The organism is Mycolicibacterium austroafricanum, assembly GCF_000612725.1.
Classification (GTDB): Bacteria; Actinomycetota; Actinomycetes; order Mycobacteriales; family Mycobacteriaceae; genus Mycobacterium; species Mycobacterium austroafricanum.
In genome coordinates, this window is sequence record NZ_HG964455.1 from 156432 (window position 1) to 213133 (window position 56702).

The following is a 56702-nucleotide window of genomic DNA, read 5'->3' on the forward strand; positions in this document are numbered from 1 at the left end:
CTTGACTGCGGCCTTCTTCGCCGGAGCCGCCTTCTTGGCCGGAGCCTTCTTGGCGGGCGCGGCCTTCTTGACTGCGGCCTTCTTCGCCGGAGCCTTCTTGGCGGCCTTGCGGGCGGTGCTCGTCGCGGTCACACCGCGCTTGACAGCCGGACCCTCAGCCGGAAGCTTCTGTGCGCCAGAGACAACAGCCTTGAACTGAGCGCCGGGGCGGAACGCCGGAACTGAGGTGGGCTTCACCTTCACGGTCTCGCCGGTGCGCGGATTGCGCGCCACCCGCGCGGCGCGGCGTCGCTGCTCGAAAACACCGAAGCCGGTGATGGTGACGCTCTCACCCTTGTGCACCGCACGCACGATGGTGTCAACAACGTTCTCCACCGCCGCGGTCGCTTGCCGACGATCCGAGCCCAATTTCTCCGTGAGTACGTCGATGAGCTCTGCTTTGTTCATGCAAAACCTCCGAAACCAGTGGCCCTCCTTGGGCCGACTAGTGGACACGGTAAACCCATTGCCTGCTGATTTCCAAGAGCCACGCGCAATTTCAGGCCGACTCAGCGAACTTTTTTCAATCCGCTTGGCCCCCTTACCCTCCTACCGGAGGCCGCGAAAAGGGGGGTTCGGAGGCGGGATTTCGGCCTTTCGGCCCGCCGGTCACGCCGGAAGTGTGTGGGGTTTCCACTCGGGACGGTGCCGCTCGTAATCCTCGATTTCATCGAGTTTGCGCAGCGTAAGGCCTATATCGTCGAGCCCCTCGAGCAGCCGCCATGCCGTGTAGTCGTCAATGTTGAACGGCACCATCATCGTTCCGGCGGTGATGGTCCGATCTTGAAGATTTACAGTGATTTCCGTCCCGGGGTGCTGCTCGATCAACTTCCACAACAATTCCACATCATCTTGCGAAACTTCTGCCGCCAGCAGCCCGGCCTTACCGGCATTGCCGCGGAAAATATCGGCGAACCGAGACGAGATGACGACCCGGAATCCGAAGTCCATCAGCGCCCAGACCGCATGCTCGCGCGAGGAGCCGGTGCCGAAATCGGGCCCGGCGACCAAAACCGACCCCTTGTCGAAGGGCGCCAAATTGAGCACGAATGACGGATCGTTGCGCCAGGCGGCAAAAAGACCGTCCTCGAATCCCGTTCGCGTCACCCGCTTCAGGTAGACGGCGGGAATGATCTGGTCGGTGTCGACATTCGATCGGCGCAGCGGAACACCGATCCCGGTGTGGGTACGAAAGGCTTCCATCTCAGTCTCCTGTCGGGTCTCAGTGGGTGGGCTCTGCGGCCAGGTCGGCAGGCGAGGACAACGTGCCTCGTACGGCGGTGGCCGCCGCCACCGCCGGTGACACCAGATGAGTGCGGCCGCCCTTGCCTTGCCTGCCCTCGAAATTCCGGTTGGACGTCGACGCGCACCGCTCCCCCGGGGCCAGCTGGTCCGGATTCATGCCCAGGCACATCGAGCAGCCGGCCTGGCGCCATTCCGCGCCTGCAGCAGTGAAGATCTCACCCAGGCCTTCGGATTCGGCCTGGGCACGCACCCGCATGGATCCCGGCACGACGAGCATCCGGACGTTGTCGGCGACCCTGCGGCCCCGCAGGATGTCGGCGACCACCCGAAGATCTTCGATGCGCCCGTTGGTGCACGAGCCGACGAACACCGTGTCGACCGGGATCTGCCGCATCGGAGTACCCGCACGAAGGTCCATATAAGCCAAGGCCTTTTCGGCGGCCTGCCGCTCGGCCTCGTCGAACATCATCTCGGGGTCGGGAACCGGATCGCTGAGCGGGACACCCTGGCCCGGATTGGTCCCCCACGTCACGAAGGGGCTCAGCGTCGATGCGTCGATGTAGATCTCGGTGTCGAACTGGGCGCCCTCGTCGGTGCGCAACTGTCGCCACACAGCCACCGCGGCATCCCATTCGGCGCCCTTGGGTGCGTGCGGCCGACCCCGCAGGAACTCGAACGTCGTCTCGTCGGGAGCGATCATGCCCGCCCGGGCGCCCGCCTCGATGCTCATGTTGCAGACCGTCATCCGGCCTTCCATCGACAGCGATTCGATGGCGCTGCCGCGGTACTCGATCACGTGCCCCTGGCCGCCGCCGGTGCCGATCTTGGCGATCACGGCCAGGATGATGTCCTTGGCACTGACCCCCGGCGGGAGCTGGCCGTCGACGTTGACCGCCATCGTCTTGAACGGCCGCAGTGGAAGTGTCTGGGTGGCAAGCACATGCTCGACCTCCGACGTGCCGATGCCCATCGCCAGCGCGCCGAACGCCCCGTGCGTCGAGGTGTGGCTGTCGCCACAGACGACCGTCATGCCGGGCTGGGTCAGGCCGAGCTGCGGACCGATGATGTGCACGATGCCCTGCTCCACATCGCCCATCGGATGCAACCGGATACCGAATTCCGCACAGTTGCGGCGCAGCGTCTCCACCTGAGTGCGCGACACCGGGTCGGCGATCGGCTTGTCGATGTCCACGGTGGGCACGTTGTGATCCTCGGTGGCGATCGTCAGGTCGGGCCGGCGCACCGGGCGCCCGGCGAGGCGCAGCCCGTCGAAAGCCTGAGGGCTGGTGACCTCATGGACCAGATGAAGGTCGATGTAGATGAGGTCGGGCTCGCGCGCGGCGCCCTCGCCGGTACCGGCTACGACGACGTGGTCGCTCCACACCTTCTCGGCGAGCGTGCGGGGCTGGTTCACGATGGCCATCTTGACTGTCTCACAATCTGGGAAGCTAATATCTCCTTGTGAGACAGAATAGCGGCATCGGGGTCTTGGACAAAGCCGTCACCGTGCTGCATGCGGTGGCCGAGTCCCCATGTGGGCTCGCCGATCTCTGCGAACGCACGAATCTGCCGCGGGCGACGGCCCACCGGCTTGCGGTGGGACTCGAAGTGCACCGTCTGCTCGCCCGCGAGGGTGACGGACAGTGGCGGCTGGGACCCGCGCTCACCGAACTGGCCGGGCACGTCAACGATCCGCTGCTGGCGGCGGGAGCCGTGGTCCTGCCCCGGCTGCGCGAGCTGACCGGCGAGAGCGTCCAGCTCTACCGCAGGGAGGGCACCACCCGGATCTGCATCGCCGCCCTGGAACCCCCGGCCGGCCTTCGCGATACCGTGCCCGTCGGGATACGGCTGCCGATGACGGCGGGATCGGGCGCCAAGGTGCTGCTCGCCTACGCCGACGCGGCCACCCAGCAAGCCGTGCTGCCCGGGGCCAAGTTCACCGATCGCACTCTGGCCGAGGTACGCAGGAGGGGCTGGGCACAGAGCGCCGCCGAACGCGAGCCCGGTGTGGCCAGTGTCTCGGCTCCGGTCCGGGACGGACGTGGTGCGGTCATCGCGGCGGTGTCGGTGTCCGGACCGATCGACAGGATGGGGAGGCGGCCCGGCGCTCGCTGGGCTGCGGATCTGGTCGCCGCCGCGGATGCTCTGACGCGCCGCCTCTGACAGCGATCCGTCGGTGCCGCACCGGGCATAAAAAAACTCCGGCCGGGAGAGGCCGGAGTCTTACTTGTACCCCCGATGGGATTCGAACCCACGCTACCGCCGTGAGAGGGCGGCGTCCTAGGCCGCTAGACGACGGGGGCTAGGAACTGCTTTCCGGAGGGTCAGCATAGCTCAGGCGAGGAAGCTGACCTAATCCGCGGCATTGGCTGGGGTACCAGGACTCGAACCTAGAATGGCTGAACCAGAATCAGCTGTGTTGCCAATTACACCATACCCCATTGGCTGCTTGTAACCGCTGGTCACAAGCCGTTTTTCGACCCAACGCGCCTCGGTGCCACCGCTGCGCGCCATTCACGGGCCGACGAGCAGACTACCAAAGATTTCGGAGTGGTTTTTCCACGGCACCACCGTCGTGCGGTTTCTCACCGTCCCGGGTAGCGGCGCTCCTCATCCCTGCGGTGCAGCGGCCGCCGCGGCGTGGTCCCGACCGGCCCGCAAACGCGCCAGGCTCCGGTCACGGCCGAGGAGTTCCAGCGACTCGAACAACGGCGGACTCACCGACGAGCCGGTGGCCGCCACCCGGACCGGCCCGAAGGCCTTGCGGGGTTTGAGCTCCAGCCCATCGATCAACGCGCCCTTGAGTGCCTCCTCGATGGCCGCGGTGTCCCACGCCTCGACACCGCGCAGCGCCTCGAGCGCGGCCCCCAGAACCGGCACCGCCTCGGCCTTGAGTTCCTTGGCGGCAGACTTCTCGTCGAGGGTGAAGGACGCGTCGTCGAGGAACTTGAGCAGCTCCCACGCGTCGCCGAGCACCACGATGCGGGTCTGCACCAGCCGGGCAGCCTCGGCGAACTGCGAGTCGTCCAGGCCGGTGCGGTGTCCGTGAGTGGCGAAGTACGCCCCCAGTCGACGGGTGAACTCGGCCTCGTCGAGCAGGCGGATGTGCTCGGCGTTGAGCGCGTCGGCCTTCTTCTGGTCGAACCGGGCCGGACTGGAGTTGACGTCGGCGACGTCGAACGCGGCGACCATTTCTTCCAGGCTGAAGATGTCGTGGTCGTCGGCGATCGACCAGCCCAGCAGGGCAAGATAATTGAGCAGGCCCTCGGGGATGAAGCCGCGGTCGCGGTGCAGGAACAGATTGGACTGCGGGTCACGCTTGGACAACTTCTTGTTGCCCTCGCCGAGCACCGACGGCAGGTGCGCGAACTGCGGTGTCGTATCCGCCACACCGATGCGGATCAGCGCCCCGTAGAGTGCGAGCTGCCGCGGAGTCGACGGCAGCAGGTCCTCGCCGCGCAGCACATGGGTGATCTTCATCAACGCATCGTCGACGGGATTGACCAACGGGTACAACGGTTCTCCGTTTCCGCGGGTCAGCGCGAAGTCGGGAACCGACCCGGCGGGGAATGTCGTCTCCCCCCGCACCAGGTCGACCCAGGTCAGATCCGTGTCCGGCATCCGCAGACGCACGACCGGCCGGCGCCCCTCGGCCCGGAACGCCGCACGCTGCTCCTCGGTCAGATCGCGGTCGTAATTGTCGTAGCCGAGTTTCGGGTTCCGCCCCGCCGCGATGTGCCGCGCCTCCACCTCTTCGGCGGTCGAGAACGCCTCATAGGCTTCGCCCGCGGCGAGCAGGCGCTCGATCACATCGGTGTAGATGTCCAGGCGCTGCGACTGGCGGTACGGGCCGTAGGGACCGCCGATTTCGGGCCCCTCGTCCCAGTCCATCCCCAGCCACCGCAGGGCATCGAGCAACGCCAGGTAGCTGTCCTCGCTGTCCCGGGCAGAATCGGTGTCCTCGATCCGGAACACGAATGTGCCCCCGGTGTGGCGGGCGTACGCCCAGTTGAACAGCGCGGTCCGGATCAGCCCGACGTGCGGGGTCCCGGTCGGCGACGGACAGAATCTGACACGAACCACATCCGAGGTCGTCACGATCTTCCTTTTCTCACAACAGGATTGGTGAGGGTTCCGATGCCCTCGACGGTGATGCTGACGCTGTCACCGTGCTCCAGCGGACCGACCCCCTCCGGGGTCCCGGTCAGGATCAGGTCACCCGGCAGCAGCGTCATCACCGCCGAGATCCATTCGATGATCGCGCCGATGTCGTGGATCATCAACGAGGTCCGGCTGCGCTGCTTGACGTCCCCGTTGACCTCCGTGCGGATCTCGAGATCGGAGGGGTCCAGATCGGTGACGATCCACGGGCCGACCGGGCAGAACGTGTCATGGCCCTTGGCGCGCATCCACTGGCCGTCCTTCTGCTGCTGGTCCCGCGCCGACACGTCGTTGGCGATCGTGTAACCCAGGATGTTCTCGGCGGCGCGCGACGCGGGAACGTCTTTGCACGGCCGGCCGATGACGGCCGCCAGCTCACCTTCGAAGTGAACCGGGTTGGCGTCCGCGGGAAGCTGAATCGGCGTGTTCGGACCGATGATCGCCGTATTGGGTTTGAGGAAGATGATCGGGTCCTCGAAGGTGCCGCCGCCCATCTCCTCGATGTGCGCGGCGTAGTTCTTGCCCATGCACACAACCTTGCTCGCCAGGATGGGCGCGAGCAGGCGCACATCGGCCAGCGGCCACTGCCGGCCGGTGAAGGTCGGGTTTCCGAAGGGATGCTCGGCGATCTCGCGGGCGACGGCTCCGCCGGGATCATCGGGCGGACCTTCGATGGCGACGAAGGCGACCCCATCGGGGCTGGCGATTCGGCCGAGACGCATGCGGCCAGCCTAATGCCCGCCGCATGCGCCTCCGCGACCGCGCCGCAGTGATCGCCCATGTCTCACATTATGAGAATCTGGTTCAATATTGTGAGACGGCTGTGTAACCATGGCGCCATGCCCGCCACCGCGATCAGCTCGATGAGACGCTGGTCGATGCTGGCGATCGGGCTGCTGGCGACCCTGTGCGCCAACGTGTTCATCAACGGTGTGGCGTTCCTCATTCCGACGCTGCATGACGAGCGCGGCCTCGACCTGGCCGCAGCCGGCCTGATGTCGTCACTGCCCAGCCTGGGAATGGTGGTGACGCTGATCGCCTGGGGCTACGTCGTCGACCGGGTCGGTGAACGCGTCGTGCTCACGTTGGGATCGGCCCTGACCGCCGCGGCGGCGTTCGCGGCGGCAGCGGCCGACACCCTGCTGACGACAGGCGTCTTCCTGTTCCTGGGCGGGATGGCAGCGGCGAGCAGCAACACCGCCAGCGGACGGCTGGTGGTCGGCTGGTTCGACGCGGAGCGACGCGGTCTGGTGATGGGCATCCGGCAGACCGCCCAGCCGTTGGGTGTCGGTGTCGGTGCGCTGGTGATCCCGCGGCTGGCGCAGGCCGAGGGCGTCTCGGCCGCACTGCTGTTCCCCGCCATCGTGTGTGCGGCCGCGGCGGTGCTGTGCGCGATCGCGGTGGTCGACCCGCCACGGCCTGCACGCGCCGAAGCCGACGACACCGACCTGGCCAACCCGTACCGAGGATCGCCGATGCTGTGGCGCATCCACCTCACGTCCGTCCTGCTGGTCGTGCCGCAGGTCATGGTGTGGACGTTCACCCTGGTGTGGCTGATCTCCGAACACCGGTGGTCGCCCGAATCGGCGGGCCTGCTGGTCATGACGGCCCAGATCCTCGGTGCCGCAGGCCGCATCGGCGCGGGCCGCTGGTCGGACACGTTCGTCAGGCGCTCCGGCGACGTGATCGCCTCACGGTTGCGGCCGATCCGCATGATCGCCGCCGCCGCGGCCGCGGCGATGGCCCTGCTGGCCGTCACGGACTGGCTCGACTCACCGGTGAGCATCGCCGTGATGATCGCGGCCTCGGTGATCACGGTGTCCGACAACGGGTTGGCGTTCACGCTCATCGCCGAGTACGCCGGCCCGTTCTGGAGCGGACGAGCACTGGGAACCCAAAACACCAGCCAACTGTTCGCCCAGGGCGTCGCACCGCCGCTGTTCGGCGGTCTGATCGCAATCGCCGGCTATCCTGTGGCCTTCGCGGTCTGCGCGCTGTTTCCGCTGTTGGCGATCCCGTCGGTGCCATTGACGGTCAAGCCGGATCGCTGAAGCGTGTCGCTACCCGGTTCACTCGGGTTGAGATCGGCAGCGCGGCAATTCCATCACCGCCGCGGTCGCGGCAATTCCATCACCGCCGCGGCCGCGGCAATTCCATTACCGCCGCGACGAAGAAGCACAGCGCCCCGACGAAGGTGCCGAGGTTTGCCAGCCACTCGTCGGCGGTGACTCCGTCCTTGCGGACGAACGCAGCCACAGCCGAAACCCCGAACGCGACACAGCCGATCAGATTGACGACACCGGCGCGCCAGTCGCGGGACCGGAGCTCCAGGACTCCGGTCACCGCGGTGACCGCCATCATCGCGAGTGCACCGCTGATCAGGAAGAACAGCGACCCGGTGGCGTCGGGGACCCAGACATAGCGGCGTTCGGCGGCCACGGCATGCGCCCACACGGCGGCGCCGGTGCTGAGGTTGAAAAGCACGGTTCCCGCGAACTGCACTGCGGCCGCGGACCATTCGAATCTGGCGGCCCGATCCGACAGGGTCAGCTGCATCCACGCCGCGGTGGTGAAGAACCACGAACCGACAAAGCACAGCAGGTTCGCCGTCCCGGCTCCGGCCCACGCCGCGAACCCGGGCGCGGTCGCCACCGCGAACAACGAGGATCCGATCGCGAACAGCCGGCACTGCCGAGTCAGCGACGCGAACCCGGCGATGGCTACAGCTTCCCGAGGATCCGCTCGCCGACCGCAGCGGTCGACAGTTTCTCGTCTCCGCGGGTGGCCAGATGCTCGGCGACCGCCTTGTCGACCCGTGCCGCCGCGTCCACTTCCGCCATGTGCGCCAGCAGAAGCGACACCGACATCACGGCGGCCGTCGGATCGGCGATGCCCTGCCCGGCGATGTCGGGTGCGCTGCCGTGCACCGGCTCGAACATCGACGGATGGGTCAGCGTGGCATCGATGTTGCCGCTGGCGGCCAGCCCGATGCCGCCGCACACCGCGGCCGCGAGGTCGGTGATGATGTCGCCGAACAGGTTGTCGGTGACGATGACATCGAATCGGCCCGGGTCGGTCACCATGTGGATGGTGGCGGCGTCGACGTGCTGGTAGGCGACCTCGACGTCCGGATACTCGGCCGCCACCGTCTGCACCGTGCGCCACCACAGCGATCCCGCGTTGGTGAGCACGTTGTTCTTGTGCACCAGGGTCAGATGCTTACGCCGTTGTTGGGCCCGCCCGAACGCGTCCTGCACCGCTCGGCGCACCCCGAACGCGGTGTTCACGCTGACCTCGGTGGCGATCTCGTGCGGGGTCCCGACGCGGATGGCGCCACCGTTGCCGGTGTAGGGCCCCTCGGTCCCCTCTCGCACGACGACGAAGTCGATCTCCGGGTTGCCTGCCAGCGGACTCTGCACGCCCGGGTAGAGACGCGCGGGCCGCAGGTTGATGTGGTGATCGAGCTCGAATCGGATACGCAGCAGCAGCCCGCGCTCCAACAGGCCACTGGGAACCGACGGATCCCCGATCGCGCCGAGCAGGATCGCGTCGTGACCCTTGAGTTCTTCCAACACCGAGTCAGGCAGAACCTCACCCGTCTTGTGGTACTGCCGCGCGCCCAGGTCGTATTCGGTTTTCTCGACACCGGGCAGCACCGCGTCGAGCACCTTGAGCGCTTCGGTGATGACTTCGGGTCCGATGCCGTCGCCGGCGATCACTGCGAGTCTCATGTCAGGTCCACCACTTCCAGCGTCACAGCGTTCACGTCTCTTCCGATGGCGGCAAGAACTTCGCCGGGAACCTCACGGTCGAGTCGCAGCATCACCGTCGCACCGATGCCGTCGGCGTCCTGGCTGAGCTGCGCGGCCAGGATGTTGACGGCAGCGCCGCCGAGCAGGGTGCCGATCTTGCCGAGCGCACCGGGCTGGTCGTCATAGTTGATGATCAGGTTGACACCCTCGGCACGCAGTTCGAGGTTGCGTCCGTTGATCTGGACGATCTTCTCGACCAGCTGCGGGCCCGTCAACGTACCCGCGACGTTGACGGTGGACCCGTCGGCGGCCACGGCACGCACGTCGACGACGCTGCGGTGATTGGCGCTCTCCGTCGCGGTGGTGATCGACGCTTCGACACCACGCTCGGAGGCCAGCGCCGGCGCGTTGACGAACGTGACGGGATGCTCGATCACCGCCGAGAACAGCCCGCGCAGGGCCGAAAGCTTGAGCACCTCAACTTCTTCGCTCGCCAGCTCACCCTGCACCTGCACCTGCAGCGACACCGGCGGTTCGCTCGACAGCACTCCGACGAGCAGGCCCAGCTTGCGGACCAGGTCCAGCCACGGCGCCACCTCCTCGCCGACGGCACCGCCGCCGACATTGACCGCGTCCGGTACGAACTCCCCGGCCAGGGCGAGCTTCACACTGGCCGCGACGTCGGTGCCCGCGCGGTCCTGCGCCTCGACGGTCGAGGCGCCGAGATGCGGGGTCACCACGACCTGAGGCAGCTCGAACAGCGGGCTGTCGGTGCACGGCTCGGTGGAGAAGACGTCCAGTCCGGCCCCGCGCACGTGGCCGCTGTTGATCGCGTCGGCCAGCGCGGCCTCGTCGATGAGGCCGCCGCGGGCCGCGTTGACGATGATGACGCCGGGCTTGGTCTTGGCCAGCGCTTCCTTGCCGATCAGGCCGGCGGTCTCCTTGGTCTTGGGCAGATGCACCGAGATGAAGTCGGCACGACCCAGAAGCTCGTCGAGGGTCAGAAGCTCGATGCCCAGCTGCGCGGCGCGCGCGTGCGACACATAGGGGTCGTAGGCGGTGATGTGCGCGCCGAAAGCGGCCAGCCGCTGCGCCACCAGCTGGCCGATGCGGCCGAGGCCGACCACACCGACGGTCTTTCCGAAGATCTCGGTGCCGGAGAACGAGGAACGCTTCCAGCTGTGCTCGCGCAGCGTCGCATCAGCGGCAGGGATCTGGCGCGCGGCGGCCAACAGCAGCGCCAGCGCGTGCTCGGCCGCGCTGTGGATGTTCGACGTCGGCGCGTTGACGACCAGCACCCCGCGGGCCGTGGCGGCGTCGACGTCGACGTTGTCGAGCCCGACGCCGGCGCGCGCGACGATCTTCAGTTTCGGGGCCGCGGCCAGGACCTCGGCGTCGACCGTGGTGGCCGAGCGCACCAGCAGCGCATCGGCGTCGGCGACGGCGGCCAGCAGCTTCTCTCGGTCGGGCCCGTCAACCCAGCGGACCTCGACCTGGTCGCCCAGGGCCTCCACCGTCGATTGGGCCAGCTTGTCGGCGATCAGTACCACAGGAAGACTCACGAGGCTCCAGCCTAATGGGCTCTAATGTCCAGGTGGAATTGACCGTCGTCGGAAGTGGCCCCAACGGGTTGGCGGCCGCCGTGATCTGCGCCCGAGCCGGGCTGTCCGTTCGGGTCGTCGAGGCGCAGCCGACTCCGGGCGGAGGTGCCCGGACCCTGCCCGACCCGGAGTTCTCGGGGGTGTCGCACGACATCTGCTCGGCCGTGCACCCGCTGGCGCTGGCCTCACCGTTCTTCGCCGAGTTCGATCTGCAAGCCCGGGGCGTCACGTTGGCGGTCCCCGAGGTGTCCTACGGCAATCCGCTGCCCGGGCGCCCGGCGGCCGTCGGGTACCGCGACATCGAACGCACCTGCGCCGAGCTCGACGACGGCGCGTCGTGGCGACGGCTGCTGGGACCGTTGGCCGACGACTGCGACGGCGTGGTCGGATTGCTGCTGGGAGACAAGCGTTCGATTCCCCCGAGCATTCCGGCGGCGGTGCGCGTCGCCCCCCGACTGCTGGCGCAGGGCAGCCCGGCCTGGGGCACCCTTGCGGGCGAGGACGCCAGAGCGTTGTTCACCGGCGTTGCGGCACATACGATTTCGCGGATGCCGTCGCTGGTGTCCGCGGGGGCCGGGCTGATGCTGGCCACCCTCGGCCACACGGTGGGCTGGCCGGTCCCCTCCGGTGGATCGCAGGCGATCCCCGACGCGTTGCTCGCCGATCTGCAGGCCCACGGTGGAGAGCTCGTCCTCGGCGAGGAGGTGACGAGCCCGCCGTCGGGTGTCGTGCTCTACGACACGGCGCCGACGGCACTGCTGCGCATCTACGGCGACCGGCTTCCGCCGGGATACGCGAAGACATTGCGGCGCTACCGCTACGGTCCGGGGGTGGCGAAGGTCGATTTCGTGTTGTCCGGCGAGATCCCCTGGCGCGATCCACGTTTGGCGAATGCTCCGACGCTGCATCTGGGCGGCGACCGGGCCACGATGGCGCGCGCGGAGAAGGACGTCGCGGCGGGCCGCCACGCCGAATGGCCGATGGTGCTCGCCTCCCTCCCCCACCTCGCCGACCCGGGCCGGGTGGACCCGCAGGGGCGCCGACCACTGTGGACCTACGCCCATGTCCCCGCCGGCTCGACGGTCGACATGGCCGAGGCCGTCACCGAGGTGATCGAGCGGTTCGCTCCCGGCTTCCGCGACGTGGTGGTGGGGGTGCGCAGCGTGCCCGCGGCGCGACTGTCCTCGCACAACGCCAACCTCGTCGGCGGCGACATCGGTGTCGGCGGCAACAATATGGTCAGCGCGCTCACCGGGCCGGCCCTGCGCTGGAATCCGTGGTCGACGCCGATCCCCAAGGCGTATCTGTGTTCGTCGGCCACCCCGCCCGGCGGCGGTGTGCATGGCATGGCCGGTTTCTACGCCGCCCGCACCGTGCTGCGTCGGGAATTCGGGATCAGGGAACTTCCCCCGCTCGCGCCCTGAATTCCAGCCGAGATCCCGCGTAGGGTGACGCCATGACGAAAGTGGCAGTCATCTACTACTCGGCGACGGGCCACGGCACCGCCATGGCAAACCGCGTAGCGGCCGCCGCCGAGGCGGCCGGTGCCGAGGTCCGGGTGCGGCACGTCGCCGAGACCCGCGACCCCGAGACATTCGCGAACAACCCGGCGTGGACGGCGAATTACGAAGCGACGAAAGACCTTCCGGCCGCGACCGGCGAGGATATCGTCTGGGCGGATGCGGTGATCTTCGGTTCCCCCACCCGGTTCGGCAACACGGCCTCGCAATTCCGGACGTTCGTCGACTCTCTCGGCGGGCTGTGGGCGCAGGGCAAGCTCGCCGACAAGGTCTACGCCGGCTTCACATCGTCTCAGACCGCGCACGGCGGCCAGGAGACGACGCTCATCACCCTCTACGTCACGCTGATGCACTTCGGCGGGATCATCGTGCCGCCCGGATACACCGACGGGGTCAAGTTCGCCGACGGGAACCCGTACGGCGTCGGCCACATCACCGGTCCCGAGAACCGCAACGAGCTCGACGAAGCAACTTTGGCCGCGCTCGATCACCTCGCCCGGCGAGTGGTCGGCGTCGCCGATCGGCTCGGTTAGGCGGGCTCGGCGCCTTTGGGTAAGGTCCGCATCGCCGTCCGGATCGCCAGATAGATCAGCGTCGAGGTGACCAGGAATATCGGCCACCCCATGGCAATCCGCGCCACCGCGAGCAATCCTTCCTGGTCGGTGTCGTAGAGGTAGAACTGCACCGCGAACCGCGTCGCGGACACCGCCGCCATCATCAGCGTGACGAGAACGAACGCGGTTCGGACGCGGGGGGTCCGCCGCCAGGTGTCGTCGCGGCCGGTCATCCACGCCCAGACGACGCCGATCAACGGTCGTCCCACCACGACCGAGCCGGTGAACAGGACCGCCATCGCCAGGTACATCCAGATGCCGGGCAGATAGAAGTCTTTGGCCCGACCGGTGGCCAGAGCCAGCCCGGCACCGACCGCGATCCCCGCGAAGCCGAACAGGGCAGGCCGCGTCGACTCGCGCCGCACCAACTGCAGCACCAGGACGATCGCGCCGGCGCCGAGCGCTGCGATCAGGGCCGGCGTCAGCCCGGCGACCGCGTTGAGCGCAGCGAAGGTCGTCACCGGCAGGGCGGTGTACACCAGCCCGCGGATGCCGCCCGCCCGGGCCAACAGGACGGTGGCCGGCGTCGAAGTGCCCGTCATGATCATCGAGAGTACCGACCGCACGATTTCGGTGTAGTTGGTCACGCTGAGGGCGACCAACTACACCGAAATCGCGGAAAGCTAGGCGGTTTCGGTGATGGGGCGGTCGACCCAGCTCATCAGGTCGCGCAGCTTCTTGCCGGTGACCTCGATCGGGTGCTCGGCGTTCTTCTTGCGCAGAGCTTCGAGTTCCTTGTTTCCGCCCTCGACGTTGGCGACCAGGCGCTTGACGAACGTGCCGTCCTGGATGTCCTTGAGGATGTCCTGCATCCGCTTCTTGGTGTCGGCGTCGATGACGCGCGGACCGGACAGGTAGCCGCCGAACTCCGCGGTGTCACTCACCGAGTAGTTCATCCGGGCGATGCCACCCTCGTACATCAGGTCGACGATCAGCTTGAGCTCGTGCAGCACCTCGAAGTAGGCCATCTCCGGGGCGTAACCCGCCTCGACCATGACCTCGAATCCGGTCTTGACCAGTTCCTCGGTGCCGCCGCACAACACAGCCTGCTCACCGAACAGGTCGGTCTCGGTCTCTTCCTTGAACGTGGTCTTGATGACACCGGCGCGGGCGCCGCCGATGGCTGCGGCGTACGACAGCGCCAGCGCCTGGCCCTCACCCTTGGGGTCCTGGTCGATGGCGATCAGGCAGGGCACGCCCTTGCCGTCGACGAACTGGCGGCGGACCAGGTGGCCGGGGCCCTTGGGGGCGACCATGCCGATGGTGACGTTGGCCGGCGGCTTGATCAGACCGAAGTGGATGTTGAGGCCGTGACCGAAGAACAGCGCGTTGCCGTCCTCCAGGTTGGGCTCGATGTCGTTGGTGAAGATCTCGGCCTGCGCAGTGTCAGGCGCCAGCAGCATGATCACGTCGGCCCACTTGGCGACCTCTGCCGGGGTGTCGACCTCGAGACCCTGCTCGGTGACCTTCTCGCGGGACTTCGAGCCCTCCTTGAGACCGACCTTCACCTGGACACCGGAGTCGCGCAGGCTCAGCGAGTGCGCGTGCCCCTGGCTGCCGTAGCCGATGACGGCGACCTTGCGGCCCTGAATAATCGACAGGTCCGCGTCGGCGTCATAGAACATCTCAACTGCCATCTTCGTGAATCTTCTTTCTTCTGTTTGCTTTTCAGGTTCTTACTTGGTGCTGATACCGCGCGGGCCGCGGGACAGCGACACCACACCGGACTGGACGATCTCCCGGATCCCGTAAGGCTCGAGCACCCTCAGCAGCGCCTCGATCTTGCCAGGTGTCCCGGTGGCCTCGACAGTGAGCGACTCGTTGGAGACGTCGACGACCTTGGCCCGGAACAGGTTGACCGCCTCGATGACCTGCCCACGGGTGGCGGCATCGGTGCGGACCTTGATCAGCGCGAGCTCCCGGGAGACGGAGTTCTCCTCGTCCTGCTCGACGATCTTGATCACGTTGATCAGCTTGTTGAGCTGCTTGGTGATCTGCTCCAGGGGCGACTCCTCGACGTCGACCACGATGGTCATCCGCGAGAGGTCCTTGTGTTCGGTGGCGCCGACCGCCAGTGACTGGATGTTGTAGCCGCGGCGCGAGAACAGCGACGCCACGCGGGCCAGCACACCGGGCTTGTCTTCGACGAGCACCGACAGCGTGTGGGTGATGCTCATCTACAGGCTCCGTTCTTCGCGCAAGCACTCATCAGGCGTGCCCCTCTTCGTTGTCGAACAGCGGTCGGATACCGCGTGCGGCCTGGATCTCATCATTGCTGGTGCCTGCGGCCACCATCGGCCACACCTGGGCATCGGCGCCGACGACGAACTCGATCACCACCGGTCGGTCGTTGATCGCGCGCGCCTGGCTGATGACGTCTGCCACATCCTCGCTACGCTCACAACGCAATCCGACGCAGCCCAGCGCCTCGGACAGCTTGACGAAGTCCGGGATGCGGCGGGAGTGGGTGGCCAGATCGGTTTGGCTGTACCGCTCTTCGTAGAACAGTGTCTGCCATTGACGCACCATGCCGAGATTGCCGTTGTTGATCAGCGCGACCTTGATCGGCACCCCTTCGATGGCGCACGTGGCCAGCTCCTGGTTGGTCATCTGGAAGCAGCCGTCGCCGTCGATCGCCCACACCTCGGCCTCCGGGCGGCCCATCTTGGCGCCCATCGCCGCAGGCACCGCGAAGCCCATGGTGCCCAGACCACCGGAGTTGATCCACGTCTTGGGGTTCTCATACGAGATGAACTGCGCCGCCCACATCTGGTGCTGACCCACGCCGGCCACATAGACCGCGTCCGAGCCCGCGATCTTGCCCAGCGTCTCGATCACGAACTCCGGCGACAGGCTGCCGTCACTCTGCGGGCCGTAGCTCAGCGGGTAGGTCGACTCAATCCCGCGCAGGTACTCCCACCAGTTGTCCAACTTGGTCGAGGCGGTCGCGCCGTCGCGGCGCAGGACCTCGATCAGATCGGTGATCACGGCCTTGACGTCGCCGACGATCGGCACGTCGGCGTGCCGGTTCTTGCCGATCTCGGCCGGGTCGATGTCAGCGTGGATCACCTTGGCCTCGGGCGCGAACGAGTCCAGCTTGCCGGTCACGCGGTCGTCGAAGCGGGTGCCCAGCGCGATCAGCAGATCGCTGCGCTGCAGCGCGGCCACCGCGGCGACCGTGCCGTGCATGCCCGGCATGCCGAGGTTCTGCGGATGGCTGTCCGGGAACGCACCGCGGGCCATCAACGTGGTCACCACCGGGATGCCGGTCAGCTCGGCCAGGTCCAGCAGCTGCTCGCTGGCCTCGCCGCGGATCACGCCGCCGCCGACGTAGAGCACCGGCTTGCTGGCCTCGCCGATCAGTTTGGCGGCCTCGCGGATCTGACGGTTGTGCGGTTTGGTGTTCGGCTTGTAGCCCGGCAGCTCGAACTGCGGGGGCCAGGCGAACGTGCACTCGCCCTGCAGAATGTCCTTCGGGATGTCGACCAGCACCGGACCTGGCCGCCCGCTGGAGGCGATATGGAACGCCTCGGCGATGACGCGCGCGATGTCGTCACCGTCGCGGACCAGGAAGTTGTGCTTGGTGACCGGCATCGTGATGCCCGAGATGTCGGCTTCCTGGAACGCGTCGGTGCCGATCAGGGCGCGTCCGACCTGCCCGGTGATCGCCACCATCGGGATCGAGTCCATGTAGGCGTCGGCCAGCGGTGTCACCAGGTTGGTCGCCCCGGGACCCGACGTGGCCATGCACACCCCGACCCTGCCGGTGGCGTGCGCGTAGCCGCTGGCCGCGTGGCCCCCGCCCTGCTCGTGACGGACCAGAACGTGGCGCAGCTTCTTCGAGTCGAAAAGCGGGTCGTAGACCGGCAGCACGGCACCGCCCGGGATGCCGAAGATGACGTCGACACCGAGTTCCTCAAGCGATCGGATGACCGCCTGCGCTCCGGTGAGCTGTTGTGGGGCAATGTTGTTCGGTTGGCGAGTGGCTTGCGACGGGGCCGGCGCGGAGTTGTGCTTCGCGGCGGCCGCTGTCCCGTCCGTCGGGGTCGCCGACTGCTCGGGCGGTCGCTTGGTAGGTGCGCTCACGGTGTCCTCTGGTCTTTCTCGGTCGGCCGATCTTCTCAAATCGGTGCTGGGGCAACAAAAAACCCCCGTCAGCCCGGCGGCTGTACGAGGGTTGCGCGTCGATGCGGTTTTGCTATGCCCGAACCAGGGCTAGCGCGGCATCAACGCGCAACCCAATTACTACGAGCAAGGTCTGCATAGCAGACGACGGTAGCCCGCGAACAGGCCGAAGGTCAAATTCGGGTCTCACCGACGAGCGCTCGCGCGTGGCGGAACCGCCCCGCCGAAGGCTGGGGGGAGGGCCGACTCGCACGGTGCAATGATGGCCCCATGCGCACCCCCTCGGAGTCGGCACCGGTCGTCGTCAGGATCTCACCGATGGCACACGTGGCGATCGGCTTCCTGTCGGTGGCCCTGCTCGCGGTGGTGTTCGCAGGTCCGGCCTGGTTCATCCTGCTGTTCCTGATCCCGTTGCTGCTGTCGATCTTCGTGATGCGCTACCGCACCGTCGCCGACCGGGACACCGTCACCGCCCGCACGATGCTGCGCAGCAAGACCGTGCGCTGGGACGACATCGACGGTCTGCGCTTCGGCCGCACCGCCTGGGCGGTGGCACAGCGGCGCGACGGAACCGAGCTTTCCCTTCCGGCGGTGACGTTCTCGACCCTGCCGAGGTTGGCCGCGGCCAGCGGTGGCCGGGTGCCCAACCCCTACGAGTAGCAGTGCGTCAGGCCAGCGGGTTGGTGCCGTTGAGCAGGACCCAGATCGCCACACCCGCGCCGATCCCCAGCAGCAGCGCGGCGAACGAGCCGACGAAGGGGCGGCGGGCCCAGCCACGGCCGGCGTCCAGACCGTAGCGGCCCGGGCCGACGAGGATGATCGCTGCGACGGCGCACACCAGCACCACCTGGTACTCGTGCCCGTCGGTCAGGAACGACGACAGCCGGGCTTCCTCGTGTGCGAGGGTGGCCTCGGCCAGCACCGACGTGATCAGATACCCCAGCGCCCCGGCCGCCGCGATCGGGGTGAACAGGCCGATGACCAGGAGCGCCCCCGCGGCGATCTGACCGCCGGCAGCGACGTAGGTCAGGATGTCGGCGTGCCGGAAGCCCACCTCGGTCAGGGTGTCGCGGAAGCCGTCCAGACCGGGCCCGCCCCACCATCCGAAGACCTTCTGCAGGCCGTGGCCGATGAGCAGCACACCGACCGCGACGCGCAGCACCAGCAGCCCGAGGTCCTGGGTGCCCCTGCGGTCGTCGCGTCGGTCGGGATCGATGACACCGACCTCGGTGGGCGCCGCCGTCGACCCGTAGGACCCGGGCGCCAGCCCGGTGCCCGGCTGCACGTACGGCAGCGGCTCCGGCTCGTTCAACAGCGCGAACGGCTGCTGGCCGGCCGGCTTGGCGGAGTCGTAACGGGGAATCGCGGTGGTCTCGAAGTCGCCGCCGTAGTGCGCGGACGGCAGATCGTCTTCCGGGTCCACCAGGCTCGCCGACGCGGGCCGCCCAGCCGAATCGTCGGGCCGCTGCCAGGGGCCGGGATCATGGGGACTCGTCACGACTGCCAGGGTAAGGGCTGACCCGGCCCGAACCGAGGATTGGCGCGGCGCGTTGAGCACCTGTTTCCGCTCCCCGGCCCAGGTCGCGGTGGGGAGCGCGTGGCGGACACTCGACGACGATCCGTAACCTGGCGTGCATGAGCGAGCGTCGGTCGTGGGGACCTTTCGTCGTGCTGCTGAGCGCGGCGCTGCTTGCCGGGGCGGGCTGCGCTCGGTTCGACTCCGCGCAGTCCCAGCCATTCACCACCGAACCGCAACTGGCGCCCGGGCCGACGTCGACGCCGCCGCCACCTCCCCCGCTGCCGGCCAAGCCGTTTCCCAAGGACTGTCCGGCCCCCGGGGTGATGCAGGGCTGCCTGGAGAGCACCAGCGGTCTGATCATGCTGCCCGACAGCAAGTCGGCGCTGGTCGCCGAGCGCACCACCGGCGCGGTCAAGGAAGTGTCGGTGCGCGCCGAACCCGTCACCAAGATGGTGATCCCCGTCGACGGCAGCGGTGACGGCGGCCTGATGGACATCGTCATGTCCCCCACCTTCACCCAGGACCGGCTGATGTACGCGTACGTCAGCACCCCGACCGACAACCGGGTGGTCCGAATCGTCGAGGGGGATCCGCCCAAGCCGATCCTGACCGGCATCCCCAAAGGGGTCACCGGCAACACCGGGTCGTTGATCTTCACCAGCCCGACCACCCTGGTGGTGCAGACGGGCGATGCGGGCAACCCCGCGCTGGCGGCCGATCCCGGCTCCCTGGCGGGCAAGCTTCTGCGCATCGAGCAGCCCACCACCGTCAATCAGGCGCCGACGACGACGGCGTTGTCCGGCCTTGGCCCCGGCGGGGGGTTGTGCATCGATCCCGCCGACGAGTCGCTCTACGTCACCGACCGGACACCGACGGCCGACCGGTTGCAGCGCATCACGAAGGACTCCCGGGTGTCGACGGTGTGGACCTGGCCGGATCGCCCCGGCGTGGCGGGCTGTGCGGCGCTCGACGGCACCGTGTTGGTCAACCTCGTCAACACCAAACAGACCGTGGCGGTGCGGATGGCACCGGAAACCGGTGCGGTGACCGGGGATCCGGAGGTGGTCCGTCAGGACCAGCACGGGCATGCCTGGGCGCTGCAGGTGTCGCCGGACGGCAACGTGTGGGGAGCCACGGTCAACAAGACGTCCGGCGACGCGATGAGGCTCGACGACGTGGTGTTCCCGCTGTTCCCGCAGGGTGGCGGATTCCCCCGCACCAACGCCGACAACACCTAGTTCGCCGAACCCGCCCCTCGGGGGCGGTGCGGGACGGGCAGGGTCGGGGGCTCCGCTACTCCGGCCCGTGCCCCGGCAAACGGAGCATCAGACGCGTCCCGCCCTGCGGGCTGACCTCCAATGATGCTGTGCCGCCGTGGATCTCGGCCTGCTGAGCCACCAGCGCCAACCCGAGCCCCGAGCCCGACCGTGACGCGGTGGTGCCCCGGTGGAAGCGTTCGAAGACCGCGGCACGTTCCTCTTCGGGGACACCTGAGCCGTTGTCGTCGACGGCGATCTCCACACCCGACTGCGAACTGACCACGCTGAGCCGGATCTGGGTCGCCCCACCGTGTTTGACCGCGTTGGCGATGGCGTTGTCGATGACCAGCCGAAGTCCCGCAGGCATTCCCAGCATCAGCACTGTGGTCGAGGACGCCAACGACACGTCGACGCCGGGGTAATTGCGCATCGCGTCGTGGGCGGCGCGGTCGAGCAGTTCGGCGATGTCCACCGGAACGAAGTCCTCGACTGTCGTCAGTTGGCCCTGGGCCAACCGCTCCAGGGCGGTCAGGGTCGCCTCGATCCGCGACTGCGTGCGGATCACGTCACCGATGACTTCCTGGCGCTGCTCGGGCGCGAGGTCCAGCGTCGAGAGGACCTCCAGGTTCGTCCGCATCGCCGTCAACGGGGTGCGCAGTTCGTGCGATGCCACGGAGGCGAAATCACGGGCGGTCTCCAGCGCGGCCCGGGTGCGCTGCTGTTCGTCACCGATCCGGGCGAGCATGCCCTCGACGGCCTCGGAGATCTCGACCGCCTCCCACACGCCGCGCACCTGCACCTCGTCGGGATTGGACTGCGCGTTGATCGCGCGGGCCTGCCGGGCGAGCAGCCGGAACGGGTTGACCATGATCAGGCCGATGACCCAGCCGATGAGCAGTGTGCTCAGGATCACGCCGGCGCAGATCCAGAACACCCGCCAGTGCAGGCCGTCGATGCGCGCCTGGGTATCGGCGAGCGGGGCGCCGAGTGCGATCGACGCGGTTCCGGTGGTGATGGTGCGAACCCGGTACTCGACCCCTTCGATCGTGGCGTCGGCGTACCCGTTCGGCAGCTCGGGCAGCACGACCTCGGCCGGCGTGGACACCGTGATGCCGCCGATGCGGGCGGTGCGCACCAGGCCGCCCTCGGTGGGTTCCGGGCCGACGCCGTCCTGTGCGCTGCGGAGCAGCGTGTTGACGTCGCCGAGGCTCGACAGCGAATCGAGCCGCCGGTCGAGCTGGTCGTACTGGTCGTTGGTGACACCGACCCACACCCACACGCCCAGCGTGAGCACCAGGATGATGACGCCCAACTGGGAGAGGATGACGATCGACCGCAGCGAGAGCATCCGGAGCGGATGCTGCAGAACGCGGAAGACCAGATCCTGTATGCGCGTCATCTAGCTGCAGGCGGCCATGACAAGTTCGCGCACCCGCGCCGCATCGGCCTGCCCCTTCGTCGCCTTCATCACCGCGCCGACGATCGCGCCCGCCGCCTGCACCTTGCCGCCGCGAATCTTCTCGACCACGTCCGGGTTGGCCGCCAGCGCCTCGTCGACCGCGGCCTGGATCAGCGAGTCGTCACGCACCACAGCCAGCCCGCGGTCGGCCATCACCTGCTCGGGGTCGCCCTCGCCGGCCAGCACACCCTCGACAACCTGGCGCGCCAGCTTGTTGGACAGCTTGCCGTCCTCGACGAGCTTGACGACGGCGGCGACCTGCGCCGGCGTGATCGGAAGCGCCTCGAGTTCGACCCCTGATTCGTTGGCTTTCTGCACCAGGAAGTTGCCCCACCAGGCGCGAGCCTGATCACTGGACGCGCCGTGCTCGACGGTGGCCGCGATCAGGTCGAGCGCGCCGATGTTGACCAGGTCGCGCATCACCTCGTCGGATATCCCCCAGTCTTGCTGGATTCGCTTGCGCGCCAACCACGGAAGCTCGGGGATCGTGGTGCGCAACTGTTCGACGAGTTCGGCACTGGGAGCCACCGGCTCAAGGTCGGGCTCGGGGAAGTAGCGGTAGTCCTGCGCCGTCTCCTTGCTACGCCCCGGCGAGGTGTGACCGTCCTCGTGGAAGTGGCGGGTCTCCTGGTGCACGGTGGCGCCGGACTCCAGAATCGCTGCCTGCCTGCGCATCTCGTACCGAACCGCCACCTCGACGCTCTTGAGGGAGTTGACGTTCTTGGTCTCGGTGCGGGTGCCGAACTCGGCCTGCCCGATCGGCTTGAGGGAGACGTTGGAGTCGCAGCGCATCGAGCCCTGATCCATCCGCACATCGGAAACATCCAAGGCGCGCAACAGGTCTCGCAACGCGGTGACATAGGCCCTGGCGATTTCCGGGGCGCGCTCGCCGGTGCCCTCGATCGGTTTGGTGACGATCTCGATCAGCGGAACGCCGGAGCGGTTGTAGTCGGCGAGCGAGGTGGTCGCCCCCGCGATACGCCCGGTGTCGCTGCCCAGGTGGGTCAGCTTGCCGGTGTCCTCCTCCATGTGGGCGCGCTCGATGTCCACCCGCCAGGTGGTGCCGTCGTCGAGGGGCACGTCGAGGTGACCGTTGATCGCGATCGGTTCGTCGTACTGCGAGATCTGGTAATTCTTCGGCTGGTCGGGATAGAAGTAGTTCTTCCGGGCGAACCGGCCCCAGGGCGCGATGTCGCAGTTGAGCGCCAGGCCGATGCGGATCGCGGCCTCCACGGCGGACTGGTTGAGCACGGGAAGCGAGCCGGGCAGTCCCAGGCACACCGGGCACACCTGGGTGTTGGGCTCGGCGCCGAACCTGTTCGCACAACCGCAGAACATCTTCGTCGCGGTCGACAGCTCAACGTGCACCTCAAGGCCGAGCACGGGTTCGTACTTGGCGATGACCTCGTCGTAATCGAGCAGCGGTGCGGTGTCCGAGGTCACGGAAGTCATGCCCCGATCCTAGTGGGTCGCGTTTTCACCGCGAACAGACACAAACTCGCCCCGCACAGGTGGGATTTGTGCGAGTTCGCGTCTTCTCGCCGGGGAAACCTCAGCCGAAGAACTCGGCGGCGTCGTCGTAACGGCTCTGCGGGACCAGCTTGAGCTGGCGCACTGCATCGGCCAGCGGCACCCGCCCGATCTCCTGACCGCGCAGCGACACCATCATCCCGTACTCGCCGGCGTGAGCGGCATCAGCGGCGTTGACGCCGAACCGGGTGGCCAGCACGCGGTCGTACGCCGTGGGCGTGCCGCCGCGCTGCACGTGCCCGAGCACCGTCACCCGGACCTCCTTGTTGATCCGCTTCTCCACCTCGATCGCCAGTTGCTGCGCGACGCCGGTGAACTTCTCGTGTCCGAACTCGTCGATCCCGCCCTGACGCAGCTGCATCGACCCCTCGGCCGGCTTCGCACCCTCGGCGACCACACAGATGAAATGCGAATCACCGCGCACGAAGCGCTGTTTGACCAACCGGCACACCTCTTCGACGTCGAACGGCTGCTCGGGGATCAGCGTCATGTGCGCACCCGAGGCCAGCCCGGCGTTCAGCGCGATCCAGCCGGCGTGGCGCCCCATCACCTCGACCAGCATCACGCGTTGATGGGATTCCGCGGTGCTGTGCAACCGGTCGATGGCCTCGGTGGCGACGGTCAACGCGGTGTCATGGCCGAACGTCACGTCGGTGCAGTCGATGTCGTTGTCGATCGTCTTGGGCACACCGACGACGGGGACGTTCTCCTCGGACAGCCAGTGCGCGGCGGTCAGCGTGCCCTCACCCCCGATCGGGATGAGCACGTCGATGCCGTTGTCCTCCAGCGTCTGCTTGATCTGGTCGAGGCCGGCGCGCAGCTTGTCGGGGTTCACCCGCGCGGTACCGAGCATGGTGCCGCCCTTGGCCAGCAGCCGGTCGTTGCGGTCGTCGTTGCTCAACTGGATACGGCGATCCTCCAGCAGGCCCCGCCAACCGTCCTGGAAGCCGACCACCGACGAGCCGTACCGCACATACGAGGTCCGCACCACCGCCCTGATCACAGCGTTCAGGCCAGGACAGTCGCCGCCGCCGGTCAGCACTCCGATACGCATGACCCCATCTAACCCGCTTACAGCGCAGTCGGCAGCGGTCCTCGCGCGGCTTCATAGGCCGCGCCCACCCGGTAGAGCCGGTCGTCGGCCAGTGCCGGCGCCATGATCTGCAGGCCGACGGGCAGGTTGTCGTCGGCCGACAACCCCGACGGCACCGACATCCCGCAGTGCCCGGCCAGGTTCAGCGGCAGCGTGCACAGGTCGAACAGGTACATCGCCAGCGGGTCGTCGACCTTCTCCCCGAGGCGGAACGCGGTGGAGGGAGTCGCGGGCGACACCAGCACGTCGACGCTGCGATAGGCCTCGTCCAGATCGCGCGCGATCAGCGTGCGCACCTTCTGCGCCTGGTTGTAGTAGGCGTCGTAGTAGCCCGCTGAGAGCGCGTACGTCCCGATCATGATGCGGCGTTTGACCTCGGCCCCGAAACCCGCCGCCCGGGTCATCGCCATGACTTCCTCGGCGCTGGTGGTGCCGTCGTCGCCGACGCGCAGGCCGTACCGCATGCCGTCGAACTTCGCCAGGTTCGACGACACCTCCGACGGCAGGATCAGGTAGTAGGCCGCCAGCGAGTGGTCGAAGTGCGGACAGTCCACCTCGCTGACCTCGGCGCCGAGTGCGGTCAGCTGTTCGACGGCCGCGGTGAACGACGCGAGCACACCCGGCTGGTAGCCCTCACCGCTGCGCAGCTGCTTCACCACGCCGATGCGTACGCCCTTGAGGTCGCCCCGGGCGCCGGCCCGGGCGGCGCCGACGACGTCGGGCACGGCGGCGTTCACCGACGTCGAGTCCCGCGGGTCGTGGCCCGCGATGACCTGGTGCAGCAGCGCGGTGTCGAGCACGGTGCGCGCGCAGGGCCCGCCCTGGTCCAGCGACGAGGCGCAGGCGATCAGGCCGTACCGCGACACCGTGCCGTAGGTGGGTTTGACGCCGACGGTCGCGGTGAGCGCCGCGGGCTGGCGGATCGATCCCCCGGTGTCCGAACCGATGGCCAGCGGTGCCTGGAATGCCGCCAGCGCCGCGGCGCTGCCGCCGCCGGAGCCGCCGGGCACGCAGTCGACGTTCCACGGGTTGCGGGTGGGCCCGTACGCGGAGTTCTCCGTCGACGACCCCATCGCGAACTCGTCCATGTTGGTCTTGCCGAGGATCGGGATACCCGCGGCGCGCAGCTTGGCGGTGACCGTCGCGTCGTACGGGGAGGTCCACCCTTCGAGGATCTTCGAGCCACAGGTGGTGGGCATGTCGGTGGTGGTGAAGACGTCCTTGAGCGCCAGCGGGACACCGGCAAGCGGCGACGGGAGTCGTTCGCCTGCGGCTGTGGCCTCGTGGATGGCCTTGTCGACGGTGGCGGCCGCGGCCAGCGCCTGGTCGCCCGCGACGTGCAGGAAGGCGTGGTACTCGGCGTCGGTGGCGGCGATCTGGTCCAGGCAGGCCTGGGTGACCTCGGTGGCGGACACCTCTTTGGCGGCGATCTTGGCCGCGAGGGTGGCGGCGTCCAGCTTGATCAGATCGGTCATTCCGCTTCTCCCAGAATCCGGGGCACCGCGAAGCGGCCCTCGTCGGTGTTCGGTGCGGCGGCCAGGGCCTGCTCCTGGGTCAGGCTGGGCGCTTCGACGTCGGGCCGGAACACGTTGACGTCCTTCAGCGGGTTGCCGGTGGCCTCGACCCCGGTGACGTCGACGGTCTGGATCTGGCCGACGTGGCCGAGGATGGCGTCCAACTGCCCGGCGAAGCTGTCCAGCTCACTGTCGGTCAGGGCGAGTCGGGCGAGGCGCGCGAGGTGCGCAACCTCGTCTCGGGAGATCTGGGACACGACCACGAAGCCTAGTTGAACGGCACGCCGGCGAGCCGCCCCGGTGACCCGGGGGCCCCGCCGCCCGAGTCGCCCGCCGGTGCCGGTCCGTGACACAGTGTTGGCCGTGCCTTCGTATCTGCTGCGGGTCCAGCTAGAGGACAGGCCGGGCAGCCTCGGTTCATTGGCCGTCGCCCTCGGCTCGGTGGGCGCCGACATCCTGTCCCTCGACGTGGTGGAACGCGTCGCGGGCTATGCGATCGACGATCTGGTGGTCGAGCTGCCGCCGGGCGCCATGCCCGACATGCTCATCACCGCCGCCGAGAATCTCAACGGCGTCTATGTGGACAGCATCCGTCCACACACCGGTCTGCTCGAAGCACACCGGGAGCTGGAGCTCATCGATCATGTGGCCGCGGCCGACGGACGACTCAAGAGGCTGCAGGTGCTGGTCGACGAGGCGCCGCGGGTGCTGCGGGTCGGCTGGTGCACCGTGGTGGAGCTGACCACGACGGGCCCTGAGCGCGTGGTGGGCAGCTCGGGTGCGCCCGAGACGCAGGCCGCCGAGACCCCGTGGTTGCCGCTGGAGCGGGCCGAGGCGCTGGACGCCACCGCCGACTGGGTGCCGCAGGTGTGGCGCGACATGGACACCACGCTGGCTGCCGCCCCGCTGGGCCACCCGGGGACCGCGATCGTGCTCGGCCGCCCCGGCGGCCCCGCGTTCCGGCCCAGCGAGGTCGCCCGGCTCGGCTACCTGGCCGGGATCGTCACGACGATCATCGGCTGACCGCCGGGATCATCGGCCGACCGCCGGGATCATCGGCCGAACGCCGCCTAGGAGTCCGGTGTGTCGGGCCCGTTTTCGAGCAGCCGGCGGAACCCGTCCTCGTCCAACACCGGCACCCCCAGCTCGATGGCCTTGTCGTACTTGGACCCGGGCGAGTCGCCGGCCACCACATAGGCGGTCTTCTTCGACACCGAACCGGCCGCCTTGCCGCCGCGAGCGATGATGGCCTCCTTCGCCTCGTCGCGGCTGTAGCCGGTCAGCGATCCGGTGACGACGATCGACAGCCCGTCCAGAGTGCGTTCGATGCTGGCGTCGCGCTCGTCGGCCATCCGCACCCCGGCAGCGCGCCACTTGTCGACGATCGTGCGGTGCCAGTCGACGGTGAACCAGTCGGTGACCGCAGCCGCGATCGTGGGGCCGACGCCCTCGACGGCGGCCAGTTCCTCCTCCGAGGCCGCGACGATCGCGTCGAGGCTGCCGAACTCGGTGGCCAGCGCACGCGCCGCCGTCGGTCCGACGTGCCGGATCGACAGCGCCACCAGCACCCGCCACAACGGTTGGGCCTTGGCCTTGCCCAGGTTGGTGAGCAGCCGCTTGCCGTTGGCGGACAGCTCGCCGGCCTTGGTGGTGAACAGGTCGGTGCGCAGCAGGTCGTCTGCGGTCAGTGTGAACAGGTCGCCTTCGTCGGTGATGACGCGGGCCTGCAGTAGCGCGATCGCGGCTTCGTAGCCCAGGCCCTCGATGTCGAAGGCGCCCCGGCCCGCGACGTGAAAGACCCGCTCCCGCAACTGCGCCGGGCAGGTGCGGGAGTTGGGGCAGCGGATGTCGGCGTCGCCCTCCTTGGCGGGGGCCAGTTCGGTGCCGCACTCCGGGCAGTGCGTCGGCATCACGAATTCGCGCTCGCTGCCGTCGCGCAGATCGACGACCGGTCCGAGCACCTCGGGAATCACGTCGCCGGCCTTGCGGATCACCACGGTGTCGCCGATCAGCACGCCCTTGCGTTTGACCTCGGAGCCGTTGTGCAGCGTGGCCAGCCCGACCGTGGAGCCCGCGATCTTGACCGGCTCCATGTAGGCGAACGGGGTCACCCGGCCGGTGCGTCCGACATTGACCCGGATGTCGAGCAGCTTGGTCTGAGCCTCCTCGGGCGGATACTTGTAGGCGACCGCCCAGCGCGGGGCGCGCGACGTGGCCCCGAGGCGCCGTTGCAGCGCCACCTCGTCCACTTTGACCACCACGCCGTCGATCTCGTGCTCGACGTCGTGCCGGTGCTCGCCCCAGTAGGCGATGCGTTCGGTGACCGCGTCCAGGCCGGTGACCTGGGCGGTGTGTGGTGAGACCGGCAACCCCCAGGCCTGCAGCGCGCGGTACGCGTCGTGCAACGTCCTGAAGGGGAAGCCCGCAGCGTCTTCGATGTGGCCGAGGCCGTGGCAGATCATCCGCAGCCTGCGCCTGGCGGTGACGGCCGGGTTCTTCTGGCGCAGCGAGCCGGCCGCGCTGTTACGGGGGTTGGCGAACGGCGGTTTGCCCTCGGCGACCAGCCCGGCGTTGAGGTCCTCGAAGTCGGCGATCCGGAAGAACACCTCACCGCGCACCTCGAGAACGCTGGGAAGCGGGAATTCCTCAGTGCCGGTGAGCTTTTCGGGAACGTCCTCGATGGTGCGGGCATTGAGTGTGACGTCCTCACCGGTGCGGCCGTCACCGCGGGTGGCCCCACGCTCCAGCCGGCCGTCGCGGTAGACCAGCGACAGCGCCACCCCGTCGATCTTCAGCTCGCACAGGTATTGGGCGTCCGCACCGATCTCGGTGCGGATCCGGGCGGCCCAGGCGGCGAGCTCGTCGGGGGTGAACACGTTGTCCAGGCTGAGCATCCGCTCGAGGTGCTCGGCGGCGGTGAAATCGGTGGCGAACCCGGCCCCACCCACCAGCTGGGTCGGTGAATCCGGGGTGCGCAGCTCGGGGTGGGCCTCCTCGAGGGCCTCCAACCTGCGCAGCATCGCGTCGAACTCGGCGTCGGTGATGATCGGCGCGTCACGCACGTAGTAGCGGAACTGGTGGTCGCGCACCTCGTCGGCGAGCTCCTGCCATTGCCGGCGCAGGCCGGCTTCAGTGGCGTCGTCGGACTGCTCGGCCAGCACCGCCTCGGGATCCTGGGTCGCCTTGGAACTCACTCTGGCAGGCTATCGAAGGGACCCGACACGGATCCGGCGACCGACCCCGATTCGCTGCGTAGGCTGCTGCCATGCCGCACCCGATCATGTTTCGTGACCACGACACGGGATTGGCCGAGGTTCGCCGGATCGCGCTCGGATTCCCGGAGGCTTTCGAGAAGGTGTCCTGGGGCAGGCCGGTGTTCTGCGCGCCGAAGATGTTCGCGATGTACGGGGGCAGCGTGAAGGGCGCGACCAAGGGTGACTACACGCAGTACCCGCATTCGGTGCTGGTGAAGGTCGACGACAGCGACCGCAGGGCCCTCGAGCAGGATCGCCGGTTCTTCTTTCCCGCCTACATGGGACCGTTCGGCTGGCTCGGGCTGGATCTCGCCGCCGCGAAGGTGGACTGGGCCGAGGTCACCGAGTTGGTCGACGCGTCCTTCCGGCTGGTGGCATCGAAGAAACTGGTCGCGCGGCTCGACCACCCTGCGCAGTAGGTATCCACCTCATGATTCGATCGGACACACCATGACCTTCTTGAGCCCCTTCCCCGAAGTCGACATCCCCACCGCCAGCGTCTACGACTACCTGTTCTCCGGGTTGGCGGGCCCCGAGGACAGCGTCCTGGACCGCGTCGCGTTGATCGACGCGAAATCCGGCAGGCAGACCACCTACCGCGAGATGGTGGCCAGGATCGATTCGTTCGCCGGCGCACTGGCCGCCCGCGGGATCGGCGTCGGCGACGTCGTCGCCCTGCTGGCCCCGAACAGCTCGGTGTTCGCCGTCGCGTTCCACGGCATCCTGCGGGCCGGTGCGACGGCGACGACGGTCAACGCGCTTTTCACCGCCAAGGACATCGCCAAGCAGCTGACCGACTCGAAGGCCACGATGCTCGTCACCGTCGCGGCGCTGCTCCCCCAGGCCAAGGCGGGTGCGGCGGCGGCCGGCCTCTCGGACGAGGACGTGGTGGTGCTCGACGGCGCAGGCCGCGACGGCTCCGGCGAGGGTGCCGGCCATCCCAACGCAGCGGATCTGCTGGCCGCGGGAACCCCTGCGCCGCAAGTCGATTTCGCGCCGTCGTCACATCTGGCGGTGCTGCCGTACAGCTCGGGGACCACCGGGAATCCCAAGGGCGTCATGCTCACACACCGCAATCTGGTCGCCAACGTCGCCCAGATCCGCCCGCTGCACGGCATGGTCGCCGACGACGTGGTGCTGGCCGTGCTGCCGTTCTTCCACATCTACGGGATGACGGTGCTGCTCAACGCCGCCCTGCACGCGCGGGCCCGGCTGGTCATCATGCCGAGCTTCGACCTGGGCGAGTTCCTCGGCAACATCGCCGAGCACCGGTGCACCATCGCATTCATCGCACCCCCGGTGGCGGTGGCGCTGGCGAAGCACCCGCTCGTCGACGAGCACGATCTGTCGTCGCTCAACGTCGTCATGTCGGGGGCCGCACCCCTGGACGCCGACCTCGGCCACGCCGTCGCGAAACGCCTGGGCTGCAAGGTCGTTCAGGGTTACGGCATGAGTGAGCTCAGCCCCGTCAGCCACATCACCCCGTTCGACGGCGGCCTTGTCGACATGCACGAGGACGCGCCGCTGAGCTCGGTCGGGTGGACGGTCTCCAACGCCGCGTCCAAACTCGTCGATCCCGAGACCGGTGACGAGATCCCCATCCCCGAAGAGGGTTTGAGTAAAACCGGCGAACTGTGGTTCAAGGGGCCCAACGTGATGGCCGGATACCTCAACAACGACGAGGCCACCAGGTCCACCATCGACGAGGACGGCTGGCTGCACACCGGCGATCTCGCCCAGGTCGACGCCAGAGGCCTGGTGTACATCGTCGACCGGCTCAAGGAGCTGATCAAGTACAAGGGCTACCAGGTGCCGCCTGCCGAGTTGGAGGCCCTGCTGCTGTCGCATCCCGGGATCGCCGACGCGGCAGTGGTCGGCGTGCACGACGAGGAAGGCGAAGAGGTGCCGAAAGCGTTCGTGGTGCGGCAGGCCTCGACGGACGCCGACGGCGGCGCCGCGCTGACCGAGGCCGACGTCATCGAGTTCGTCGCGGGCCAGGTCGCCCCGTACAAGAAGGTCCGTCAGGTCGAGTTCATCGACGCGATCCCGAAATCGGCGTCGGGCAAGATCCTTCGCAAGGACCTACGCAGCGGCGGCTAGGCGCGGCTACAGCAGCCGGAGCTGATTCCTGCCCCGGCTCTTGGCCTCGTAGAGCGCCTTGTCGGCGCGGGCCACGGTGTCGGTCAACGTATCGGCGGGCGTGTGGGCGGTGTACCCGATCGAGCAGGTCTGCCCGTAGGGCACGCAGTTGCGGAGCCGGTTCAGGATCCTCTCGGCCTGATCGGGCGTCGTGTCGGGCAGGGCGACGATGAATTCCTCGCCACCCCAGCGCGCGAACACGTCACCGTCCCGGATCGAGGCCCCCGCGGCCGCCGCGAAGTTCTGCAGCAGCGCGTCTCCCGCGGTGTGGCCGTGCGCGTCGTTGTACGACTTGAAGTTGTCCAGGTCGAGGACCGCGACCGTCATGGCGGCGCCGTCGGCGAGCAGGGCCGCCACCCGGGCATCCCAGCCGCGTCGGTTGAGGGCACCCGTCAGCGGATCGGTCGAGGCGGACAGTTTCAGGGCGGCATGGGCGGCCGCGTCGGCGGACACGTCGCGAACTTCGAGTTGCACGCTGCGTTCGTCGGAATGGTCGACGACGGTGCCGTTGAACTCCACCGCGATCACAGTGCCGTCCACCCGGCGCAGCAACCCGCGCTGGGAACGCGCCGGGGTTCCTCCGGACAGCGCCACCTCGAGCAGCGTCTGCGCGGCGGCGCGCAGGTGTGCGGGCACAAAGTCCAGCCCGGGCTGCGCGGTGATCTGCTCGGCCGTCTCCCCGCCGAGCAGCGTGACGGCTTCCGGGTTGACGTAGGAGAGTCCGCCGTCCCTGTCGATGACGATCACCGCGGCGGGCGACTGCTCGACCAGGGCCCGCCACCGCTGTTCGGCGGCCGCGTGTGCTGCCCGCGCCGCCACCAGCTCGGTGACGTCCGTCGACACTCCCCCGGTACCGATCACTTCCCCGCCGTCGTCGAACAGCGGGAACTTGGTCGACCGGTAGGTGTGCACGGATCCGTCCGGGTGGACGACCTCCTCGCTGAAGACCTGCCATTCTCTGCCGGCCATGATGCGCCGGTCGTTGCGGCGGTAGTCGTCGGCGATCTCGGCGTCGAAGAAGTCGTGGTCGGTGAACCCGATCAGAGTGCTCTCGGCCCGCGTGACGTGCTCCAGCGCGCGATTGGCCATCACGAATCGGCCGTCGACGTCCTTGGCGAAGATGAGGACGTCGGTGTGCTCCAGCACGGCCTCGAGCATGCGCTGCTGCTGGCGCAGCGCCGCATCGGCAGCCAGCCTGCGATCGATCTCGGAGGCGGTCTGGCGGGTCCGGCTGCGCAGCTGCAGCAGGGTGAGCACCTGATCGGCCAGCGTCTGCAGGTGGACGCGCTGAGGATCGGACAGGGTGCGGGGCTCGCGGTCCATGACGCAGAGGGCGCCCAGCGCATGGCCGTCGCCGGTGACGATCGGCACGCCGGCGTAGAAGCGCACGTGCGGATCGCCGGTCACCATCGGGTGGGGGGCGAACCGCGGATCCAGGTGGGTGTCGGGGATCTCCAGAAGGGACGCGGCCGCGAGGGTGCGGGCACAGAACGACACCTCGCGATCGATCTCGGCGACGTCGACGCCGTGCCGTGACTTGATCCACTGACGCGTGGCATCCACGAAGCTGAGCAGCGCCATCGGAGCGCCGCACACATAGGCGGCCAACGCCGTCAGGCCGTCGAACGGCGTCTCCGGCACAGTGTCGAGGATCTCGAACGATTCCAGCGCCAGCAGGCGTGCGCTCTCGCCGTCCGGACGGCAGTCGGCGCCGCGGCTCGAAAGCTTCCCCGCCAACAGCATCAACCCCGTGAATCCAGCGCTCACACCCCCTGGCTGCCCCCAGCCAGCGCCAATCCGAGACTAGACCAGGATGGGTCCCGGATCGAGCGTTTCAGACCGCATCGGGGTCATCGGCCAGCCCGTCGGCCGCCCGCTGCGCCAACTCGACTGCGGCGCGGGCCCACGCCTGCGTCGCGGCGGCGAGGCCACAGGCCGGCGTGACCCCCACCCGGTCACGCAACACCGAGCGGGGGAAACCCAGCCGATCGGTCACGTCCGCCACCGCGGCGGCGATCTGCTCCGCCGACGGGCGCGTGCCCGGGTCCGCGGTAGGCACCGCACCGAGAAGAACGGTCCGGTTCGAGTCGACGAATTCGCCGATGCCGTCCAGATCCGCCGGGGTGAGCGTGTGCATGTCCACCGAAACCGCACTGATAGCGCTGCGCTGCAACAGTTTCCACGGAATATCGGCGGCGCAGCTGTGCAGCGCGACCTCGCCGCCCACCGCCTCGACACATTCGTCGAGCAGCGCGGGGACCACCGACTCGTCGACGGGGTGCACCGGGCTCACGCCGGTCACCCCCGTGAGCCGGCCTGCCAGCGCGGCGGGCAGCGACGGTTCGTCGAACTGAACCACCACCGGACTTTCCAGCCTGCGGAGCAGCTGCGCGCGGTGCATCGCCACCCCTTCGGCCAGTGACGTCGTCAGATCGCGGACCGCACCCTGGTCGGTGATGGCCCGGTGCCCGCCGGGCAGTTCCAGTTGCGCGGCCAGTGTCACCGGGCCCGGCGCCTGCACCTTCACGGCGCGCTCGCCGCCGCGCAGGCCGGCCTTCTCCCACGCCTCCTCCAGCGCGTCGAGGTCCTCCTCGAGCAGGCTGACCGCACGCCGCATCGCACCGCTACGGCCACGCGCGATGCGGTATCCGCGGGGCACGGTGTCGATCGAGATGTCGACCAGCAGGGCGCCTGCGCGACCGATCATGTCGGCGCCCACACCACGGGCGGGCAACTCGACCAGATGCGGCAGACGGTGCAGTTCACCGATGACCACCTCGGCGGCTTCCCTTGCGGACGTACCCGGCCAGGATCCGATACCGGTGGCGGCGGCGAAAACACTCACTCGCCCGACGATATTCGACGGATTAGGGTCGGGGTATGACGGGCCGCGCATCCGCGTCGCTGTTGTGCGCGGTGGCGATCCTGGCCACCGGGTGCACCCAGCAGGTCGGCGGGACGGCGGTGCGGTCCGCACCCGCCGCCGACGAGGGCTCGTTGTCACCGATCGACGTCGACACCGTGCTGCTGGACCGCGCCCGGATGCAGGCGGTCACCGGCGCCGGAGAACACCTGACGATGATCCCGGGCACCGAGAGCAAAGTCCCGGTCGACCTCGATCTCATGCTGAAAACCGTTCCGCCGCAATGTGAGTGGGTCTACGCCGAGACACAGGTGTTCGGGTCCGACGTCGAGGAGTTCCGCAAGTCGACGTACCAGAACCCGCCCGGCGGTGGGCTGATCTCACAGGCGGCCGCCGGGTATCCGGACGCCGCGACGGCCAGGCGCGCGTTCGACACGGTGGCCGAGCGGATCGAAGCATGCGGGGCGACGGACTCGGGCCGGGCGATGGTCGGTGACGTGACGAGGACCACGGATTCGGTGCACACCAGGCCTGGTGACTGCGGCCGCGACTACCGGGTGAAATCCGTGCTGCTCGTCGAGATCACCTTCTGCGCGTTCCCGGCGTCGGTGCCCGACATCGTGATGACCAACATCCTGTCCAACGTGCCGGGCTGAGCGGCGGGCTAGCGCGCCGCGCTGATCGTCGCGCTGCCCAGCACCTCGTCACCGTCGGGGTCGGACCGGTAGAGCACCAACGTCTGTCCCGGCGCCACCCCGCGCAGTGGGGTGCGCAGACTCACCTCAAGTGCGCCGTCCCTCAGCTCGGCGACGGCGTCGACGACACCGCCGTGGGCACGGACCTGCACCGCGCACTCGACAGGCGCATCGGGTGCGACCCCGGAGGTGAACACCGGCGCCTCGCCGAGCAGGCTGGTCACCTCGAGGTCGGTGACATCGCCGACGTGCACGGTGCCCGTCTCGGCGTCGATACCGGTCACATAGCGTGGGCGACCGTCCGGCCCGGGACCCGGGATGCCCAGGCCCTTGCGCTGGCCGATCGTGAACCCGTGCACACCGTCGTGTTCGGCGAGCACGGCGCCGGTGGCGTCGACCACGCTGCCGCGGCGCACCCCGATCCGGGCACCGAGAAACGCTCTCGTGTCACCCGAGGGGATGAAGCAGATGTCGTGGCTGTCGGCCTTGTCAGCGACCGCCAGGCCGCGTCGTGCCGCCTCTTCGCGGATCGCGGGCTTCGGGGTGTCCCCGATCGGGAACACCGCGTGGCGCAGCTGCTCGGCGGTCAGCACGGCCAACACGTAGGACTGGTCCTTGTCGTGGTCGACCGCCCGCCGCAGCCGGCCGTCCGTCAGCCGGGCGTAGTGTCCGGTGGCCAGTGCGTCGAAGCCGAGTGCCAGCGCGCGGGCCGACAGGGCGGAGAACTTGATTCGCTCGTTGCAGCGCACGCAAGGGTTGGGTGTCTCGCCGCGCGCGTAGGACTCGACGAAGTCGTCGATCACGTCTTCTTTGAACCGGTCGGCGAAATCCCAGACATAGAACGGGATCCCGAGCACGTCGGCCACGCGGCGGGCATCGCCGGCGTCTTCCTTGGAACAGCAGCCGCGGGATCCGGTGCGCAGGGTGCCGGGCGCCGACGAGAGCGCCAGATGCACGCCGACGACGTCGTGCCCGGCGTCCACCATCCTGGCGGCGGCCACCGAGGAGTCCACACCGCCACTCATGGCGACCAGCACCCGCATCGTCAGCGCCGTCCCGAACTGGCCAGCGCCGCCTGCCGCGCACGCTCCACCGCGGCGGGCAGCACGTCGAGGACGGCGTCGATGTCGGCATCGGTGCTGGTGTGACCGAGCGAGAGCCGCAGTGAGCCGCGGGCACTGACCGGGTCGGCGCCCATCGCGGTCAGCACGTGCGACGGCTGGGCCACGCCCGCCGTACAGGCCGAGCCGGTCGAGCACTCGATCCCCTTGGCGTCCAACAACATCAGCAGAGAATCACCCTCGCAGCCACGGAACGTGAAATGCGCGTTTCCGGGCAGGCGGCCCGCGCCGGGCGCGCCGTTGACGTCGACGTCGTCGACGGCGTCGAGCACGCCGTCGATGAGCCGGTCGCGAAGCGCGCGTACCTTCTCGGCCGCCGAGTCCATGGTGTCGGCGGCGATCTGCGCGGCGGCGGCCATCCCGACGGCACCGGGAACATCCTGCGTGCCCGAACGCACGTCGCGTTCCTGGCCGCCGCCGTGCAACAGCGGAACACACGCGGTCTCCCGGCGCAGCAGCAGCGCCCCGACCCCGATCGGCCCGCCGAACTTGTGGGCGGTCACACTCATCGCCGACAGGCCGCTGGCCGCGAAGTCGACCGGGAGCTGGCCCACCACCTGAATCGCGTCGCTGTGCATCGGGATCTCGAATTCTGCTGCGACAGAAGCTAGTTCGTGTATCGGCATGATGGTGCCGACCTCATTGTTGGCCCACATCGCCGAGATCAGCGCGACATCGTCGGGGTCGGCGAGCGCGGTGCGCAGATCGGCAGCGCCGACGGCGCCGAACTCGTCGACCGGCAGCCACGTCACCTCGGCGTCCTCGTGCTCGACCAGCCATTCCACGGCGTCGAGCACCGCGTGGTGTTCGACCGGCGTGGTGATGATGCGACGGCGTTTCGGCGACGAAGCGCGCCGCGCCCAGTAGATGCCCTTGACGGCGAGGTTGTCGCTCTCGGTGCCGCCCGCGGTGAAGATCACCTCCGACGGACGCGCCCCCAGCAGTCGGGCCAGGGTCTCGCGGGATTCCTCCAGCCTGCGCCGGGCCAGCCTGCCGGAGCCGTGCAGCGACGCGGCGTTTCCCACGGTTGCCAGCGCAGCGGTCATCGCCTCGATGGCCCCGGGGCGCATCGGGGTGGTGGCGGCGTGGTCGAGATAGACCGGCGCGGGTCCAGGCATGGCCGTTCCAGAATAGCCGTCGCGCGCCGGACCTCCCCTATCGCGCTCAGGCCACCAGCGTGTGGTTACCGCCGCGGGCGGCGAATCCGGCACCGCCGCAACCGGAGATCGCCCTGCGAGCCGACGATCCGGCATCTCCGCGAACGGCAGCCTCGCAGCGGGCCGCCAGGTCACGGCGGTCGACGCCGGGCAACTGCAGCGATTCGACGTGGATGTGACACACGGTTCGGCGCGCGGTGATCACCCGCTTGATCGAGGTCAGCAGCGTGTCGTCCCCCACGAACGCAGGCACGGTGGACGGTCGCCCGTCCTTGTGCCGGTAGCTCAGCCGCAGCGGCTGTACCGGCCGACCCGCGTCGATCGCGGCCTGGAACATCGCAGGCCGGAACCGGCCGTAGCCCAGCCCGCACCAGGTCGTGCCCTCCGGAAACGCGACCACCGTGTAGCCGGCCCGCAGCCGGCCTGCGACGGCGGCCACCACCGCGGGCAGCCTGCGCAACCGGGCACGGTCGATCGGGATGACCTTCATGATCCGGACGATCGGGCCGAGGGCGGGCCAGTCGACGAGGTCGGCACGGGCGACGAAGGAGCCGGGCAGCACCGTGCCGATGGCGAAGACGTCGAGCCACGACACGTGCCCGCTGACCACCAGCACGCCCCGCAGGTTGCGTATCGGCCCCCCGGACACGGACATCCGCACGCCGAGACTGCGGAGCATCAACCGGCAGTAGCCGCGCTGCAGGTGCGAGCGCCCCGGCAGCGGCAGTGCCAGCAGCCAGACCCCCGCGAACAGAGTCACCGCGGCCACGACCCGCACGGTGGTGCGCAGGGCGACCACCCAGCGTCGGCCGGGACCGTCGGCGCCGGCGTGCACGCATCCCGCGCCGCAGGTCGCCGGCTGCAACCACGCGTGTTCGTGGATCAGTGTCATGACCGCGTCCCGTCGGCGACCGCGGCGGTGGCCATCCCGACCGAACGGAGCCGCCGCAGGTAGCGGGTGTCGGCGTGCCGCTTGGCCAGTAGGGCGGGAAAGTCGCCGACCCCGAAATCCGGGTCGTGGGCCGGTTCGCCGCACACCTGGGCGCCCAGCCGCAGATAGCCGCGCATCAGGGCGGGCACCGACAACCGTGCGGGTGGCTCGATCTCGTCGAGGGGCCGACCGTCGACGACCACGGGACGGTACGGGCGGACGGTGTACTCGGCGGGCGCGGCGTGACGGCGGATGACGAAGTCGCGCACCCCGCGCAACTGGCTGCCGGCCGGGCTGCGGCCCTCGGGGTCCGCGACGGGCACGGACACGCATCCGGCCACGTAGTCGTACCCGCTGTGGTCCAGGTAGGCGAGAATGCCCGCCCACATCAACAGCACCACGGCGCCGTTGCGGTGACCGTCGCGCACCACGGCGCGACCCATCTCGACCAGCGAGGGCCGAAGCGGGTCGAGAGCGGTGACATCGAACTCGGTCGCCGTGTACAGGCCGCCGGCGGCGATCGCTCCGGGCGGCGGCAGCATCCGGTAGCAGCCGACCAGTTCGCCGGTGGCGTCGTCGCGGACGAGCAGGTGATCGCAGTATTCGTCGAACCGGTCGGCGTCCAGGCCGCCGGAGCCGCCGTCGTCGGTGAGCGTGAAGCCCGGTTCAGTGCTGAACACGTCGTGCCGGAGCCGCTGGGCTGCCTCGATGGAGTCGACGTCGGTGCACAGCAGCAGGGTGTAGCGCGGCGCGGACGGCGAAGATCCGCCCTGCGCGTGGTCGATGTCGTCGGGGGCGATGAGTACAGAAGCAGTGCTCATGGCTGCACGGTCGCGCAGCCGCCTCTCGTCACGGCATCCAGCACGTGTCGTGTCTGTGAGCGCCAAGTGACGACTTGGACAGGCCCCGTGTCGACCGGCGGTCACGCACGAGGCCGGCAAGCCCCGTCATGGACGTGGGACGCGCCGGCCCTTGCGCAGTTCGAGTTCCTCGTCGTCGACGATGACCAGCATCGGTACGCCGGGTGCGCAGATCATCGTGACGAGGAACCGCAGCGCGACGTCGTCGCGATTGTTGGCGTCCGAATAGTGGATGACGTCGCCTCCCGGCTCCCAGAACGCCTCGCCGGCTTTGATCACCCGGGGCGCTTCGCCTTCCAGTTCGAAGAGCATCTCGCCTTCGAGCACGTAGCCGAACGCCGGCCCGCCCGGGTGCCGATGCGGCGGGGCTCCTGCGCTTCCTGGCGGCCATTCGATGATCGACGTCATCACCTCGGCATCGGAGGGGATGAACGGCGGTTTGACGGTCTGGATGGTCGTGATGGCTTTCATCAGATCTGCGGTGTCGAACATCGTTCTCCTCAATGGTGGTCGGCGAAGCGAACGGCCCCCAGCACGGCACCGTCGCCTGTGACGAGGCTGTTCTGGTCCAGCGGCGTGCCGAAGTAGGTGGCCTGCGGGTCGATCACCACGGTCTTGTCGGCGCCCCGTCGGGCCAGCACAGCCCGAGCGAGGTCGGCGAACGAGATCTTGTCGGGCCCGCCGATGTTGATGACACCGTCGACCGGTGACCCCACCGCAGCGCGGAACACTTCGGCGGCGACGTCATCGGCGGCGATCGGCTGGATCCGGGCATCCGGCACCCGCACCTCGTCGTCGGCCTCGAGTGTGCCGACGATGGCGTCCGCGAACTCGTGGAACTGGGTGGCCCGCACGATGCTGTGGGGCACGTCGGATCCGGCGATCGTCTTCTCCTGCACCACTTTCGCGCGCATATAGCCGCTTTCGGGCAGTCCGTCGGCGCCGACGATCGACAACGCGACGTAGTGCCGGACGCCTGATTCCTCGGCGGCGGAGACCAGGTTCGCCGACGAGCGGGTGAAGAAGTCCATCACCGCGTCGTCGTCGAACGACGGCGAATTGGTGACGTCGACGAGGACGTCGGCGCCGGCCAGGGCGTCGGTGAGTCCCTCGCCGGTGAGCACGTCGGCGCCCGACGCGCGCGATGCTGCGACGACGTGGTGACCGTCGCGCTGGAGCAGGTCGACCACCTTCGAGCCGATCAGGCCGGTGGCCCCGATAACTGAGATCTTCATGCGTCAAGACTGACGCTCGGCGCCCGTGATGGAACCCTTGAAAGTTCGTAGTCTCCGCCCGCCGGCTGGGCCCACGTGCCGACGGCCAGACGCAAAATCGCACGTCCGCCGGGGCGGAACGTGCGATTTTGTGTCTGCTCGCGCAGAGAAACTCAGCCCTTGCGGGCCTTGACCGCCTCGGTCAGCTGCGGGGTCACCTTGAACAGGTCGCCGACGATGCCGAGATCGGCGATCTCGAAGATCGGCGCCTCTTCGTCCTTGTTCACCGCGATGATCGTCTTGGACGTCTGCATGCCTGCGCGGTGCTGGATCGCCCCGGAGATGCCGAGCGCGATGTAGAGCTGCGGCGACACGGTCTTACCGGTCTGGCCGACCTGGAACTGGCCCGGGTAGTAGCCGGAGTCGACCGCGGCACGCGAAGCGCCCACCGCTCCACCGAGCGAGTCCGCCAGTTCCTCGACGATGCCGAAGTTCTCGGCGCTGCCCACGCCGCGTCCACCGGAGACGACGACCGTCGCCTCGGTGAGCTCCGGGCGGTCACCGGCCACGGCCGGCTCGCGTGAGGTGATCTTGGTGGCGTTCTCGGCCGGGGCGGGCACCTCGACGTTGACGACCTCGCCTGCGCCGGCGGCCGGCGCAGCCTCGACGGCGCCGGGACGCACGGTGATGACCGGGGTGTCGCCGACGGCCTCGGCTTCGACGGTGAATGCACCACCGAAGATGGAATGGATGCCCACCCCGCCATCGCGGACCTCGACGACGTCGCTGAGGATGCCTGAGCCGATCCGGGCCGCCAGGCGACCCGCGATCTCCTTGCCGTCGGCGCTGGACGCCAGCAGCACAGCGGCGGGCGTCGCGGACTCGGCCAGCGAGGCCAGCACATCCACATACGGGGTGATGAGGTAGCTCTCGGCGTCGTCGGACTCGGCGACGTAGATCTTCACCGCGCCGGCCGACTTCAGGCCGTCGATCAGCCCTTCGGCGGTGCCCGGCTTGCCGACCACGACGGCGGCCGGCTCACCCAACACGCGGGCGGCGGTGATCAGTTCGGAGGTGACCTTCTTCAGCGCACCTTCGGCGTGCTCGACGAGCACAAGTACTTCAGCCATGGGTTCGTATCTCGTTTCTCAAGTACGGAAGGAATGATCTGCTAGATGATTTTCTGAGCAACCAGGTACTCGGCGATCTTGGTGCCGCCGTCGCCTTCGTCGGTCACCTTCTCGCCCGCGGTCTTGGGCGGCTTCGGGGTCGAGGACAGCACCTTCGACCCGGCGTTGGCCACGCCCACCTCGTCGCTCTCGACGCCGATCTCGGCGAGCGTGAGCTTGGTGACTTCCTTCTTCTTGGCGGCCATGATGCCCTTGAAGGACGGGAACCGGGGCTCGTTGATCTTCTCGTTGACGCTCACCACGGCGGGCAGCGACGCCTCGAGGGTGAACACACCGTCGTCGGTCTCGCGCTCAGCGGTGACCTTGCCGTTCTCGACGGACAGCTTGCGCACGTGCGTCAGCTGCGGCAGGCCGAGGTATTCGGCGATGATGGCCGGCACGGCACCGCCGGTGCCGTCGGTGGCCTCGTTGCCCGCGATGACGAGCTCGGTGCCCTCGATGGTGCCCAGCGCGCGGGCCAGCGCCCAGCCCGTCTGCACCATGTCGGAGCCGTGCATGCCCTCGTCGACGAGGTGGACAGCCTTGTCGGCGCCCATCGACAGGGCCTTCCGGATGGCCTCGGTGGCGCGCTCGGGTCCGGCGGTCAGGACCGTCACGGTGCTGTCCCCGCCTTCGCGCTCCTTGATCAGGAGCGCCTCCTCGACGGCACGCTCGTTGATCTCGTCGAGCACGGCGTCGGCGGCTTCCCGGTCCAGGGTGTAGTCACCGTCGGACAGCTTGCGCTCAGACCATGTGTCTGGGACCTGTTTGATCAGGACCACGATGTTCGTCATGACTCTGGTTCGTCCTCCTCGAAGGGGCCGGTAGTCGACCCGCCATACCACGATTGACGCAGGCACCACGATGTTACCAGCGGGTAACTTTGGGTGCTTCGCACGAACACCATAGCTGGTCGAAGTTTGCGATCCACCAGCCCCGCGCTTACGTCACGCTCACCAAGAGTTCGCCAACGGTCGGTTAGGGGTTAGCCTGCCTTCACAATGAGCGCATCTGTGACCGACGGTCCCACTGAAGATCCGGCCCCCATGGCGTTGACCGGTGAGCGGACCGTGCCCGGTGTGGCGGAGGAGAACTACTGGTTCCGCCGACACGAGGTCGTGTACCGCAGGCTGGTCGACCGCTGCGCGGGACGCGACGTGCTGGAAGCCGGATGTGGTGAGGGATACGGCGCCGCGCTGATCGCCGAGGTCGCCCGGTCCGTGATCGGCCTCGACTACGACGAGTCCGCGGTGGCGCACGTGCGGGCCCGCTATCCGCGGGTCGACATGCGCCACGGCAACCTGGCCGCCCTGCCGCTGCCGACGGCTTCGGTTGATGTGGTGGTCAACTTCCAGGTGATCGAACACCTCTGGGACCAGGGCCAGTTCGTGGCCGAATGCGCGCGGGTGCTGCGTCCCGGCGGTGTGCTCCTGATGTCGACGCCGAACCGCATCACCTTCTCTCCCGGCCGCGACACCCCGGTGAACCCGTTCCACACCCGCGAACTCAACGCCGCCGAGCTCACCGAACTCATCGAGTCGGCCGATTTCGCGATGGAGGCGATGCTCGGGGTGTTCCACGGCCGACGGCTCGCCGAGATCGACGCCCGCCACGGCGGATCCGTCATCGACGCGCAGATCGCCCGAGCCCTGGCCGACGCGCCGTGGCCGGCCGAGCTGCTCGCCGACATCGAATCGGTCACGATCGAGGACTTCGACCTGGTTCCGGCCGACGGGACGCACCGTGACATCGACGACAGCCTTGACCTCGTGGCGATCGCGGTACGCACGTGAGCGGAGCGAACAAAGTACAGAAGCGCGAGGCGGACGCGGAGCCCGTACCCGGGCTGTTCACCCTGGTCCTGCACACCCACCTGCCCTGGCTGGCCCACCACGGGCGGTGGCCGGTCGGCGAGGAGTGGCTCTACCAGTCGTGGTCGGCCTGCTACCTGCCCCTGGTGCGGGTGCTGCGCACGCTGGCGGCGGAGAACCGCAGGCACCTGATCACCCTCGGCGTGACACCGGTGGTGGCCGCCCAGTTGGACGACCCGTACTGCCTGCAGGGTATGCAGCACTGGCTGGCGAACTGGCAGCTGCGTGCCGTGGAAGCGGCGACCATGCGCACCGCATCCGGCGCCTCCCCGGCTTCCGAGCCGAAAGCCCTGCGACAGTTCGGCTCCCGCGAACATACCGAGGCCGAGCGGGAGCTGGCCGAGTTCGACGCGCTGTGGCGCCACGGCGCGAGCCCCGCGCTGCGCGAGCTGCTCGACGGCGAGGTCATCGAGCTGCTCGGCGGGCCGCTGGCCCACCCGTTCCAGCCCCTGCTGAATCCCCGGCTGCGCGAGTTCGCGCTGCGCGAAGGCCTGGCGGACGCCGCCCACCGGTTCGCGCATTCGCCGACCGGCATCTGGGCGCCGGAATGCGCCTATTCGCCCGGCATGGAGGCCGGCTACGCCGACGCGGGCGTGAGTCATTTCATGGTCGACGGACCCTCGTTACACGGGGACACCGCGCTGGGCAGGCCGGTCGGCGACTCGGGCGTGGTGGCGTTCGGTCGCGACCTGCAAGTCAGCTACCGCGTGTGGTCGCCGAAGTCGGGCTATCCGGGCCACGCGGCCTATCGCGACTTCCACACCTACGACCACGCCACGGGGCTCAAGCCGGCGAGGGTGACCGGACGCGCCGTGCCGTCGGAGGAGAAGGCGCCGTACGACCCCGCACGCGCCGACGCCGCGGTGGACGTCCACGTCGCCGACTTCGTCGAAACCGTGCGGCAGCGGCTGAGCGCCGAGAGCGCCCGCATCGGCAGACCGGCCCACGTCGTCGCCGCCTTCGACACCGAATTGTTCGGCCACTGGTGGTACGAGGGGCCGGTCTGGCTCGAGCGGGTGCTGCGGGCGCTGCCCGCCGCCGGGGTGCGGGTCGGCACGCTGTCGGACGCGATCGCCGACGGATTTGTGGGTTCCCCGGTGGAACTGCCGCCCAGCTCGTGGGGTTCGGGCAAGGACTGGCAGGTGTGGTCGGGTGAGCAGGTGGCCGATCTGGTTCAGCTCAACAGCGAGGTCGTCGACACCGCGTTGAGCACCGTCGACAAAGCGCTGGCCCGCGGCGGGTCGCTGGATGCCCCTACACCAAGGGATTTCGTCGCAGACCAGATCCTGCGCGAGACCCTGCTCACCGTCTCCAGTGACTGGCCGTTCATGGTCAGCAAGGACTCGGCGGCCGACTACGCGCGCTACCGGGCCCACCTGCACGCGCACGCCACCCGGGAGATCTCGGCGGCGCTGGCGTCGGGCCGCGACGACCACGCACAGCGACTGGCGGAGGGCTGGAACCGGGCCGACGGGCTGTTCGGGGCGCTCGACGCGCGAAGGCTGCCCGGCCGATGAAGACGAAGATCCTTCTGGTCTCGTGGGAGTATCCGCCGGTGGTGATCGGCGGCCTCGGCCGTCATGTGCACCATCTGGCCACCGAACTCGCCCAGTCCGGTCACGAGGTCGTCGTGCTCAGCCGGCGGCCCACCGCCACCGATCCCCAGACGCATCCGACCACCGACGAGGTCCACGAGGGTGTCCGGGTGATCGCGGCCGCCGAGGACCCGCACGAGTTCACCTTCGGCACCGACATGATGGCCTGGACGCTGGCCATGGGCCACGCGATGATCCGTGCCGGGCTGGTGCTGGCCGACTGGCGACCCGACATCGTGCACGCGCACGACTGGCTGGTCGCAACCCCTGCCGTGGCTCTGGCCCAGTTCTTCGATGTCCCACTGGTTTCGACGATCCACGCCACCGAGGCGGGCCGGCACTCCGGCTGGGTCTCGGGCCCGGTGAGCCGGCAGGTCCACGCGTTGGAGTCGTGGCTGGTGCGCGATTCGGACTCGCTGATCACGTGCTCGGCGTCGATGCGTGACGAGATCACCACGCTGTTCGGGCCCGAGCTCGCCGACATCACGGTCATCCCGAACGGAATCGACACCGACGGTTGGCCGTTCGCGCCGCACCGGCCCCGGCCCGGACCTGCCGAGCTGCTGTACTTCGGCCGGCTCGAGTACGAGAAGGGCGTCCACGACCTCATCGCCGCCCTGCCCCGGATCCGCCGCGCTCATCCCGGAACCACGCTGACGATCGCCGGGGACGGCACTCAACTCGACTTCCTGGTCGAGCAGGCCCGCAAGCACAAGGTGGTCAAGGCGACGAATTTCATTGGCCGCGTGGACCATTCGGAGCTGTTGCGGCTTCTGCACCGCGCCGACGCGGCCGTGTTGCCTTCGCACTACGAACCGTTCGGGATCGTGGCACTCGAAGCGGCGGCCACCGGCACCCCGCTGGTCACCTCGACGGCCGGCGGCCTCGGCGAGGCCGTCATAGACGGTGTCACCGGCCTGTCCTACCCGCCGGGCGACGTGGCCGCACTGGCCAGGGCCGTGCGCGCGGTCCTCGACTCCCCCGCCGCCGCCCAGCAGCGGGCGAGGGCGGCGCGGGAACGCCTCACGTCGGACTTCTCCTGGCACACCGTGGCCGCCGAGACGGCTCAGGTGTACCTGGCCGCCAAGCGGGCGGTGCGCCGGCCCCAGCCGCGGCGCCCCATCGTGGAACGGCCGCTGCCCGACCGGTGACCCCGACCTCGGCGGCGTGTCAGCGAACGGCCTTCTTACGCTCGATGTCGGCCAGCGCGGCGGCCAGCTCCGCACGCTCGGCGGCGGACGTCTCCCAGGACAGCTTGCGGTTCTTGACGACCTTGGCCGGCGCGCCCACCGCGATCGAATAGTCCGGGATCTCGCCCTTGACCACCGCGTGCGCCCCCAGCACGCAGCCACGGCCGATGCTGGTGCCGCGCAGCACGGTCACCTTGGCCGCGACCCACGTGTCGGGCCCGATCCGGACCGGGCTCTTGACGATCCCCTGATCCTTGATCGGCAACTCGATGCTCTCCATCTTGTGGTCGAAATCGCAGACGTAGCACCAGTCGGCCATCAACACCGAATCACCCAGCTCGATGTCGAGATAGGTGTTGATCACGTTGTCGCGCCCGAGCACCACCTTGTCGCCGATGCGCAGTGACCCTTCGTGGCAGCGGATGGTGTTCTTGTCACCGATGTGCACCCAGCGGCCGATCTCCATCTGCGACAGTTCCGGGGTGGCCTGGATCTCCACGTCCTTGCCGAGGAACACCATGCCGCGGGTGATGATGTGCGGATTGGCCAGCTTGAACTTCAGCAGCCGCCAGTACCGCACCAGGTACCACGGTGTGTACGCACGATTGGCGATGACCCACTTCAACGAGGCCAGGGTGAGGAAGTCGGCTTGACGCGGATCTTTCAGACGCGATCCTCGCCAGCGTTTGTGCAGCGGCGCTCCCCACATCGTTGTCATGGCCGGACAGCCTACGCGGCCCGCTCATGACATTCCCCGGTCGCTACGCTCCTGCCCACCGGAAGACATTCCCCGGTCGCTACGCTCCTGCCCACCGGAAGACATTCCCCGGTCGCTACGCTCCTGCCCACCGGAAGACATTCCCCGGTCGCTACGCTCCTGCCCACCGGAAGGCGCACCGGTTACCCTCACGTGGGCTTGACGTACACCGCGATCAGAAGGGATCCCGTGCTCCGGCGAATCATCGTGTGGGCCTCGACGGCGCTGATCACAGGTGGCCTTGTCGGCTGCGGCAACACCGATTCCTGGGTTGAGGCCCGCCCGGCCGGCGGGTGGGCGGCACAGTACGCCGACGCGGCGAACACCAGCTCCTCACCCGTGGAGGGCGCCGACGCGCTGCGCCTGGAGTGGACGCGGTCGGTCAAGGGCAAACTCGCGGCGCAGGTGGCGCTCGGCTCCGGCAACTATCTGGCCGTCAACGGCCAGACCGGGGCGGGGTGCTCGCTGATGGTGTGGGAGACCGACAACCGGGCGCGGCAGCGCTGGTGCACCAGGCTGGTGCAGGGCGGCGGCCTCGCCAGCCCGCTTTTCGACGACTTCGACAACCTCTACATCGGCCAGCCCGGCGCCGTGCTGTCCTTTCCACCGACCCAGTGGATCCGCTGGCGCCGGCCGGTGATCGGGATGCCGATGACGGCCCGGATCCTGAGCCCCGGGCACCTCCTGGTGGTCACCCATCTCGGCCAGGTGCTCGTCTTCGACGCCCATCGCGGCACCGTGACCGGCACCTCGCTGGATCTGGTCGACGGTGTGGACCCGACCGACTCCGAGCGCGGCCTCGACGACTGCCGCCTGGCAGGTCCGCGATGCCCGGTGGCCGCCGCCCCGGCCTACTCCGCCAGCACCGGCATGGTGGTGCTGACGCTATGGGAGCCGGACGCCGACAAGCCGGTCCTGGTCGGTCTGCGCTACCGGCCGGGACAGACGCCGCAGCTGACCCGGGAGTGGACCAGTGACGCCGTCGGGGGCGGCCCGCTTGCCAGCCCGGTGCTGTCCGCCGACGGCTCGACGGTGTACGTCAACGGCCGCGACGAGAGTCTTTGGGCCATCAACGTCGACGACGGCTCCGAGAAGTGGTCGGTACCGCTGCAATACCTGGCCCAGACGCCGCCGTCGGTGACGCCGGGCGGACTGGTCATCGCCGGGGGTGGTCCCGGCTCACGGCTCACCGCGGTGCGCGACACCGCTTCTGAGGGTGAGGTGCTCTGGACCCGGGACGACACCTCCCCGTTGACCACGTCGAGCCTCGCCGGTGTCGGCTACGCCGTCGTGCCCGACGGCAGCGGCGAAGGCGCGGGGCTGGCACTGACGGTCTTCAATCTCGGCGACGGCGGCACCGTCAACACCTACCCGCTGCCCCGCGCAACCGGGTGGCCGGTCGGGGTGTCGGTCGGCCACGACGGTCGTGTCGTGACCGCGACCAGTGACGGGCAGGTCTACGGGTTCGCGCCGGCCTGATCCACGCAGTGGCTCTAACGCAGGCGTCACGGTCACGTAATACCGATCTTGCGATTCGGTGCGAGCATGCACACTCAGGTGATCCGAGCATGTCCTGAAACCGAATAAGGGGACGAGAGTGACGGAATTCCTTGCTGACGTCAACGACCTTGTCTGGCACGAAACGCTGGTCTACCTGTGCCTGGCCGCAGGTGTCTATTTCTCCATCAGGTCCCGCTTCGTGCAGGTGCGGCAGATTCCCGAGATGGTGCGGCTCATGCTCAAAGGCGAGAAGTCGCCGTCCGGAGTCTCGAGCTTCCAGGCGCTGACGATGTCGCTGGCGGGGCGGGTCGGGACCGGCAACATCGCCGGCGTGGCCACCGCCATAGCGTTCGGCGGACCCGGGGCTCTGTTCTGGATGTGGACGGTCGCCTTCCTCGGCGCGTCGACGTCGTTCGTGGAGTGCACTCTCGGCCAGATCTACAAGGACCGTGACAAGCTCACCGGTGAGTACCGCGGCGGGCCGGCGTACTACTTGAGTACGGCGCTGTCCCACACCGCGGCAGCGGGGGCGATGAAGGTGTACGGCTACATCTTCGCCGCCGTCACCCTGCTCGCCATGGGTCTGCTGCTGCCCAGCGTGCAATCCAACTCGATGGCATCGGCCATGAACTCCGCCTGGGGTTTCTCGAAGTGGTGGGTCGCCGTCGGCACCGTCATCGTGCTGGCGTTCGTCATCATCGGCGGTGTCAAGCGGATCGCCACGTTCGCCTCGATCGTGGTGCCGTTCATGGCCGTCGTGTACATCGTTTTGGCGCTGATCATCGTATTGATGAACGCCGCCGAGATCCCCGCGATCATTTCGCTGATCTTCTCGAGCGCGTTCGGCGTCGACTCGGCGTTCGGCGCGATCATCGGCTCGGCGGTCATGTGGGGCGTCAAACGTGGCATCTACTCCAACGAGGCGGGTCAGGGCACCGGACCGCACGCCGCGGCGGCCGCCGAGGTGTCACACCCGGCCAAGCAGGGTCTCGTGCAGGCGTTCGCCGTCTACATCGACACACTTTTCATCTGCTCGGCGACCGGTTTCCTGATCCTGTCCACCGGGGCCTACCGGGTGTTCGAGGGCGAGAGCGCCGACGGTGCGGTGATCCGCGAGGGCGGCAACATCCTGCCCGCCGGCGCCGAGGTCGGCCCGGCGTTCGCGCAGACCGGCTTCGACACGCTCTGGAGCGGGGCGGGCGCCAGCTTCATCGCGGTCTCCCTGGCGTTCTTCTGCATGACCACGATCATCGCCTACTACTACATGGCCGAGACGAACCTGCGCTTCCTGTTGGGCAGGGCCGCCACCATCGAGGTCCCGCTCATCCGCGGCACAGTCGGCTCCAACACCACGATGGTGCTGCAGGCGCTGATCCTTGTGTCGGTGACCATCGGCGCGATCTCCACCGCAACCGATGCCTGGACGCTGGGCGACATCGGCGTCGGCCTGATGGCCTGGCTGAACATCATCGGCATCATCATTCTCCAGCAGCCCGCATACAAGGCGCTGTGGGACTACGAGAAGCAGAAGAAGCAGGGGTTGGACCCGATGTTCGATCCGATCACCCTCGACATCAGGAACGCCAGCTTCTGGGAGAACTACGACCCCGCGACCGGCAAGGACAAACAGCCGACGACTACCCCTGCGTGACTGCCGGCTCGGCCAGCATCGCGGCGACCGCCGACCGCGGGACCGTGGCCTGCAGTGCGCCGCCGGCGCCGGGCATGATCTCGCCCTGGCCGAAGTAGAAGATCAGCGAGTCGTCGGTGAGGGCGAACTCCTGGTACTTCGCCGGGTCCAGCCCGTCGGCCGCCGAGATCGGGGCGTCCACGCCGAGCTGGCGTGAGATGTCCTTCTGCACGATCGGGAAGATGACGTCCAGCGGCTTGGTGTCCGGCCGGAACAGCGTGTCGAACGTGATGGGCGCCTTCTTGGCGACGTCCCAGTTGAACGCCTTGAACCAGGTCTGGGGATGCGCGCCGCCGACGTTCTCGTAAACCTCGAACACGACGCTGCGGGTGCCGGCCCCGTCCGGCCCCGTCCGGTAACCGGTGCCGCGGCCGTCCAGCACATAAGGCAGGTTCCACGATCCCGGCATCTCCGAGACATTGACGAACCCGTCGCGGGTCTGCGTCAGGTACGCGGCCAGCGCCTGCTGATCGGGGTAGTCCACCGGGAACGTGTAATCCAGCCGGTAGGTGGAATTCTCGGCGTGCACGTGACACGTCTGCTCGGCGTCAACCGTGCCGCCGAGCTCTGCACACGCCGACTGGGCTCCCGCCGCGGGCGCGGCCAGCAGCCCGGCCGCGGGCACGGCCAGCAGGCCCGCCGTCGCCCCGGCAGCCGTCAAAGCAGCGGCGAAAATGCGCATCGTCGGACGTCCTCGTGCTCGGCGCCTCTTCGGGACTCGGCGCAGTTTCGAATAATCAGGTACGGCCAGGGTACGTGAGCTTTCAACGTGACGGACGACATATGAATGCCGTTGCCCGGCTTGCCACCCCGGAACCCAGTCGGGCTATGACAACCGTCACCTGTGCCGACCCGCGCAGCCGGAGGCGGGAACGCAACACGTCCGGGTCCACGTCGACACCGCGGACCAGGATCTCGACGGCGCCGGCGTCACGGGCCGAAAGCGCCTGCCGCAACTGTCGTTCACCGAACGCCAGTTGCTCCATCACCTCGAAACCACGCACCCCCGGGGGCAACCGGTCGCCGGACAGATAAGCGATGTCGGGGTCGAGCTGCCACAGCCCGTGCCGGGCCGCGTAGTGGCGCACCAGCCCGGAGCGCACCACGGCGCCGTCGGGGTCGATGATCCAGCGGCCCGCAGGAGCCACCGCGCACCCATCGGCCTCGGTGTCGGTGAGTTGTTCTCCGGTGTCGAGCAGCGTCGCGCGCCGCCGCACCCCGCCGTCCGAGAGTCCCCGTGACCACAGACAGGCTTCGCGGACACTGCCCGACAGCGAGGTCACCTCGATCTCCCCGTCGAAACCCAGCTGCTCAAGCACCGCGAAATCGATTCCGGGAGCGCACTTCACGACATGGTGGCGGTCGCGCAACACCTCCAGCAGGTCGTCCAGCGGCGGCAGGTAGCTGCGCGGGTCGAACCGGCGCCTGGAGCCGGTGCGCCGCGCCGGGTCGACGACGACGACGGCGTCGACGGTGATCGGGCGGAGGGCATCGGCGCGGCACAGCGGCACGGACCCACCCAGGTTGTGCCGCGCCATCGCCAGGCGCACCGGGTCGATGTCGCTCCCGAGCAGGAAGCCTGCCCAATTCCGAAGGGCAGCAAGCTCGGCGCCGATCGAGCAGGTGGCGTCGTGCACCGTCGCCCCGGCCAGCCGCCGCGCCCGGTGCTCTGCCACCGGCGCGGCGGTCGCCTGCTGCAGTGCGTCGTCGGTGAACAACCAGCCCGACGCGTCGGCGAACTTGGCGGACGCTTTGCGTCGCAGCTTCACGGTTTCGACCAGCACCCCGGTGCGGTCACCGAAAAGCGTTCGGGCCGCGGCGATGTCCGAAACCAGCGTGGCATCGGTCAACCGGTGGCGGGACACCTCGGCCAGGGCCAGCCGTCCAGCGTCGCTGCGCAGGTAGGCCACATCGTCGAGGCCGAACTCTACGACGGTTTGACCCCCGTCACCATGACGTTGTAGAACCAGCCCTTGGGAACCACGCGGCGCCAGATGTTGGCGTCCACCCACGACAGCGTCGTCCAGCTGCCGAAGGCGAATTTCGCCCAGCCCCAGCCCAATCGGCCCGGCGGCACCGCAGCTTCGAACGTGCGGATCGGCCAACCGAGCATCGCGGCGGTGAATTCCTCACTGGCCGTGCGGACCTCGACGGCACCGGCGTTGACGGCCATTCGCTCCAGGTCGGCCGGGTCGAAGGTGTGTAGGTCGACGACGGCTTCCAGGGCGGCGGCGCGCGACGACTCGTCGAGCTCGGCCTGCGGGCGGCGCCAACCGTCCAGCCAGGGCAGCTTGGTCAGAGTGGTGGCGGCGTGCCACGTCAGCGTCGACAGCTCGCGGGCGTACCGGTTACCGACGGTCGTCGGCTCACCGGCGAACACGAACCGGCCGCCCGGCTTGAGCACCCGCACCACCTCGCGCAGCGACAGCTCCACGTCGGGAATGTGGTGCAGCACGGCGTGGCCGACCACGAGGTCGAACGTGTTGTCCTCGTACGGGATGCCCTCGGCGTCGGCGACGCGGCCGTCGATGTCCAGACCCAGCGACTGACCGTTGCGGGTGGCGACCTTGACCATGCCCGGCGACAGATCGGTCACCGAGCCGCGCCGCGCCACTCCGGCCTGGATGAGGTTGAGCAGGAAGAAGCCCGTCCCACAGCCCAGCTCCAGCGCCCGGTCGTAGGGCAGCTCCCGCTGTACCTCTTCGGGGACCGCAGCGTCGAAGCGGCCGCGGGCGTAGTCGACGCAGCGCTGGTCATAGGAGATCGACCACTTCTCGTCGTAGGTTTCGGCCTCCCAGTCGTGGTAGAGCACCTGGGCCAGCTTGGTGTCGTGCATCGCGGCTTCGACCTGCTCCTTGGTCGCGCGTGGCGTCGGAGCCGGGACGGCGACATCAGGGGTCGGAGCAGGGACGGCGACATCAGGGTAGGCGCCGGGTTCCTTCGTTTCCGTCATGCAGGGCAGCCTAACGTCCGTCGACGCCGGCCCACATATCGCGTGCGAACGAGCTCTTGGCGGCCGCCAGCACCTCGGGTGGATAGTCGGCGAACCGGCCCGCCCAGGCCAGCGCGGCGTCGTAGACGGTGTCAGGCGCCACCAACTCGTCGACCAGACCCAGCTTGAGGGCCTCGCGGGCGTCGACGAACCGACCGCTGAACACCAGGTCCCTGGCCTTGCTCTGCCCGATCGCGCCTGCCAACCGGGTGGCGCCGCCGCCCGCGGGGGCCCGTCCCGCGAGGATCTCGGTGGCCCCGAACTTGACGTTGTCCCCGCTGACCCGCCAGTCAGCGGCCAGCGCCAGCGTCAGGCCGGCCCCGAGCGCGTAGCCGGTGATCGCGGCGACCGTCGGTTTCGGCAGTGCCGCAAGCGCTTCCACGGCCTCCGCGCACACCCGGGCCGCGACCGCGGCCTCGTCGGCGGTCAAGGTGTCCAGCTCGGGCATGTCCTCGCCCGCGGAGAAGATCTCGTGCCCGCCGTACACGATGACGGCGAACACGTCGTCGCGCGGGCCCAGCTCGGCGGTGGCCTCGACGATCTCCCTGTGCACCTGCCGGGTCAGCGCATTCGTCGGCGGTCGTGACAGCAGCAGTGTCGCGATCCCCGGACCGCCCTCGGGCAGCACCGAGCTGACGAACTCCCTCACGTCAGCGGCACCCCGTCGGCGTACCCCTGGGGGGAGCGCCGGTTCCGCGCCTCGTTGTAGCGGTCGCTGTTGAAGAACTCGATCTCCCAGTTGCCGCCTTTCTGGGCGGCCAGCGACGGTTCGACCGCGACGATCTTGCGCTCCACCGCGAGCACCTCGGCGACCGTGCGGCCGTTCAGCGCGTCGAGCTGCGTCCACGTCGGAGGCAGCAGGAAGCTGCGTCCGTCGGCGAAATCGTCGAGCGCGGCCTGCGGGGTGACCCAGCCGGCCTGGTCGGTCTCGGTGTTGTCGCCGTCGGCACGCTGACCCTGCGGCAGCGCGCCCACGAAGAAGTACGTGTCGTAACGGCGGGTGCGCTCCTCCTTGGGCGTCACCCAGTTCGCCCACGGCCGCAGCAGGTCGGCACGCAGCATCAGCTTCTCCGAACGCAGGAACTCGCCGAACGACAGCGACTTGTTCTCCAGCGCCGCGCGCTGGTCGCGGTACACCGAGGCGTCGTCGACGAGCAGGTCAGGATCGTCGGCCGCGCCGGCGAACAACACCCCGGACTCCTCGAACGTCTCGCGCGCGGCCGCGCACACCAGCGCTTCGGCGAGTTCGACGTCCACCCCGAAGCGCTCGGCCCACCATTGCCGGTCCGGGCCGTGCCAGGCGACGTCGGCGTTGCGGTCCCGGTCGTCGACCCCGCCGCCGGGGAACACCATCACCCCGGCGACGAAATCCATGGCCGAGTGCCTGCGCATCAGGAACACCTTGATCCCCTCCGGGGTATCGCGCACCAGCATCACGGTGGCGGCGGGCCGGGGCACCAACGGATCGGGGTCGGTCATCAGCGTCTCCTGTGTGCGGCGCGGCTACGGGCGCGGCGCGCGAAATAGCGCCCGTCGATGTAATCCAGCGCGATGGACTGCCCGAAGGCCTTGGACAGATTCTCGGCGGTCAGCACGTCGGTCAGCAGACCGGAGGCGACCACCTTGCCCTCGGAGAGGATCAGCCCGTGCGAGAAGCCGGGCGGGATCTCCTCGACGTGGTGGGTGACCAGCACCAGGGCCGGGGCGTCGGGGTCGGCGGCCAGATCACTCATCCGCGCCACCAGTTCCTCGCGGCCGCCGAGGTCCAGCCCCGCGGCCGGCTCATCGAGCAGTAGCAACTCGGGGTCGGTCATCAGCGAGCGGGCGATCAGCACCCGTTTGCGCTCGCCTTCGGACAGGGTGCCGAACGTGCGCTCGGCGAGGTGTTCGGCGCCGACGCTCTCCAGCATGTCGACGGCCTGTTCGTAATCGACGTCGTCGTACTTCTCCCGCCACCGTCCCAGCACCGCGTAGCCGGCCGACACGACGAGGTCGCGCACGGTCTCGTCGTCCGGCACGCGCTGTGACAGCGCAGCGCTGCTGAGTCCGACGCGGGACCGCAATTCCGACATGTCGACGCGCCCCAGCCGTTCACCCAGCACGTAGGCGGTGCCCGACGACGGATGCTCCATCGCCGCGGCGATCCGCAACAGCGACGTCTTGCCCGCCCCGTTGGGGCCGATGATGACCCACCGCTCGTCGAGTTCGACCGACCAGGTCACCGGCCCCACCAGCACCCGGCCGTTGCGGCGCAGAGTGACCTTGGCGAAGTCGATCAGCAGGTCGGGGTCGGCTTCTGCCACCGGGTCGCTCACGTCATCGGACCTGTCGTCGACTGGCACCCGACCATCGTAGTCAGGCCGAAATCGCCCAGCCCTGCGCGCCGTTGAGGATCACCCGATCGGCGGCGGTCGCCGTCGGTGACACCAGCTCGGCGTTGCGCTGGTCGACGGCCGTGACCCAGGCCCGCGCGGCGTCCGGGCTCTTGCCGAATTCGACGTGGCGGGCGGTCAGCCGCGCGGTCCTGGTCTGGTCGTCGGCGCTGACGAACCACACCTGGTCCATCGCCTGCCGAGCCCGCACCCAATCGGCAGTCCCCAGGAGCAGATAGTTGCCCTCGGTGATGACCAGTCGCGCTGTCGGGTGCACGACCAACGCCGCGGCCAGCGGTTGTTCGAGCGTCCGGTCGAAGCCCGGCACGTAGACGTCGATGTCGGTGTCCTCGCGCACCCGATCCAGCAGCCGGGCGTAGCCGGCGGCGTCGAAAGTGTCCGGCGCGCCCTTGCGGCCCAGCCTGCCGAGACGGCGCAGCTGGTCGTCGGCGAGGTGGAAACCGTCCATCGGGACGTGTGCCACCCAGCCGGCGCCGCGCAGCTGCCCGATCCGCTCCAGCAGCCACTGCACCAGCGTCGACTTGCCGGCTCCTGGGCAGCCCGCGATGCCCAGCACCGCCCGGGGCACTCGCTCACCCAGCGCGACGGCGTCAGCCGCCAGCGACTCCAACACCCCTGGGCTGCTCATCCTTCTCATCTTCCCCGCCACCGCCGTAAGCCCGTTGCGCCGAATCCACCCGGGCCCAACCGCTGACGGCGAGCACCCGGTTCGGCGTCAGCCGCAGGAACAACTGCACCAGCGGCCCGATCCCGAAGGCGTAGACGACGGTTCCGACGCCGACGGTGCCGCCGAGCAGCCAGCCGGCGGACAGCACCGTCACCTCGATGACGGTGCGGATCACCCGCACCGACCTCCCGGTGCGCACCACCAGGCCGGTCATCAGTCCGTCCCGTGGACCGGGGCCGAGGCCGGCGCCGATGTAGAGCACCGTGCTGAATGCGTTGAGCAGTACCGCGGCGAACATCAGCGCCACGCGCACGGGCAGCGAGGTGGGCGCCGGGATCATCCACAGGGCGAGGTCGACGGTGACACCGATGACGACGACGTTGGCGACGGTGCCGATCCCGGGGCGGTTCCGCAGCGGTATCCAGGCCAGCAGCACCACGACGCCGACCACCGCCGAAGCCAGCCCGATGGTCATGCCGGTCCGCGCGGCCAAGCCCTGATGGAACACGTCCCACGGGTCGAGGCCGAGGCCGCTGCGGACCATCATCGCCATCGACACGCCGTAACCGCACAGCCCGGTGAACAGCGCCGCACCGCGCAGGGCGGCGCGTTTCGCGGTGGCCACTAGGCGTGGTCCGGGAAATGCATCCGGATGGCGTCCAGTTCGCTACGCATCCGTCGTGCGTCGGCGTCGCGCTCGTCGACGCTGCTGCCGACCGGCGGCAGGTAGTACAGATCGGCCAGTCGCCGCCCCAGGCGGGAAAACCAGTGCGTCATGTGGCCAATAATCTTGCCCATCTGGCTTGCTTATCAATATCCAGTTCGGCAATACTGGCCTCAATGACTGAGGCAATGGTAGCCAGATCGCTCGATGTGGACCTCTTGGTTCGTGAGCTGGGCAACTGGCGGACGTCCAGTCGCAGCGGGCCGGCCTACCATGGCCTCGCCGACGCGATCCGGCTCCTGATCATCGACGGCCGGCTTCCGGTCGGCGCCCGGTTGCCCAGCGAACGCCTCCTGGCCGAAGTGCTGCACGTGTCCCGCACCACCGTCACCGCGGCCTACGCCCAGCTGCGTGACGACGGTTACCTGAACGCCCGCCGCGGCGCCCGCAGCACCACCGCGCTACCGCTGCGCCCCGCCGCGCCGGCCCCGCTCGCCCCGACGGGCGCGAATCTGGCCGCGGCCACCCTGGCCGCGCCGGCGGCCATCG

Annotated in this window: 55 protein-coding genes and 2 tRNA genes (1 of these 57 only partly in view); 16 read left to right on the plus strand and 41 right to left on the minus strand. The window is 68.8% G+C overall.

The genetic code is table 11. The features are described from left to right. From BN976_RS20915 to leuC, 3 genes are all read right to left on the minus strand, one after another. Positions 1-447 (minus strand): HU family DNA-binding protein (locus BN976_RS20915; protein ID WP_084182347.1); only part of this gene is annotated, 447 nt, incomplete at its 3' end. A 201-nt stretch (positions 448-648) separates the two neighbouring features. Further along, the gene (gene leuD / locus BN976_RS20920; RefSeq protein ID WP_036373563.1) at positions 649-1242 is read right to left on the minus strand and encodes a 3-isopropylmalate dehydratase small subunit; all 594 of its coding nucleotides are present in this window, start codon (positions 1240-1242) and stop codon (positions 649-651) included. Positions 1243-1261: 19 nt separating this feature from the next. Beyond that, on the minus strand, positions 1262-2707 hold the full coding sequence (gene leuC, locus BN976_RS20925) for a 3-isopropylmalate dehydratase large subunit (RefSeq protein WP_036373566.1): 1446 nt from the start codon (positions 2705-2707) through the stop codon (positions 1262-1264). A 38-nt stretch (positions 2708-2745) separates the two neighbouring features. Between leuC and BN976_RS20930 the strand changes: the two genes are divergently transcribed. Beyond that, positions 2746-3447, plus strand: a complete 702-nt coding sequence (locus BN976_RS20930) for an IclR family transcriptional regulator (RefSeq protein WP_036373569.1) — start codon at positions 2746-2748, stop codon at positions 3445-3447. Positions 3448-3514: 67 nt separating this feature from the next. On the opposite strand, the gene BN976_RS20935 is transcribed toward BN976_RS20930, so the two are convergent. The 4 genes from BN976_RS20935 to BN976_RS20950 form a co-directional block, all read right to left on the minus strand. After that, positions 3515-3587 (minus strand) — tRNA-Glu (locus BN976_RS20935). A 63-nt stretch (positions 3588-3650) separates the two neighbouring features. Next, positions 3651-3725: transfer RNA gene (locus BN976_RS20940), tRNA-Gln, on the minus strand. Positions 3726-3894: 169 nt separating this feature from the next. After that, positions 3895-5382 carry a glutamate--tRNA ligase gene (gltX, locus tag BN976_RS20945; RefSeq protein ID WP_105386907.1) on the minus strand — a complete coding sequence of 496 codons (1488 nt, stop codon included), beginning with the start codon at positions 5380-5382 and terminating at the stop codon, positions 3895-3897. Beyond that, positions 5379-6167, minus strand: a complete 789-nt coding sequence (locus BN976_RS20950) for a fumarylacetoacetate hydrolase family protein (protein ID WP_011779361.1) — start codon at positions 6165-6167, stop codon at positions 5379-5381. Before BN976_RS20950 ends, gltX begins: the two co-directional genes overlap by 4 nt. Positions 6168-6284: 117 nt before the next feature. Between BN976_RS20950 and BN976_RS20955 the strand changes: the two genes are divergently transcribed. Then, positions 6285-7496, plus strand: a complete 1212-nt coding sequence (locus tag BN976_RS20955) for an MFS transporter (protein ID WP_036373575.1) — start codon at positions 6285-6287, stop codon at positions 7494-7496. A gap of 79 nt (positions 7497-7575) precedes the next feature. Here the strand turns inward: BN976_RS20955 and BN976_RS20960 are convergent, their stop codons facing one another. The 3 genes from BN976_RS20960 to serA are packed head-to-tail and all read right to left on the minus strand — an operon-like array spanning position 7576 to position 10759. Then, positions 7576-8106 (minus strand): hypothetical protein, encoded by a 531-nt coding sequence (locus BN976_RS20960; protein ID WP_234935506.1) that lies wholly within the window; start codon positions 8104-8106, stop codon positions 7576-7578. Positions 8107-8165: 59 nt separating this feature from the next. Further along, positions 8166-9176, minus strand: coding sequence for a 3-isopropylmalate dehydrogenase (locus tag BN976_RS20965; protein WP_011779358.1), 1011 nt, complete (start codon positions 9174-9176; stop codon positions 8166-8168). Next, entirely contained in the window at positions 9173-10759 is a 1587-nt protein-coding gene (gene serA, locus BN976_RS20970) for a phosphoglycerate dehydrogenase (protein ID WP_011779357.1), read from the minus strand. The genes BN976_RS20965 and serA overlap by 4 nt, the downstream gene beginning before the upstream one ends. 32 nt (positions 10760-10791) lie before the next feature. On the opposite strand from serA, the gene BN976_RS20975 reads away from it, so the two are divergent. Together BN976_RS20975 and wrbA are read left to right on the plus strand one after the other, a co-directional pair. Then, complete coding sequence (locus tag BN976_RS20975; RefSeq protein ID WP_199558981.1) at positions 10792-12222, plus strand: phytoene desaturase family protein; 1431 nt, start codon at positions 10792-10794, stop codon at positions 12220-12222. 32 nt (positions 12223-12254) lie between these two features. After that, positions 12255-12851 (plus strand): NAD(P)H:quinone oxidoreductase, encoded by a 597-nt coding sequence (gene wrbA / locus BN976_RS20980; protein ID WP_011779355.1) that lies wholly within the window; start codon positions 12255-12257, stop codon positions 12849-12851. On the opposite strand, the gene BN976_RS20985 is transcribed toward wrbA, so the two are convergent. The 4 genes from BN976_RS20985 to BN976_RS21000 form a co-directional block, all read right to left on the minus strand. After that, positions 12848-13480: a DUF3159 domain-containing protein gene (locus BN976_RS20985; protein ID WP_105388780.1), complete on the minus strand. Its 633-nt coding sequence runs from the start codon at positions 13478-13480 to the stop codon at positions 12848-12850. The two genes, wrbA and BN976_RS20985, sit on opposite strands and share 4 nt — an antisense overlap. Positions 13481-13555: 75 nt before the next feature. Next, complete coding sequence (gene ilvC / locus BN976_RS20990) at positions 13556-14569, minus strand: ketol-acid reductoisomerase (protein ID WP_011779353.1); 1014 nt, start codon at positions 14567-14569, stop codon at positions 13556-13558. Between the two features lie 39 nt (positions 14570-14608). After that, on the minus strand, positions 14609-15109 hold the full coding sequence (gene ilvN, locus BN976_RS20995) for an acetolactate synthase small subunit (RefSeq protein WP_011779352.1): 501 nt from the start codon (positions 15107-15109) through the stop codon (positions 14609-14611). A gap of 31 nt (positions 15110-15140) precedes the next feature. Then, complete coding sequence (locus BN976_RS21000) at positions 15141-17018, minus strand: acetolactate synthase large subunit (protein WP_011779351.1); 1878 nt, start codon at positions 17016-17018, stop codon at positions 15141-15143. Between the two features lie 309 nt (positions 17019-17327). Between BN976_RS21000 and BN976_RS21005 the strand changes: the two genes are divergently transcribed. Beyond that, positions 17328-17717: a PH domain-containing protein gene (locus BN976_RS21005; protein WP_036373581.1), complete on the plus strand. Its 390-nt coding sequence runs from the start codon at positions 17328-17330 to the stop codon at positions 17715-17717. A 7-nt stretch (positions 17718-17724) separates the two neighbouring features. Here the strand turns inward: BN976_RS21005 and BN976_RS21010 are convergent, their stop codons facing one another. Further along, positions 17725-18555, minus strand: coding sequence for a DoxX family protein (locus BN976_RS21010; RefSeq protein WP_199558982.1), 831 nt, complete (start codon positions 18553-18555; stop codon positions 17725-17727). A 137-nt stretch (positions 18556-18692) separates the two neighbouring features. On the opposite strand from BN976_RS21010, the gene BN976_RS21015 reads away from it, so the two are divergent. Then, positions 18693-19814 (plus strand): PQQ-dependent sugar dehydrogenase, encoded by a 1122-nt coding sequence (locus BN976_RS21015; RefSeq protein ID WP_049778071.1) that lies wholly within the window; start codon positions 18693-18695, stop codon positions 19812-19814. Between the two features lie 55 nt (positions 19815-19869). Here the strand turns inward: BN976_RS21015 and BN976_RS21020 are convergent, their stop codons facing one another. The 5 genes from BN976_RS21020 to gatC form a co-directional block, all read right to left on the minus strand. Beyond that, the gene (locus tag BN976_RS21020; RefSeq protein ID WP_011779347.1) at positions 19870-21234 is read right to left on the minus strand and encodes a sensor histidine kinase; all 1365 of its coding nucleotides are present in this window, start codon (positions 21232-21234) and stop codon (positions 19870-19872) included. After that, positions 21235-22746: an Asp-tRNA(Asn)/Glu-tRNA(Gln) amidotransferase subunit GatB gene (gene gatB, locus BN976_RS21025; RefSeq protein WP_011779346.1), complete on the minus strand. Its 1512-nt coding sequence runs from the start codon at positions 22744-22746 to the stop codon at positions 21235-21237. It lies immediately after the preceding gene. 100 nt (positions 22747-22846) lie between these two features. Continuing rightward, a complete protein-coding gene (locus BN976_RS21030) occupies positions 22847-23878 on the minus strand; it encodes an ATP-dependent 6-phosphofructokinase (RefSeq protein ID WP_011779345.1) in 1032 nt (343 codons plus the stop codon). A 17-nt stretch (positions 23879-23895) separates the two neighbouring features. Then, positions 23896-25392 carry an Asp-tRNA(Asn)/Glu-tRNA(Gln) amidotransferase subunit GatA gene (gene gatA / locus BN976_RS21035; RefSeq protein ID WP_036373587.1) on the minus strand — a complete coding sequence of 499 codons (1497 nt, stop codon included), beginning with the start codon at positions 25390-25392 and terminating at the stop codon, positions 23896-23898. Then, a complete protein-coding gene (gene gatC, locus BN976_RS21040) occupies positions 25389-25688 on the minus strand; it encodes an Asp-tRNA(Asn)/Glu-tRNA(Gln) amidotransferase subunit GatC (RefSeq protein WP_011779343.1) in 300 nt (99 codons plus the stop codon). The genes gatA and gatC overlap by 4 nt, the downstream gene beginning before the upstream one ends. A 97-nt stretch (positions 25689-25785) precedes the next feature. Between gatC and BN976_RS21045 the strand changes: the two genes are divergently transcribed. Then, complete coding sequence (locus BN976_RS21045; protein WP_011779342.1) at positions 25786-26454, plus strand: ACT domain-containing protein; 669 nt, start codon at positions 25786-25788, stop codon at positions 26452-26454. A 47-nt stretch (positions 26455-26501) separates the two neighbouring features. Here the strand turns inward: BN976_RS21045 and ligA are convergent, their stop codons facing one another. After that, on the minus strand, positions 26502-28625 hold the full coding sequence (ligA, locus tag BN976_RS21050) for an NAD-dependent DNA ligase LigA (protein ID WP_011779341.1): 2124 nt from the start codon (positions 28623-28625) through the stop codon (positions 26502-26504). Between the two features lie 71 nt (positions 28626-28696). Between ligA and BN976_RS21055 the strand changes: the two genes are divergently transcribed. Together BN976_RS21055 and BN976_RS21060 are read left to right on the plus strand one after the other, a co-directional pair. After that, positions 28697-29104 (plus strand): MmcQ/YjbR family DNA-binding protein, encoded by a 408-nt coding sequence (locus BN976_RS21055; protein ID WP_011779340.1) that lies wholly within the window; start codon positions 28697-28699, stop codon positions 29102-29104. Positions 29105-29135: 31 nt separating this feature from the next. Next, positions 29136-30785, plus strand: coding sequence for a 4-coumarate--CoA ligase family protein (locus BN976_RS21060; protein ID WP_036373591.1), 1650 nt, complete (start codon positions 29136-29138; stop codon positions 30783-30785). A 6-nt stretch (positions 30786-30791) separates the two neighbouring features. On the opposite strand, the gene BN976_RS21065 is transcribed toward BN976_RS21060, so the two are convergent. Both BN976_RS21065 and BN976_RS21070 read right to left on the minus strand, forming a co-directional pair. Further along, positions 30792-32591 carry a sensor domain-containing diguanylate cyclase gene (locus BN976_RS21065; protein WP_011779338.1) on the minus strand — a complete coding sequence of 600 codons (1800 nt, stop codon included), beginning with the start codon at positions 32589-32591 and terminating at the stop codon, positions 30792-30794. Positions 32592-32658: 67 nt separating this feature from the next. Continuing rightward, the gene (locus BN976_RS21070; RefSeq protein WP_011779337.1) at positions 32659-33669 is read right to left on the minus strand and encodes a uroporphyrinogen decarboxylase/cobalamine-independent methonine synthase family protein; all 1011 of its coding nucleotides are present in this window, start codon (positions 33667-33669) and stop codon (positions 32659-32661) included. Positions 33670-33704: 35 nt separating this feature from the next. On the opposite strand from BN976_RS21070, the gene BN976_RS21075 reads away from it, so the two are divergent. After that, the gene (locus BN976_RS21075) at positions 33705-34343 is read left to right on the plus strand and encodes a sensor domain-containing protein (RefSeq protein WP_036373593.1); all 639 of its coding nucleotides are present in this window, start codon (positions 33705-33707) and stop codon (positions 34341-34343) included. A gap of 8 nt (positions 34344-34351) precedes the next feature. Here the strand turns inward: BN976_RS21075 and mnmA are convergent, their stop codons facing one another. The 8 genes from mnmA to BN976_RS21115 all read right to left on the minus strand — a co-directional run bounded on the left by mnmA (position 34352) and on the right by BN976_RS21115 (position 41628). After that, a complete protein-coding gene (mnmA, locus tag BN976_RS21080) occupies positions 34352-35425 on the minus strand; it encodes a tRNA 2-thiouridine(34) synthase MnmA (RefSeq protein ID WP_011779335.1) in 1074 nt (357 codons plus the stop codon). A gap of 2 nt (positions 35426-35427) precedes the next feature. Next, positions 35428-36621, minus strand: a complete 1194-nt coding sequence (locus BN976_RS21085) for a cysteine desulfurase family protein (RefSeq protein WP_036373595.1) — start codon at positions 36619-36621, stop codon at positions 35428-35430. Between the two features lie 46 nt (positions 36622-36667). Further along, complete coding sequence (locus BN976_RS21090) at positions 36668-37552, minus strand: lysophospholipid acyltransferase family protein (protein ID WP_011779333.1); 885 nt, start codon at positions 37550-37552, stop codon at positions 36668-36670. Beyond that, positions 37549-38412: a GNAT family N-acetyltransferase gene (locus BN976_RS21095; protein WP_011779332.1), complete on the minus strand. Its 864-nt coding sequence runs from the start codon at positions 38410-38412 to the stop codon at positions 37549-37551. The genes BN976_RS21090 and BN976_RS21095 overlap by 4 nt, the downstream gene beginning before the upstream one ends. Positions 38413-38538: 126 nt before the next feature. Continuing rightward, positions 38539-38943, minus strand: a complete 405-nt coding sequence (locus BN976_RS21100) for a cupin domain-containing protein (RefSeq protein ID WP_011779331.1) — start codon at positions 38941-38943, stop codon at positions 38539-38541. An 8-nt stretch (positions 38944-38951) separates the two neighbouring features. Then, entirely contained in the window at positions 38952-39686 is a 735-nt protein-coding gene (locus BN976_RS21105; protein ID WP_011779330.1) for an SDR family oxidoreductase, read from the minus strand. 152 nt (positions 39687-39838) lie between these two features. Then, a complete protein-coding gene (locus tag BN976_RS21110) occupies positions 39839-40795 on the minus strand; it encodes an electron transfer flavoprotein subunit alpha/FixB family protein (RefSeq protein WP_011779329.1) in 957 nt (318 codons plus the stop codon). A gap of 41 nt (positions 40796-40836) precedes the next feature. Then, positions 40837-41628, minus strand: coding sequence for an electron transfer flavoprotein subunit beta/FixA family protein (locus tag BN976_RS21115; RefSeq protein ID WP_011779328.1), 792 nt, complete (start codon positions 41626-41628; stop codon positions 40837-40839). 207 nt (positions 41629-41835) lie between these two features. On the opposite strand from BN976_RS21115, the gene BN976_RS21120 reads away from it, so the two are divergent. The 3 genes from BN976_RS21120 to BN976_RS21130 are packed head-to-tail and all read left to right on the plus strand — an operon-like array spanning position 41836 to position 45451. Next, positions 41836-42627: a class I SAM-dependent methyltransferase gene (locus tag BN976_RS21120; RefSeq protein ID WP_011779327.1), complete on the plus strand. Its 792-nt coding sequence runs from the start codon at positions 41836-41838 to the stop codon at positions 42625-42627. Then, positions 42624-44222 (plus strand): 1,4-alpha-glucan branching protein domain-containing protein, encoded by a 1599-nt coding sequence (locus BN976_RS21125; RefSeq protein ID WP_011779326.1) that lies wholly within the window; start codon positions 42624-42626, stop codon positions 44220-44222. Before BN976_RS21120 ends, BN976_RS21125 begins: the two co-directional genes overlap by 4 nt. Further along, positions 44219-45451: a glycosyltransferase family 4 protein gene (locus tag BN976_RS21130; protein ID WP_036373599.1), complete on the plus strand. Its 1233-nt coding sequence runs from the start codon at positions 44219-44221 to the stop codon at positions 45449-45451. The genes BN976_RS21125 and BN976_RS21130 overlap by 4 nt, the downstream gene beginning before the upstream one ends. A gap of 19 nt (positions 45452-45470) precedes the next feature. On the opposite strand, the gene BN976_RS21135 is transcribed toward BN976_RS21130, so the two are convergent. Then, positions 45471-46208, minus strand: coding sequence for an acyltransferase (locus tag BN976_RS21135; RefSeq protein WP_011779324.1), 738 nt, complete (start codon positions 46206-46208; stop codon positions 45471-45473). Between the two features lie 228 nt (positions 46209-46436). Here BN976_RS21135 and BN976_RS21140 point away from each other — a divergent pair, with 228 nt between their 5' ends. Continuing rightward, a complete protein-coding gene (locus tag BN976_RS21140; protein WP_036374179.1) occupies positions 46437-47726 on the plus strand; it encodes a BamB-related PQQ repeat family beta-propellar protein in 1290 nt (429 codons plus the stop codon). Positions 47727-47844: 118 nt separating this feature from the next. Then, positions 47845-49398, plus strand: a complete 1554-nt coding sequence (locus tag BN976_RS21145; protein WP_036373602.1) for an alanine/glycine:cation symporter family protein — start codon at positions 47845-47847, stop codon at positions 49396-49398. On the opposite strand, the gene BN976_RS21150 is transcribed toward BN976_RS21145, so the two are convergent. The 9 genes from BN976_RS21150 to BN976_RS33870 all read right to left on the minus strand — a co-directional run bounded on the left by BN976_RS21150 (position 49385) and on the right by BN976_RS33870 (position 56266). Beyond that, positions 49385-50119 (minus strand): esterase, encoded by a 735-nt coding sequence (locus BN976_RS21150; protein ID WP_011779321.1) that lies wholly within the window; start codon positions 50117-50119, stop codon positions 49385-49387. The genes BN976_RS21145 and BN976_RS21150 overlap by 14 nt on opposite strands. An 82-nt stretch (positions 50120-50201) precedes the next feature. After that, complete coding sequence (locus tag BN976_RS21155; protein WP_407635612.1) at positions 50202-51407, minus strand: THUMP-like domain-containing protein; 1206 nt, start codon at positions 51405-51407, stop codon at positions 50202-50204. Then, positions 51365-52390: a class I SAM-dependent methyltransferase gene (locus tag BN976_RS21160; protein ID WP_036373604.1), complete on the minus strand. Its 1026-nt coding sequence runs from the start codon at positions 52388-52390 to the stop codon at positions 51365-51367. Before BN976_RS21160 ends, BN976_RS21155 begins: the two co-directional genes overlap by 43 nt. A gap of 10 nt (positions 52391-52400) precedes the next feature. Further along, the gene (locus tag BN976_RS21165) at positions 52401-53078 is read right to left on the minus strand and encodes an enoyl-CoA hydratase (RefSeq protein WP_036373607.1); all 678 of its coding nucleotides are present in this window, start codon (positions 53076-53078) and stop codon (positions 52401-52403) included. Beyond that, positions 53075-53908 carry an NUDIX hydrolase gene (locus BN976_RS21170; RefSeq protein ID WP_011779317.1) on the minus strand — a complete coding sequence of 278 codons (834 nt, stop codon included), beginning with the start codon at positions 53906-53908 and terminating at the stop codon, positions 53075-53077. Before BN976_RS21170 ends, BN976_RS21165 begins: the two co-directional genes overlap by 4 nt. Continuing rightward, entirely contained in the window at positions 53908-54771 is an 864-nt protein-coding gene (locus BN976_RS21175) for an ABC transporter ATP-binding protein (protein ID WP_036373610.1), read from the minus strand. The genes BN976_RS21170 and BN976_RS21175 overlap by 1 nt, the downstream gene beginning before the upstream one ends. A 13-nt stretch (positions 54772-54784) precedes the next feature. Then, on the minus strand, positions 54785-55450 hold the full coding sequence (locus tag BN976_RS21180) for a nucleoside/nucleotide kinase family protein (protein ID WP_036373613.1): 666 nt from the start codon (positions 55448-55450) through the stop codon (positions 54785-54787). After that, positions 55413-56114, minus strand: a complete 702-nt coding sequence (yczE, locus tag BN976_RS21185) for a membrane protein YczE (RefSeq protein ID WP_036373615.1) — start codon at positions 56112-56114, stop codon at positions 55413-55415. The genes BN976_RS21180 and yczE overlap by 38 nt, the downstream gene beginning before the upstream one ends. Further along, entirely contained in the window at positions 56114-56266 is a 153-nt protein-coding gene (locus BN976_RS33870; protein WP_158013685.1) for a hypothetical protein, read from the minus strand. The genes yczE and BN976_RS33870 overlap by 1 nt, the downstream gene beginning before the upstream one ends. Before the next feature lie 63 nt (positions 56267-56329). Between BN976_RS33870 and yczR the strand changes: the two genes are divergently transcribed. Continuing rightward, positions 56330-56702, plus strand: the 5' end (the start) of a protein-coding gene (gene yczR, locus BN976_RS21190) for a MocR-like transcription factor YczR (protein WP_036373618.1). Its footprint extends 1070 nt past the window's final position; 373 of the gene's 1443 nt are visible here — the first part of the coding sequence; the start codon lies at positions 56330-56332; its stop codon lies off the right edge, out of view.

Coding starts and splice junctions, on each gene's coding strand:
- BN976_RS21160 (WP_036373604.1), bottom strand. CDS start 52,390: ATGACGGAAACGAAGGAACCCGGCGCCTACCCTGATGTCGCCGTCCCT.
- gatA (WP_036373587.1), bottom strand. CDS start 25,392: ATGACCGATCTGATCAAGCTGGACGCCGCCACCCTCGCGGCCAAGATC.
- BN976_RS21135 (WP_011779324.1), bottom strand. CDS start 46,208: ATGACAACGATGTGGGGAGCGCCGCTGCACAAACGCTGGCGAGGATCG.
- leuC (WP_036373566.1), bottom strand. CDS start 2,707: ATGGCCATCGTGAACCAGCCCCGCACGCTCGCCGAGAAGGTGTGGAGC.
- BN976_RS20965 (WP_011779358.1), bottom strand. CDS start 9,176: ATGAGACTCGCAGTGATCGCCGGCGACGGCATCGGACCCGAAGTCATC.
- BN976_RS21030 (WP_011779345.1), bottom strand. CDS start 23,878: ATGCGTATCGGAGTGCTGACCGGCGGCGGCGACTGTCCTGGCCTGAAC.
- ilvN (WP_011779352.1), bottom strand. CDS start 15,109: ATGAGCATCACCCACACGCTGTCGGTGCTCGTCGAAGACAAGCCCGGT.
- BN976_RS21105 (WP_011779330.1), bottom strand. CDS start 39,686: ATGAAGATCTCAGTTATCGGGGCCACCGGCCTGATCGGCTCGAAGGTG.
- BN976_RS21180 (WP_036373613.1), bottom strand. CDS start 55,450: ATGAGCAGCCCAGGGGTGTTGGAGTCGCTGGCGGCTGACGCCGTCGCG.
- ilvC (WP_011779353.1), bottom strand. CDS start 14,569: ATGGCAGTTGAGATGTTCTATGACGCCGACGCGGACCTGTCGATTATT.
- BN976_RS20950 (WP_011779361.1), bottom strand. CDS start 6,167: ATGCGTCTCGGCCGAATCGCCAGCCCCGATGGGGTCGCCTTCGTCGCC.
- BN976_RS21150 (WP_011779321.1), bottom strand. CDS start 50,119: ATGCGCATTTTCGCCGCTGCTTTGACGGCTGCCGGGGCGACGGCGGGC.
- BN976_RS21100 (WP_011779331.1), bottom strand. CDS start 38,943: ATGTTCGACACCGCAGATCTGATGAAAGCCATCACGACCATCCAGACC.
- BN976_RS21110 (WP_011779329.1), bottom strand. CDS start 40,795: ATGGCTGAAGTACTTGTGCTCGTCGAGCACGCCGAAGGTGCGCTGAAG.
- BN976_RS21170 (WP_011779317.1), bottom strand. CDS start 53,908: ATGACCGACCCCGATCCGTTGGTGCCCCGGCCCGCCGCCACCGTGATG.
- BN976_RS20955 (WP_036373575.1), top strand. CDS start 6,285: ATGCCCGCCACCGCGATCAGCTCGATGAGACGCTGGTCGATGCTGGCG.
- wrbA (WP_011779355.1), top strand. CDS start 12,255: ATGACGAAAGTGGCAGTCATCTACTACTCGGCGACGGGCCACGGCACC.
- BN976_RS33870 (WP_158013685.1), bottom strand. CDS start 56,266: ATGACGCACTGGTTTTCCCGCCTGGGGCGGCGACTGGCCGATCTGTAC.
- mnmA (WP_011779335.1), bottom strand. CDS start 35,425: ATGCGGGTGCTGGTCGCCATGAGTGGCGGTGTGGACTCCTCGGTGGCC.
- BN976_RS21115 (WP_011779328.1), bottom strand. CDS start 41,628: ATGACGAACATCGTGGTCCTGATCAAACAGGTCCCAGACACATGGTCT.
- BN976_RS21090 (WP_011779333.1), bottom strand. CDS start 37,552: ATGACACTGATCCACGAACACGCGTGGTTGCAGCCGGCGACCTGCGGC.
- BN976_RS21130 (WP_036373599.1), top strand. CDS start 44,219: ATGAAGACGAAGATCCTTCTGGTCTCGTGGGAGTATCCGCCGGTGGTG.
- BN976_RS21075 (WP_036373593.1), top strand. CDS start 33,705: ATGACGGGCCGCGCATCCGCGTCGCTGTTGTGCGCGGTGGCGATCCTG.
- BN976_RS21005 (WP_036373581.1), top strand. CDS start 17,328: ATGCGCACCCCCTCGGAGTCGGCACCGGTCGTCGTCAGGATCTCACCG.
- BN976_RS21060 (WP_036373591.1), top strand. CDS start 29,136: ATGACCTTCTTGAGCCCCTTCCCCGAAGTCGACATCCCCACCGCCAGC.
- leuD (WP_036373563.1), bottom strand. CDS start 1,242: ATGGAAGCCTTTCGTACCCACACCGGGATCGGTGTTCCGCTGCGCCGA.
- BN976_RS21120 (WP_011779327.1), top strand. CDS start 41,836: ATGAGCGCATCTGTGACCGACGGTCCCACTGAAGATCCGGCCCCCATG.
- gatB (WP_011779346.1), bottom strand. CDS start 22,746: ATGACTTCCGTGACCTCGGACACCGCACCGCTGCTCGATTACGACGAG.
- BN976_RS21015 (WP_049778071.1), top strand. CDS start 18,693: ATGAGCGAGCGTCGGTCGTGGGGACCTTTCGTCGTGCTGCTGAGCGCG.
- BN976_RS21055 (WP_011779340.1), top strand. CDS start 28,697: ATGCCGCACCCGATCATGTTTCGTGACCACGACACGGGATTGGCCGAG.
- BN976_RS21020 (WP_011779347.1), bottom strand. CDS start 21,234: ATGACGCGCATACAGGATCTGGTCTTCCGCGTTCTGCAGCATCCGCTC.
- BN976_RS21095 (WP_011779332.1), bottom strand. CDS start 38,412: ATGAGCACTGCTTCTGTACTCATCGCCCCCGACGACATCGACCACGCG.
- BN976_RS20985 (WP_105388780.1), bottom strand. CDS start 13,480: ATGATCATGACGGGCACTTCGACGCCGGCCACCGTCCTGTTGGCCCGG.
- BN976_RS21085 (WP_036373595.1), bottom strand. CDS start 36,621: ATGCCTGGACCCGCGCCGGTCTATCTCGACCACGCCGCCACCACCCCG.